This window comes from Plebeiibacterium marinum (assembly GCF_026013615.1).
Classification (GTDB): Bacteria; Bacteroidota; Bacteroidia; order Bacteroidales; family Marinilabiliaceae; genus Saccharicrinis; species Saccharicrinis marinus_A.
Map to the genome: position 1 here is coordinate 1 of NZ_JAPDPI010000046.1, position 42277 is coordinate 42277.

Below are 42277 nucleotides of genomic sequence, written 5' to 3' on the forward strand. Positions count from 1 at the left end.
TTTGAAGTTCCGGATTCATTGTACACGAAGCTGAAAAAGATAGTGGATGACTATGGTGTTACTCCGGCAGTTGCATTGATTAAAAGGTTTATCAATTTATATGGCAATATCACAAAAGCAAAAGCCCAACGCTTACTTACCACAGTTACCAACTCATTGAAAAATGGTAAGGTTGACAAGTCCGACAAGGAATTTGAACAGGTGAAAAACGTCCAAAAGCATTTACACGATTATCTGGAGAGTGATAAGCTGCTTGTTACCAATGTTCAGTTAAAGGGGCTACAAGGCGTTGCCGGATTGGGAAAGTAAATGCCACTACTTCTAAGCCCAAAAGTAGTGGCACAAAGCCAAGGGCAACAATACGAAGCACGACCAGAACCACAACAATAGCATCGGACCAGGTTGTGTTGGCAAACGACCTTGCTAAGATGAATTTCAAGACCATCTCCATCAGGGGAAAGTTCGGCAAACTATTAGGCAAGCTGTATATCCCATTCTATATAATGATTTACGGCTCACGCTTTCATGGGAAAAGTACCGTTGCCTTGATGTTTGCTGATGAATTGGTAAAACAGCACGGCTATAAAGTCCTGTATGTAGCCAATGAAGAAGGTGCAAAAGGAACAATGCAGGAGAAAGTGGTAAGGCTTGGAATCAACAGCCCAATTGGAATCATCGAGGATTACAATCCGAAGCTATTTAGAGATTACGATGTGGTATTTATCGACAGTACTCAAACGACCGATATTTCTCACGAGGAATTTAAAGAGCTGAAGAAACAGTTTCCGAATACCTCATTTGTAATCATCAATCAGGCAAACAGAGATGGAAGCTCTAAAGGTGGAACAAAGTGGGAGCATATAGTGGATGCCATCATGCACATCGAAAACCAAAGTGCCACAATGGAAAAGAATCGTTTCCCAGAGGGCAGTAAAGAAACCATTAAAATCTTTTAGACATGGAGGAAATGACAATTAAATTCTATTGGGTAGTGATTGCCGGATTAAGCTCATTAACGATTGGGGTACTTTCTTTCATTATCCGCAATGCTATTTCAAAGAATGCGACAAAGGAAACGGTGGAAGCTAAAACCGATTTACTGGAGAAAGACATTAAGCACCTGACAAAAGAATTGGAAGGAGCTGAAAACAAGTTTGCCATACTGCATAAGCGTGTTTCTGATTTAAGGGATAGCTCCAAGGAGATTTATGTGAGCAAGGAATTGTTTCACCAAACAATTAAGCAGCTTAATGAGAAGCTTGATACCATTTTAAAATTTGTAGAGCGATGAGAAAAATATTTGGAAAACTGACTAATGCCGGGGTCGCTGAAACGCTCAAGGTAGGCACTAAACTCATTGATGAAATATTCACCACTCAGGAAGAAAAGCTCCAGGGAAAGATGGAGCTTTTTAAAATGGCAGTTGCCGACCGTGATTCTGCAAGAACCATGTACGCTCATGATAGTTGGCTGCAAAAGATATTTGCAATCTTCTTCCTGATTGCATGGTGTGGTCTGACCTTCGTTATGCTCAACTATTTTATGTTTCATACCATTGAATTGCAGGATTGGCAGATAGCTTTTATAAGCAGTATCAATGGTGGCATCTCCACAAAACTAAGCACTATTATTGACTTTCTTTTCGGAGGTGCAATTTCCGGTGTAAACAATGTAAAACTTAAAACTAAGCGCAAGGATGAGAACTTTTGATGAACTTTTTAATGGAGTAATAAAGCACGAAGGCTACTATGCCAATATAACTGGGGATAATGGAGGTGAAACTTATATGGGTGTAGCCCGAAACTTACATCCTAATTGGGATGGTTGGCAGCTTATTGATGATTATAAAGAAGCGTTTGGAGAAATAAAGCGGAATACAAAGATTGAAATTCCTGGATTAACTGAGTTGGTTAAAGAGTTCTACAAAAGTACATTCTACGACAAGTATAAAATAGGCTACATCGTTTCTGGCTCTTTACAGGAAATCATTTTTGACTGGTGCGTGAATAGTGGCTACTGGGGTAGCTGTGGTGTTCAAAAAGTATTGAACCGCTTCTTTGATAATGACCTTAAATTGGATGGGATTATAGGGAAGAATACAGTCAAGGCAATCAATTCTTGCCCTCCTGAATCTTTATTTAATGCTATTAAATCTGCTCGTATCCATTATTATAATACAATTGCGCAAAAAGGGCAGAATCACATGTTTTTGAAGGGGTGGTTAAGAAGAATTGATGCAATTACATTTGTAATGTAAAGTTAATTTGTCATATTAAAAGCTCTTGTTATAACAAACAGGAGCTTTTTTTTGCCAATAAGTTAAGTAAACTAGAAAGATTACAAATAAGTTGAATTTGTAAGGTTAGAGAATATATAAATATGATAATACCAAGTTGATGAAGTATCTCTAGTTAATATCAGCATATATTTTTTTAAATTTCGAGACAAATAAGTTCAGTGATTACAATTTAGGACTTCCTGTACCTTGTGATTATGGGAGCTTTAAAAGTATATTTTATTCAAGGAAATGATTAAATAAATGGAAGAAAGAAGAAATGTAATCTTCACTATTGGAATTGATAAATATGAAACAGCTGTGTGGAGGGATTTAAAGAACGCTGTTTTAGATTCTAAGTCACTTGTTAAAATGTTGACAACAAAATATAACTTTGAAGAATTCCCTCATTCATTATATGATTTTGAAGCGACAAAGGAGAATATCTATCAAAGTTTCAATACCTTAAAAAATTCAGTATGTTCAGACGATAATATTATAATCTTTTTTGCAGGACATGGAAATATGAACCCAATTACCAAGAGAGGGTATTGGATACCCCATGAGGGCACGGCAGATATTCATACTTGGATTGAGAATTCTGTCATTAAAGATTTTATAGCGGATATAGAAGCGAAACATATTTGGTTAGTTGCTGATTCTTGTTTTTCAGGAACCTTTCTTATTAATACAAGGGAAATTTTTCAGGAAAAATCTTATACCGTGCTTGACCGAAATATTTCAAGGTGGATGCTTGCATCTGGCAGTGAGGAAAAGGTATCTGATGGTTCAGCAGGAAAGCATAGCCCTTTTTGTAATTATTTATTGCGTGTTCTTGAGCAGAATACAAATGTTTATTTGTCTGTTCTTGAAGTGATTAATTACGTTCAGGTTTTAACTCAAAATAATTCTAACCAAACACCTATTGGAGCATTTATTGATAATATAGGGCATTTAGGTGGAGAGATGATTCTTCAGTTAGATAAAGAATATGTAACACAAAATATTGATATTTCACAAGGAAAACCTAATACACCTTCTTTAAGGTTAGAATTAAGCAAATATGAAAACAAAAAAAGGAAAGTTTCAGCAGGTAAAGAGATATTGTTTATTGAATCTTTTGTTGATAATGCTGATTTTCTAATTGTTGAAAACTTTAGATTTGATGATGAAGGGAATAAAAAACTGAAGTTTAAAGATGATAAAGTAATTCTGGGAGCTGAAGGAAAGGATAGCTTTACTTTAGTACAACGTTTTGCCTCATGGGCTGGAATAGAAAGATATTTAGAAGAGAATAACGAACAGTATTGCGCAAAGAAAATTGTTATTATTAATGCGCATAAGGATATTGAAACTGTTGAAAATAGTCAATATGCTTTAGCTCAAGCTGATTTTATTCACGAACTAATTAATTTCAATAAAGACTTAATGTCATGCCTTCATTGTGGAGGACGTATATCTACAAACGATAGTTGTCTTGTAGAAATTGATGAAATAGGCCTAAAGAATAATGTAGGAAATGTTCATCGTGAATGCTTAAGACCTGCAGATAGAATTTTAGGTAAATCAGGATATGAAGATTTAATAGATTCATATTTAGTAAATTTTGACTATAAATTGTGGCATAGTCTTCTTGAAAAAGGGCATGGTCAATTAGGAAGTTCAGTCACACAAATTAATGGAAACAAAAGAGCTATAATAAGTTGGAATCCTGAAAATAATAAAAATGACGGTAGTTATTGTATTAGAGTGATATATGAAAATGGAAGTATTGATTTTGTTACATTAGGAAAGGAGATACATAGATTTCCAAAGAATAAAATTGATGAAGAACTCTCATTTTTTAATCGAGAATTAGAAAAAGCTAAAATTAGTGGAGATCCTCAATGTAAGATTGTTGAGACCAAGATATCAGGGAACTTTAAGCTTCTTTCTAAATTAAAAGAAACCGACCAAACTTTAACAGAGGTTAAGGCATATGAAAAAGCTTTTTATAGTAATCAGTTTGAGCAAAATACATTAAGTATTGAAAATGATTATACGCCAATAGGGTTAATAAAAGACTTTGATTCAGAGGAACTGGTAATGATTGGAGATGTCGTGCCATTTATCTCTAAGCCAGAAAATTTTGATTCGTTTATTGCTAATTGGAAGGAAGTAATCCCAGAAATAAATAAATGCACAATTAAAATAATAAAATCGGATTTTGAACTTGATACTTATTTGCAAAGCTTTTTCAAAAAAGGTCTACAACCAATTATTGATCCGCTGTTTGACTCAGAAACCAAAAAAATTGATTCAGGATTAATTTTTAAGAGGTTTCAAGATATAATAGAACAAGCAAAATTAAAGAAACAAAAATCTTGGAAACAAGGAGATAAAGTAGAAGTTGTTTTCCCTGGTGTACAATCGAATAAACAAGCAAAGGGTATTCTTTTAACTGATGAATTTATTGATGAAGTAGGTGAATTATGCGTTATTTTTAATCCTATTGAAGATGGAAAGATACTAGATGGCATGCAATTCAAGCTACCTGTAAAATTACTTATTAATTGGGACATGGCAATAACTGAAAATCAAAGGAGAAGCATATTTTCCATTCTTATTAAGAAAGGAGATTTAGGAGTTACTCATCTAGGAACAGGTTTTTTTATTGGACCTGAAGGATTATTTTTTACGTGTGGACATACTTTCAGAAAAATTGATGATGAGATAAAGTCAAATGGCTTTAAAAATATATTCATTGGCTTTCCTGAAGGAAATTCGCCATTGTATAGAATTAACCAATTGTATTATAGGTCTTTAGAAATGTACAAACAAAAAGGGCCTGAATATTTAGACGTAGCAGTAGGAGTAAGTGATTTTAAAAACACAGACTATCTTGTGTTTAATAGATTAAAGCCTACATGTGGAACAGAATTAAAGTCAGTTGGGATTTTCAATAAAAAGCCATCTAAAATTCACGATGTTAAAGGAGGTATAGCAAACCTTGAAATGCTTGAGTTATCAGAAACGCCGTTATTTGTTTCTTCTCAAGAACCATTAATTTCAGATGTGAAAAGAGATTTTGAAATACCGCTTTCTGAGGTAAGTAGAAGTAAGTTTTATAACAACTGTGTTGATATGGATGGTATTTTGAATAAAGGAGAAAGTGGCTGCCCAATAATAGATAGTAAAGGTATGGTGAGAGGTACGTTTATAGCAAGTTCAAAGCATAATCAAAAATCAGTAATGGTGCTTGCAAAATACTGTACGAAAACTGTCAATTATAAAACAAGCTTTGATTTCAATATGTATCAAGACCTTGAGATTAGGTGAGTTTTAGATTTTAATATCAAAATAAATTAGGTTAGCCGATTCTAATTATATGTCGGTATCCCATAATACTATCAATAGGAATTCCGATGACAGAAAAACAGATTGATAATAAAGCATTTGCTTTTGTAGAGCGTCTTGTCGTTAAAGAAAATGACGACAATAAGAACAATCGAAGAAGAAATAAAGGTTCTATTGAGGAAGTGCAAGTTGTAGATTGGTCAGACAAGTTAGTGGATGATAAACCATTTATTCAAAAAAAATATTTACCTAATATTTCTGACTATGATATAACAATAGCAATTGATGGTGTATGCTACGGTTTTAGTGATGGTGAATATATTGACTATTATAAATTTATTCATGAAGTAGTTAACTATGATTCTTTAAACGCAAAAGTATCAGTGGAATACCTTAAGGAAAAGGTATTGCTTTGGATAATCGAAGTGTTTAAGAGTAAAAGGGCAGTACAGAGTCTTACGTTATATTTAAGTGGATTACTAAGTAAAGATTTAAAAGCTAAAAAGTATTATTACCCAGTTCTTAACTTAACTATTGAAGAACCTTTTTCAATTGGAGATATTCAATTTACCTATATGACTAAGGATTATTTTGATGAATATTGGAATAAGGTAAAGGGTAACGATAATATGACTAAAGACGAGTTTGACTCCTTGTTAAGAAAATACCAAGGAAGAGTTTTTGTTGTTGTAGAAACATTGGCAGAAAATAAGAAAGGCCAAGAAATTTCCTATAAGAAAGCCTGTTTAGCAATTGACATGATAAAGCTACTGTCTCCAACTGTATATTATCCTGACCTGACTTGTTATATTGATTTAGAAAAAAGAATTCCTTATACATCAGAATATTTGACTCAGAATAAAAATGAAAAATTTGGATTCGGAATAAACATGTCCGCAAATAACAATCCTTTTCATATGCCAAAGTCACTGTGCCATCAACTGAAGAGCAGTTTTGGTCTACTTGGGAGCCTTTTTGATAATGAAAAAAATGACTTGGATGAATTGTTAATTAACTCAATAAAGTTAGTTGCTAAAGCGATAAAGGAGACTGATTTGCACTTAAGGATTTCTTTTCTAATAATGGTATTAGAAAGCATATTTCTTTTGGATGAAGAGGATTATAAGATGGAAAAAAAATGCAAGAGGAGAATTAGTGAGCTAATGTTTCCAACGGAAGGAAAAAAATATCGGGAGCTATTGGACTTACTAACCAATATGTATCTGATTAGGCATAAAATGACGCATAAATCAATTAGGCTATATATTGAACTACAAAAATTAAGAGAGTTTCAGACGAATTTGATTGATTCAATTATAAGAATACTGCACAACAAGCATAAACTTACAAATAAGGTAGTGTTAATTGAATATTTGGATAGAAAAGTAAAGCCCCAAAGTGCATAAAATACTATGGAATGCATATTGAAGCTATGGCATTATACACAAAACTTCCGATAGATTTTTCATTCGGAAGTTTTTGTGTTTTTAACATATAAGTGTATTTAAATGATGTCTTTAAGCCAAGCTCATCTCAGAGCATTTTAACTTTTGGGATAATAACAGCATATCTGAACTTATCTTTTCATTTGTAATACGAGCATAAATCTGTGTTGTTTTAATATTGGTATGACCAAGCATCTTGCTAACGGATTCGATAGGAACTCCCTTTGATAATGTAACTGTAGTTGCAAAAGTATGACGTGCCAGATGAAACGTAAGGTTTTTAGTTATTCCGCAGACATCAGCAATTTCTTTCAGATACGCATTCGTTTTTTGATTCGTCGGAATTGGTAAAAGAACGCCGTTTGGGAGACCTTTGTACTTATCAAGTATCAATTGGGCTATATCCAGTAAAGGCACAACCGTTTTAATTGAGGTTTTCTGTCGTTTAGTGTTTATCCATAAATTACCATCAAAACCTTTGGTAATATGCTCTTGTCTGAGATTTTTGATGTCGATATACGCAAGTCCGGTGTAGCATGAGAATATAAAGATATCACGTATGCGCTCCAATCGTTCACTACTAAAGCATTTTTGCATGATGCGTTTTAGTTCATCATCGTTCAGATAGCCTCTGTCAACCTTTTTAATAGTGATTCTATAATTGGCAAAAGGATCGATCTGTATCCACCCGTTTTTTTGTGCGGTAAGCACTATACTCTTAAATTTCTGTATAAATTTAGCTGTTGTGTTTGCATTGCAACCACATTGTACATTCAGGAAGGTTTCAAATCCAACAATAAAGGAGTGGTTGATTTCTCTTAAATCTATATCGCTTCGTTTATATTCAGTTTTCAGGTAATTTGAAAGGTGTCGCTTACAAACTTCCGCTTTTTGGTAAGTGGCTTTAGATTTAGTTATGCCAATTTGTTTTTGTAAGAGAATATTACATTCCTCGAATAGTTCCATTAAAAGATATTGTTCCACTCCAATTCCCAAGAAAGTGTTTTTTACTTTTTCAGCAGTTACCTGAATATCTTTTTTTGTGAGGTCGTTGTATGCGTTATAAAGCGAGTTCTTAATTTCGTCTAATACGGTATTAATGGCTCTTGCTTCAGCAGTTCTTCCTTTTGCTCTATTTAATTCAACATTCCAGTCATCTGGTTTAATATATTGTTTGGTGTTGAACTGGCTGACCTTCTTATTAATTGTAATTCTTGCAACAATTGGTGCGGTTCCGTCTTTCTTTTCTGCATTCTTTTTTACGAAGAAAAGAACATTAAAAGTACTTCTCATAAGCTTCATTTTTTGAATTGTAAAACTATGTTATTAATCTCAAAATGAAATGATTGCAGGTTGGACAATATTGGACAGGCTTCTGCCAATTTCAGACAAATCGTGACCTTTTTTTGCCGTTTTAGAATCGGTCACGATTTGGTCACGATTTTATGTCGTTTTAAGGCATATTAAAGAAGACGTACAAAACAAAAAGGCATAAAAAAAGTCCTACAATCTATTGATATTGTAGGACTTGTCTTTTTTCTGTCAATTATTGACATTTTAATCAGCGGAGAGAGAGGGAACTGAAAATTTGTGTTAAGTACCCTATCCTCAATATTTTACGAATTCATTTTTTAAAGTCCTCTGTAAGTCCACCAAAATTGGCTAAAAAATGCCCGTTTTAAATGCGTTTTAATGAACTCATTTCCCTCCAAAAGTAGCAAAAAGGAACCGAACCTAAAAATGGGTTTTATTACGTTAAAATTTTTTATTTAGAAGGTAAGCATAGCGTACATCTTTTAAGACTCAAGAGCATGATTTTATCAGATGCTTAACCTATTTTATGATAATATTGAGTGAAGTTCAAAAAAAGTAAGAAATTAGATTGGTAATATTATGTTTAAATATGAATTTCTATCTTATTACACCCTATATTTTAATTGTTTTGAAATGTGAAAAAACTTAACTTATAGTTTTTATCAATAGAAGTATAGAAATTTTAGAAAGATGAAATGAAAACTACATCCGATGAAGATTACATAAAAATTCTAGAACAGGAGATTTCTGAGCTGAAGAGAATAATAAAAACACAACAAAAAGATATTGAAAAAATCGTAGAGCAGAGAACCCTGGAATTAATTGATCTTATCAGCACAAAAGATAAATTTTACAGGATTATAGCACATGAATTACGTAATCCTTTTAATAGTATTTTAGGGATATTGGAATTGTTACTTAATAATTTTCATAGTTATGCACCAAAAGAAATTGAGAATTTTCTAACTATTCTATATGGGACTACGAATATTTCGTTTGAATTACTTGTAAATCTTTCAGAATGGCTAAGTATAAATAGTAAGAAGTTGTCTTTTAACCCAGAAGAAGTAAATGTATCAAAAATATTATCTGAGGCCATATTAGCAACAGACTTGACTGCTAAGAATAAAAAAATCAATATTAATAATTGCATACGTGAGAATATTTATGGCTATGTCGATGTCAATATGATAAGTACTATTTTTAGGAATCTACTCAATAATGCCATTAAATTTTCTAATATAAAAAGTAGTATTGATGTTTCTGCACAATTAAGCAAAGACTTTGTTGAGATATCTGTTAAAGATAATGGAATAGGAATAGATGAAGAAACACTTAAGAATATTTTTAAGATTGAGGGGGTTGAATCTACACAAGGTACAGCAAGTGAGTATGGTACAGGGTTTGGATTATTGCTATGTAAAGAATTAGTTGAGATAGAAGGGGGGCAAATATGGGTTGAAAGCGTTATTGGTAATGGGAGTGAATTCAAGTTTACTGTACCTAATTCAAAAAAAGAAGCAAATAATGAAACTTCTTATTAAAGCTATAGATTGTTAAAGGCAATAATTTTGTTGATATAGGTCACTAATTATAAAAGATATGATACCAAATAAATTTAAAAACTATTTTTTAGGATCAAATAAATTATTTTTCCCGGAATACGAATTCGTAATTAAGTTAAGCTTTCCCAGAGTATTTGTTCGCTTTTTGCGTGTAGAAGGGTATTATACTGATTTTGAAAAATTCTTTCAAAATGTTGCTGAGGTACAATATATTGAAGGCAGCAAACTATCGAAAATAGAAGAACGACAAATATTAAATGAAGTTTGGGATTTTCTTACAATGGAAAAAGGACCTAATAAAGCTGATTTTTTTGGAAAAAATGATAAATTATAATTTGAGTTGAAAAATGGGATAAAAAAGAATTTTGAACTCATTGCTGTATTATTTACATCAATTTTAAAATTTCTGTTGATAGACTGGCTCAATGCTAGAATTATATATATCATAGGTGTTTCGATTTTCTGGATTGGATACATGTTATTTCGTAAAAGAACTCATAATGAGAATGAAATTTTTAAACTACATAATTTTAAACATTCTTTTATAATTTTATTACCCATTATTCTACTTAATGGTTTGGCTTGTGCATTTTATGCATACAATAATAATGCCTTCTATATATCTTGGCACGTTCTATTGGTTTTTCTTCTCTATCCACTTTGGGGAGTTATTCAACAATTTATTATGCTTGAGGCTATTTTGATAAATCTAATTGTATTTTTTAATGGGAAAGCCAGTAATACTATTTTAGTTTTTATCGTGTCAACATTGTTTGGTATCATTCATTATCCAAATGCTTTTTTGATGATATACACCTTTTGTCTGGAATTGGTTTTGGCTTCAGTATATCTTAAATGGCGTAACCTATGGGCAATTGGTATCACGCATGGCTGGATAGCAACCTGTTTACTTTATTATGCATTGGAGCGTAATCCTTGGTTAGAGCTAATGTTAGGATTTTAAATATGAAAAAATCGCTTTAGCTCTATTCCTTTTTTAAGTTTATAGTGTACATAAAACAATATACCGGAAACGGGTATTAATGATGCTCCTGCTATTAAACTCCATTTAAGTATAATTATTTGATGAGAATATAGAGATACAAAAATCTCAATGCAAAGTAGTAGTGAAGCTATGGCTATGAAAACGACCGCTAAAATGTTGAATCCTATTTGATTGGATATTCGAATTAATACTAAAATTACAAGTGATAAAACATAAATGGATGTAACAATAGGAATTCCCAGTTTTATCCCCCAATTACTATCTCCATTAAAATAATCTATCGTTAAAAACATCAATATTAAGGATGTCAAGCTGCATATAATCAGGATCAAAGGTTTTTTTCGAAAAAGGATAACAATACTAATGTTGGCAAAAGCTACTAATGAGGCAATTAAGTTATACTTAGCCCAATTGATATTTTGGCTTATAATAAAGTTTATACCAAGTGTGACAATAATACCGGATGTCAGAATAATACCGGATATTTTCCAAATTAGTTTTAGCTTTTGAGTACGGCTTAAGTTTTCAATTTCATTTATAGTTTTATCTCTAAAATCGGGATGTTTCTCAATGGGAATATTAACAGGGATAGGCTCTTCGCCTACTCTTAGTCCGCATAAAGGGCAAAATGCCATATCATTATCCAATTCTACTTCACAATTTTTACAATATTCCATAAACTAATTTTAATGTTTAGTTATTTTAATATTTATGCCTTGCTTAGAGAGAAAGTGAAGATACCTTCGTTCAAATTCTTTGGATTTTGTAATGTTACCAAAACTTAAAGTAAGCGTATCCTCATAACCGATTACACCGCAGTTAATCTTGAGCTTCTTATTTGGAGGAGGAGGGGATATTGTGAAATAATCAACTTTATGGCGAATTGGATCGGGTAATTCTATTTTTCCCAGATTAGTTAAAACACCGCTATACAAGTTGGTTCCTTGAGAATGGTATTTATAAAACAGGATTAAACTTTTTAGCCAAATAGGAATTCCCCTAACCAATAAATTTCGTTCACCACTTACGTTACGAGAAATGATTTTGCTGATTAGTTTTTCATCAGTATCTAACTTCATTTTATGATATACAACTTTAAGTATCTCATCAAATGTATATTTGCCTAAGCGAAAGTCTATTTCGGGCATAACAAAAAGTGAAAAATTACGCAATGATTTAGTGGCATAAATATTTCTAATATTTACCGGTACCTGAATTCTTGCGATCATACTTGATGAGTAAATTCCATTTTTCTTGTATTCAAGATAGATGTCTTGAAGTGTTAACAAATAAACGGCAACCAGATAATCTGTAATGCTAACACCTTTTTTCTTTGCTTTTTGTTTTATTTGCTGAATAGATAAAATGGCAAATAAAAGATCAAATCGGGGTTTTTTCTTTAAAATAAAGGGTAAATGAAAGGCTTTGGGTTGTTTTATTACATGAGGTATATTCTCTTTAAAATATCGGTTGTAAGCATCTTCAACTTCCTCATCATCAGCTTTCATTGTATAAAAGCTATCTATTTGATTCTTGTGAATAACACCTTTATCCTGAAAATAATAAATTAGGATGGCTTTTATAAAGGTTAATAAACCGTATCCGTCAGTAAGTATGTGTGAAAATTCTGCACTTATCCTATTTTTATGAACAAGAATTCTCACTAGTAAATTATTTTTGGCCTTCCGTTTAAAAGCTTTACATGCAACAGCATTGTCATGTTGGATACTTATTGGATCATTTATTTGTTCGAGGTAATACCAGAAAAAACCACCATGCAAACTCACTTTAAAATATGGAAATCTTTTTTCAGCACGCTTCACTGCTCTAAATAGACTACTGATAGTAACTCTCTCTGTTAAATTGGCAGTAAGTCGTATTACAGTAGTGTTTTCCTTGCTTCTAATAGCCGGGAATATTTTAGCCGCATTGTCTAAAGGAGCCCAAAAAGTGCCTTTGTTGTCCATTATTGGAGATAGAATTTTCAGAACTTTAAATTTTAATTAAGATTAGCACAATATCAATTAATTATAGTAATTTAAGCAAAATGTGCGACAATGAATTATAAAGTGGTAGATTTTGCCAAGTATCATTATAGTTTGCGTAAAAGTTGAGTGAATCTTATTAAATAGTATCATGGATCTGATTGAAGAAAAAGTAAAGGAGTTTAAAAAATGGTACCATCAACAACTTACTTACCATCAAAAAGGAATAGAATGCTTTTCTAATATTATTGAAAATATAGAAAAGGTAGACCAAGTATTATTTAGAATCAAATCCTGTGATGAGTGTATTAAAAAGTTCAAAATAAAATATTTACCTTATTTGGATTCAGATTCTTCATTTAAGATTCAGGATTATATTACAGATCTAATAGGAGTGAGGGCTGTTTGTTATTATTCTGACGATCTTGTTTCTGTAAAAAGAAAATTAAAAAAACATTTTAGAGTTGTGGAAACGACCGATAAAACAAGTTTACTTGAAAAAACCGAAAATCAATTCGGATATAAAGGTCTGCACCTACAGTTAAAGTTGAAAAAAAAGAGAGGTGCAGATAAAAACATTGAAGACTATAGTTCGTTAGTGTTTGAATTGCAGATAAGGACGGTAATTCAGGACGCCTGGAGTATATTAGATCATAAGATTAAATACAAAAAAAGTATACCGCATAATTTAAAACGAAGAATTAACCGTTTATCTGCTTTGTTTGAAATAGCAGATGAAGAATTTCTAAGTATTAAAAAGGAAATATTGCAAGAGGAGAAAATTATATATGACCGTTTAAGAAAAAAAAGATCTTTAGATACCAATTTGGCACTTGATGTTTTTAGATTTTTATATATAGCCAAAAAGCATTTTCCCGATTATAAGTTTATTGAATATAAGGTGGATAATTTTGTGCAGGAGATACTAATTCATAAATCTGATTTTACAGAGAGTGGTTTAGAGCTTGCAATTGCAAAATATCTTCATTTTTCAAACAAAATTGAAAAAGCCGGAAATCAAACTTTAAATCCGTATACAAAAATAAGGTACTGCTTGTATCGATATGATCGTAAACTGTTCGAAAATATTTTGTCCAGCTACCAAAAAGAAGTCATTAATGATTATTTATAGTTAATAGTAATAAGTGTTGAATAATAAAAATGGTACTATTGCTACTATAAGATGTGTTTTGTATTGTTTTGAAATATAACAGCATGTAGCTTTATACTAAATTTGATACATAGGTATATACTATAAATGCTACAGAATTGGTTTGTTCTGGTATTTAATTATGCTTTCTGGATAATAAAGTATTTGATTTTGCTTATAGGTTAATTGCTTTTGACAACGAAAAGAATATAAATAACTTTATAAATATGAATTTTTGCGTAGTTTAACTACTCATTAAGTAATATTTTTAAAGTTATTTAGTTCTTTTATTAAATCAATTCTTTATTTTTGTTGAAAATTGAGTAGTATGACTACGCATAATGACACAAAATTAAAGAAGCTTTTTAATCTATTGCAGCCCAATAATGTGATAACAGCAGCAGTATTGGACAACAATGGTGTATCCAGACATCTTCGAAGGTACTATCAGGAAAGTGGATGGATAGAACCGTTAGGAAGAGGTGCCTATAAAAAGCCGGGAGATTTGTTAGAATGGCAGGCAGGTGTGAATGCTCTGCAAAACCAACTAAATATCAAAGTTCATGTAGGAGGTTTAACCGCATTAATCTTACATGGATTCAGCCACTATTTCAGATTAAGTAAGGAAACGTTATATCTCTTTTCTCCCCTGCAAACCAGAATGCCTAACTGGTTTACAAATTACAACTGGAATGTAGAACTATTTCAGAAACCTACTTCATTTCTTCCAGAAAATACGGGCGTCAAGGAATTGGAGATAAAAGATACAAAAGTTAATGTATCAACACCCGAACGTGCCATATTGGAATGCTTGTTTTTAGCACCGCAACATGCAGATCTTGTCGAATGTTATCAGGTTTTGGAAGGACTGGTTAACCTAAAGCCGAGACTCGTGAGCGAGCTTTTGTCAACTTGCAACTCGGTAAAAGTAAAACGCCTCTTCCTTTATATGTCAGAAAAGGCAAATCACCAATGGCTTCAATTCCTTAAAACAGATAAAATAGATTTAGGTAGTGGAGACCGTATGATAACAGAAAGTGGAGCATACAGTTCTAAATACAAAATTACAATACCCAAAGAATTAGCGGAGTTCTGATTGCACCAGCATATAGAGCACAAGTGGATTTATTGTTACAGGTTCTGCCTTATGTAGCGAAAGAAGAAATATTTGCACTAAAAGGAGGTGCGGCTATTGCCTTTTTATAAGGGAAATGCCTCCATTGTCAGTTGACATCGACTTGACCTATCCGGCACTTGATTCCTGAACCGAAGCCCTCAGTGTTTAAATACATAAATATACCCTATTGGGTATGAAATAGACTTCCTCTTTAAAAATATATCATATCGGGTATAATATTAGAATAATCACTATATTTATACCCTAAAAGGTATAAAATATGCTTGGACTAATACAATTTGTGAAACAGCGAAGAAAGCAGCTTGGTTTAACACAACAGGATCTAGCTGAAAGAGCTGGAGTAGGACTTCGCTTCATAAGAGACCTGGAGCAAGGAAAACCTAGTTTGCGTATGGATAAGGTTAATGAGGTGTTGGCATTGTTCGGACATGAATTGACTCCTTTTGAAACGAAATTAATAGATAATGAATAGAAAAGGGAAAGTGTTTTATAAGCAATATTTTGCAGGAATTATCGAAGAGACTGAGAAGGGCTATCGTTTTGTATATGATGAAGAATACTTGAATAAAGAAGAAAAATGGCCAATTAGCAAGACTTTGCCTATTTCTAAACATCCTTACTCTTCTAATACAATGTTTCCTTTTTTTGACGGTCTGATACCAGAAGGGTGGTTGTTAGATGTAGCTGTAGACAATTGGAAGTTAAAGGCTAATGACCGAATGGGGTTACTTTTAGCTTGTTGCAAAGATTGTATTGGAGCAGTTTCTATTTTACCATTAAACGCAAATAATCATGAATAACAAATGTTTATATTGCTATCAACCATTAGGTGAAGGAGATATAGATTTTCATTCAAAATGTTCAAAAAAGATATTCGGAACTACGGAAGCTCCTGTATTGGATTATTCTTTGGATCAGATGCATGAATTGGCAAAAAAAGTAGTTCAGAGCCATGTTACTGTTCCAGGAGTTCAAGCTAAGTTATCTTTTCATTTTGAGCCTCAAAGAGGGCAAGAGAACAGATTGACTTTGGTTGGCGTTTGGGGTAATTATATATTAAAACCACCTACTCAACAATTTAATCATTTGCCTGAGAACGAGGATTTGACAATGCATTTGGCCAAGTTGTTTAAGATAAATGTTGTACCACATTCATTAATCAGACTGAAATCAGGGGAACTTGCTTATATTACCAAACGAATAGATCGGATTGGGGAGCAGAAATTAGCGATGGAAGATTTGTGCCAATTAAGTGAACGCCTGACAGAGGATAAGTATAAGGGTTCCATGGAGCAAGTTGGTAAAGTAATTATGCAATATTCATCCAACCCATTATTCGATGCTCAAGTATTTTTTGAAGTAGCTTTATTTTCATTCCTAACAGGAAATGCAGATATGCACTTGAAGAACTTTTCGATGATTGATCTGGATAATGGATTAACACAACTGGCTCCGGCTTACGACCTATTATCAACAAGGTTAGTCATTCCAGAAAAAGACGATCCAGAGGAGTTAGCCCTAACTATGAATGGTAGAAAACGGAAGTTTAGAATTAATGATTTCCAACAACTAGCAAAGAGTCTAAAACTAAATCAAAAACAGGTTGATAATATATTTAAGCGATTTCAGAAAGCGATTCCAACGGTTCTGGATTTTATAAATAATTCCTTCTTGCCTGAAGATAAGAAAATAGAATATAAAGAGTTAATTCAAGAGAGAGCTAGTAGGCTTTTTGCTTAGGTTTATTTCTAGAGGATGAAAAACGGTTACTTTCCATGAAAAACAATTATTAATAAGAGGTTTTTATGAAAAGTGGTTACAAAGTCGATGAAATAACTTTAAAGGAAGCTGTTTTTACACAATGAACTGTTTCGTATTGTTTTGAAATATAGCAATATGCAACAATATACTAAAAATGATACATCGCTATATACTAAATTTGATACATAGGTATATACTAAAAATGCTACAGGAATTTTATTTTGTGGTAATTAATTATGGTTTCTTCTTAAATGTGAAGTATATATGAATAGTATTAAATATACCCTGTCGGGTATAGATAGGCCAATATAATTGAAAAATATACCCGTTCGGGTATCATAAAGGAATTATAGCCCATCAAACTCTTCCTGACTAATGCAAAAGTGCTCCAGGATAAGCTCCAGTTCTTTATGAGTAAAATAGTGGGCACGTTTATTTCGTGTCAATTTATCAAGCTTAGTGCTTAATTCCTGTGATAGTTTAATTTCCTTACGCAGTAATTGCATGGCGGAAGTTGTATTTGAACTTTGAGGATATAGTTTTTTAGCTAATTCTTGTTTTAGTATTGTTCGTGGTAATATCATCATATTGCGCTTAATATTATTCTACTTCATTTTGATGGTTGTAAAATTATATTATAAATCACAAAACTAGCGACTTACAGCTATGCCAATTTGCGACACAACTTAGCCAAGTAACGACAATTTAAACTTTATTTAGTTTCATGCACGACAGACCATACAATTCCCAATAAAGTGCTCAAAAAGCACTCTTAAAAAACGAAGCATTTTCCTAATTCAACAATGGTGTTGTTTTCATATTGGTGGAGATTTACACCAAGCATTATTGATAATGAGCAAAGCAAACAAAAAGTACTCTCATAAATTTTGAAAGCATTCAAAAAGCACGCTTAATATACTCTACAAAATGGGCAAAGCATATAAAAGCAAGTGAAATATACTCTGAGCATAGTCTCTATATACACTGAAAGTACTCTGAAGCATGAAAAAGCACTCAAAAGCTATCTGTTTATTGGTATCGATAGTACTTTTAAGCTTGTTTTCGCAAGTTTTTCAGTACATTTTTACCGTTGTTTCCCCAAAGAAGTTCTTATAACAACTCAAATTCTTCCTGACTGATACAAAAATGTTCCAGGATAACCTCCAACTCTTTGTGTGTATAATAATGCGCTCGTTTATTTCTTGTCAACAATTCAAGTCTATTATTTAATTCCGGTGATAGTTTTATTTCTTTCCGGAGCAACTGCATCGCTGCATTAATATTTGAGCTTTGTGGATATAATTTAATGGCCAAATCTTGTTTCAATATCGTTCTTCTAAATATCATTTTAGTGAGTCATTTTTGCATTTTTCTGATTCAATTATAGAGAAATAGAATGCAATTTCAAAAGGAATGTAGAACATGGTAATAAATAGTAATAAAAGTAAAAATAGTTGATATTCAAATAGTAATAAATAGCAGTAAAAAGAAAAATACCAGGAATTATAACTGTGATGTAATTTGGTCTGTATTCAATAATATTTACTTGCGCTAAATTAAAACTGCAAAAACGATAAAATACGTTACGATACGTTCTTTTACTACCATTTACTCGCATTTACTATCAGATCCTATCTTTAACTATAAAGTGAGTGTACCGTATTGCTTAGGTTTGACGAAATAAAATTTAGTAACAAGTTTAAATCGTATAAAAATGAGCAAGACAGTTGTAATTGTAGATGAGCATCTCTTTAATAAGTTAATGGGCAAAATTGATCATATTAACGATAAGATAGATAGTATCAATGTGGCCAAGAATGATGGTTTTAAAGACCGTTGGTATGTTACCGAAGAAGTATGTAAACTATTAAATGTTAGTAGGCGAACTTTGCAAACCATGCGCGATAATAAAATCATTGCCTTTAAGAAAACCGGACGCAAGATTTATTACAAGGCTTCTGATATTGAAGCCTACCTGGAAAGTATTAATGGATAATCCTTTGCAAATGGAATCAATTGAAAAAGATAAAACAGAACTGGGGAGGTCGCATCTTACGTTTGGTAAGATGTCTCTTCAAGAAGCCAACTTAAGATTGAAAACAGCTGAGGAATCTGAATTTCCATTAAGTATATTTCCGAAGTTTATCCAGGATACCATAATTGAGCTATACGACAATGGAAATTATAACATCGATTATACTGCTGTAAGCATTTTTACCGCCTTAGCTGGGATAATTGGTAATTCGTATCATTTGCGTAAACATATTGAATGGATAGAAAACCCATCTATGTGGGTGGTTTTGGTAGGTAAGTCAGGGCAGAATAAAAGTGCGCCCTTAAAAACAGCCTTTAAAGCCATAAAAAATCTGCAAAAGCAATACGACCAGGAATACGAAGCAGCCATAGCTAATTATGATCCTGATTTAGGTGAAAAGAAACCGACTAAGAAAAAGTTGTATTCTACCGACCCGACTTTTGAGGCTCTCATCAATATCCATAAGCAAAATCCCAATGGTATGATATTGATGCCCGATGAGTTTAAGAGTTTTATATTGAATTTGATTGGTTATAGCGGAACCTCAAAGCAAAGTCAGTTTTTATCCATATGGGATGGTGCACCTATTTCACTGGATCGTAAAGAAGTTGAAAGCTCTTCATTGAGTATGCCTTGTGTTTCAATTATTGGCAGTATTCAGGACGATGTGATTGCATCCTTTAAGGCCAAGGATATTAAAGACGGTTTCTTTGAGCGGATTCTTTTTGCAATTCCATTAAAAATGGAAAAGAAATATATCCAAAGAAAAAATCCGGATGATTATATGGTGGAGAAATTTCATTCGAGGATGAAAGCATTGATGGATAAAATTAATGAGAGTATTAATACCATAGAGTTACCGTTATCAGAGAAGGCAGAGGACTTGTTTATTGATGAAGTAAACAAACACGTAAAGCCATCCAATAAGGATGCTGCCATATCTGGAATTCTGTCAAAACTCGATAGATATATACTACGGTTTGCCCTGGTCCTTGAAGTCTCCAATAGTTTTTTTGAAGGGCAGGTGATCGAGCAGGTAAGCGAAAGTTCAATGAAGAAAGCCATTATGCTTAAGGATTATTTCTTTTCTAATGCATTAAAGCTAAATCACATGGTTTTAAATGTATATGAGGACAATTCAAAGGAAGGTAAGGTATTTCAGGTTTTAAAGAAGATTGGCAAACGGGAATTTACCAACAAAGAGTTTATTGAGATGGCCAATAAACTCAATATAGCCAAGGAATCATATGCCTACCAATTGCTGAGCAATACAAAACTGGCGCATAAGAAACAGAAAGGTGTTTACGAAACAGATGTGCTCAATTAATCTTACTGCTGCCATAAAGGCTCAGAGAAAAATATGGAATATTGTAGAGTTTGCGTAGTTGTGGAGTTTGGTTGATTCACAATTATTTACGTGTGTAGTTTGAGTGTAGTAACTGTGGAGTATGGGGCACCACAGATAGTTCAATCATTATCGCAAATTTGATGGAATTGTGGAGTGAGTGGAGTTGTATGGAGTCGTAAATACTTGAAAAACAACAATCCTCCACAACTCCATAAACTTCACTAAAACAAAAAACTTTCCTTTATGCCAGATATTCGCTATTCATTGGAAAAATACAAAGGTCGATCAACCAGGTATCATTGTCCGAAATGTCATCAAAGGACTTTTACCAGGTATGTAGACCACCAAACCAACAAGTATTTGTCAAATTATACCGGGAGATGTAACCGGGTAGAAAAATGTGCATACCATTTTACACCTAAAATGTACTTTGAGAAAAACGGATACGAACCGGATGATTATTATACATTGACGCCTAAATCAAAAACAATTGTAAAACCACCTTCATGTATTGACCCAAAGTTAATGCTAACCTCTCTTACCAATTATCACCAAAATAACTTTGCTATAGGATTGAGTAAACTCTTTCCGGAGCATATGGTTTGGGAGGTATTACAGAGGTATTACGTTGGTACTGCCAAAGGAAATAAAACAATTTTCTGGCAAGTCAATCGAGTAGGGCAAGTACGAACAGGTAAAGTAATGCAATATGATGTTCATACATTAAAACGTAATGGCTACATCAATTGGGTGCATCATATTATCAAACAAAAGGACTTTAACTTGAAGCAAGTTTTCTTTGGCGCACATCTACTTATCAATAAATCAAGGCCAGTTGCTATTGCAGAAGGTGAAAAGAATGCCATTTTCGGTGCGTTGTATTATCCGCAATATAATTGGATAGCTGTAGGCTCCGTTGAAATGCTCAATCTACAAAAGCTAAATGCCCTCAAGGATTACCACGTTACTTTATTTCCTGATAAAGGGAAAGCATTTGAGAAGTGGAGCAAGATAGCCGAAAGAGTTTGCTTTGATGTTCGTGTAAATACCGTTCTGGAGTATACAGATTTAAATGAAGGTGATGATATTGCTGATTTGGTTATCTCCATAAAAAAGGAACAATATAATGCAAGTCCGGAAGCGCTTCTAGATAGGTTTAAAAAAAGGAATGATTATTTAAATCTATTATTGGAGATATTTGATTTGGGTGTTACAATTTAGTTGTCATATTCAAAATTGATTACATGAATCTGTTTTAAATTATTAGAGAGGAATTATAATACAGAAGATGATATTATAAATAAGAGCAATTTTAATTCTCAAAAATGGTCGCCATATTGCTACTCCAAATTACCAAAACATTCGATTTCCACTCCTAACATTTAAATAGTAATTACCAGTGATAAATGTAATTAAACAATGTTTATATCCAATAATTGCAGTTACCTTTACTAAAATTTAGATAATGTTAGTATCCGTAATTAGAAAAAATATCACATTCAACCCAGATCCAAGTCGAGTAATAGCTCGATTTCTGTTTACAGAAGAACAAAGGGCTATCAATACTATACGTTTTGTAGTAGACATGAATGAAGATGAGGCCTCCTTTGCATTAAAGCAAACCCTTAGAGACTATTCGATGCGTCATCGGAACATTTCTAAAATATTTGAGAAGCATTTTAATCGAATTAGGCACCTGTTGCCTCTTATGAATGTATTACCAGATACGATCGGGTATTCCAAAAAAATTCTCATTGGATCCTATTTTACCATGGAATATTCAATAGAATCAGCTGCTTTCTTTAATCCATCAATGGTAGAGCATCCTGACCAGAGCGAAATTAGTCCCGGAGCAAAAAGAGTTATATTTAGTTTCAGGGCTACAGGGGAGGGACATATTTCATCAATAGTTTTCAGAACAGGAATTATTGATAAAAACAACAAGTTGACGCTTGAGCCAATTGGCAATTTGCTGGAAGAAGCGGAACATATCCGTCGTCACACATATAATAAAAGCTTGTTTGCCCATAAGTTGGATGAAATGGAAGTACATGGAATCATTCCGCCTGCGTTAATTTTGGATAAACTAAAAGAAGAATTTACTTATGGCGAACTTCGAAAATGTATAGAAGATGCCCGTAAAGCTGTTCATTTAGCGTCTGATAAAGAATTTCTTTTCAATCAAATCATTTGGCTGGCATCATCGCATTACGAACTTCAGTTCTCGTTGGATACGAATATATCGGAACGAGTGATTTTTCCGGTTTCAGCAAATGAAAGGAACGGTATTGAAGATGCTCGTTTTGTTAAGTTTGTTGATGACGACAACACAATTAAATACTACGCCACCTACACTGCGTATGATGGAGCCACTATTTTGCCAAAATTGCTGGAGACCGAAGATTTTTATCACTTCAAGGTAATGCCCTTACATGGCGAGATTGCTAAAAATAAAGGGATGGCACTATTCCCACGAAAAGTAAATGGTAAATATGCCATGCTTTGCCGAATCGACGGATTTAATAATTACATTGCTTTCTCAGATAATATAACTGTATGGCGTGAGGCCCAGCTATTACAACAGCCAAAATATCCATGGGAGCTAATCCAAATAGGTAACTGTGGGTCACCTATTGAAACTAAAGATGGGTGGCTGGTTATCACACACGGAGTAGGTCCTATGCGCGAATATGCTTTAGGAGCAGCCTTGTTTGATCTTGAGAATCCTGAAAGGGAAATAGGACGATCAAAAACCCCTCTTCTAATTCCAAATTCTGAAGAAAGGGAAGGCTACGTCCCTAATGTTGTCTATTCTTGCGGATCAATTGTACATAACGATGATTTGATTATTCCATACGCTATGTCAGATTACGCATCTACTTATGCCTATGTTAATCTAAATGAACTTCTCAATGAATTAAAGGGTTCAAAATAATCAATTTCAAAGATCCATTTTTTTGTTTCACTGAACCTTTCTAAGATTCAATCTTTTTCCTTATTCCCATATACGCCCTCTAAAAAGTGTGAATGATGTAAATTATTTGCAGAGTTATGTAATGCTTTCTTTTTTAAGTCAACATAACTTTATCAAAGAGTTTTATATACAAAAGATAAGGAATCATGAAAAATTCACTTTATGTTATTGCAGCATTATTGCTGGTAATTTGGGGAATCATTTTTTGGGGATTTAATTCCTCAGGAGCTGTTCATTTAATACTTGCAGTAGCGGGTTTAATCATACTTATCAGGCTTATTTTTGGTAAGCAATTATCGAGTAAATAATTTATTTAATCTTAAAAACAGCGAAAATGTATCCAAAACTAAAAAATCCAACATTATTTCCTGCTTGGACGGATAACTTTTTCTCCAGTCCAATGTGGCCAAATGAAGAATCTTACGTGGGGGTATCAATACCTGCAGTGAATGTTAAAGAGACTATTGATGAATTTGATATTGAAATGGCAGTACCAGGCATGGAGAAAACAGACTTCAAACTTGATATTGACCACAATGTACTTACCATCTCATCTGAAAAAATATTAAAAAAAGAAGATGACAATGAAAAGTTCACACGTAGGGAATTTAGTTACACATCCTTTAACCGTTCATTTACATTGCCAACCAGTGTAGATGAAGAGGCTATTAAAGCTACGTACAAAGAAGGCATTTTAATTATTAATATTCCCAAAAAGGAGGAAGCAAAGGAAAAAGGTCCAAAACATATCGAAATTGGATAAATGGCAAAGGGTGTCTTTAAACAGGCACCTTTGTTAGAGTTCGACACTCTTATTTTGGATGAAATGGTTGGGATTGCTGAAAATTTATAAACAGAAATAAAAAGGAAAAATATTATGAATTATTATTTATTAATGATTCCGGTTGTAATTATTTTCTTTGCAGGAATCAGAATTGTAAGGCCTACTCACCGTGGGCTTATTGAGAGGCTTGGAAAATATCATAGTTTTGCCAATCAAGGATTTCACTGGATTATACCACTTATCGACAGACTCTATCTGGTAAATGTAACCGAACAAATGATAGATGCAGAGCCACAGGAAATCATCACAAATGATAATTTGAATGCCAGTGTTGATGCACAGGTTTACTTCAGGGTGAAAGCTGAAGAGGAAAATGTTAAGGAATCAATCTACAATGTAAACGACTACACCTGGCAGATTGTGAACCTTGCTCGTACAACACTGCGTAATATCATCGGCACACTGACACTTAAATCGGCCAACAGTGAACGTGGAAAAATTAACGATGCTCTATATAAAACTCTGCATGACGAAACCAAGAGTTGGGGTATTAACATTGTACGCACCGAGTTGAAAGAAATTGACCCGCCAAAAGATGTGCAGGAAACGATGAATAAAGTAGTAAAAGCTGAAAACGAAAAAATAGCAGCCATCGATTCGGCTACAGCAGCTGAAACAGTAGCTGATGGCGTGAAACGAGCTAAAATTAAAGAAGCTGAAGGTTATAAGCGCGCTAAAATCCTGCATGCAGAAGGAGAAGCAGAAGCTATAAAGCTGGTAAACGAAGCTGCCGACAAATACTTTATTGGGAACGCTCAAATGTTAAGAAAATTGGAGGCATTGGAAGCATCCTTAGGAAACAATGCTAAAATAGTTATTCCAACAGGTTCTGAATTAGTGAATATTATCGGAGATATGGCAGGATTACTTCCGCTTGAAAGAAAACACAAAAACGATTAGGATGTAACATAGGTGAAATCTTGAATAACTTAAAAAATTCGTTTGCAATATAGAAATGGTAATTATTCAAAATCAGGAAAAATGAAACAACCGTGATAAAAGTTTTCTCACATGCGAGGATGATTATTTTTTTGGGAGTTCCATCTGATATTTAAACGACTAAATATAAACGAATGAAAAAGGTATTAATTGCTTTGGATTATGGACCTACTGCGCAAAAGGTAGCGGAAGTGGGATTCTCAATGGCAAAAGCCATGAATGCTAAGGTTATATTATTGCATGTAATAATAGATCCGGTTTACTATTCTACTCCAGATTATTCTCCGATTATGGGCTTTACCGGTTTTATGGACGTGAGTCCTTTGGAATTAAATAGCATTGAAACACTTCAATTGGCATCGGAACATTATCTTGAAAAAATGAAACAACACCTTGGTGACAAGAACATCCAAACAGTCGTAAAGGAAGGTGAGCAAGCCGAAACGATCATAAAGGCTGCAACAGACTATCATGCTGATATTATTGCTATTGGTTCCCACAGTCATAAGTGGTTAGCAGAAATGCTCGTTGGAAGCGTAACTGAGAAAGTTTTAAAGCAATCTTCTATACCGCTTTTCATTATTCCAACGAGAAAACAAGAAGGATGAACTTGATACTTCATCTGTAAGGATGATTCTATATGGAATGAATGATTTACCAAAGCAATGTCATTTTGCTACTGTTTTTATTCCAGATAGATAAGTGCTTAGTACCCCAATTATCCTCATCGTAAAGTTGACGCAATACTAAATGTGAAAGATGCAGAAGTAATGCAATAGATCAAAGTGGTTTAGAGACTGTAGTAATGGTAACAGAAATGTTTAGAAGAGTTTTGGGATTGCAAATGATGTTATTGTGTGAATATAATACTTGAACAACTTATCAATACGTTCCATTACCACCTACTTTGACATGCCCGTTCTCAGCAAGCTTGACAGATTTCATCTGGTTCAGGATGTAATCAATAGGATACCGGATTTGGGCAATAAGAGAGCACACCTCAAGGCTTATGCAGGATGAACCTGTCAAACACAAGCAATACAATGAAAAATATGGTCTGGATATGCCTGAGATATTTAACTGAAAATGGAATGATCCAATATGAAAATGCAAAGCGCTCCAACTTAAAAACACCTGACATGAAAATATTTAAACGTCTTACAAACAAGCAAACAGATGCATTGTTAAAATACCCTGCATATATTTCAATTCTGGCGGCAAGTCTTGATGATACCCTTGATAAAGCCGAAAAAAAAGCTGCCATTGAATTTGCACATATAAAAACATTTACCTCCGATCCGCTTCTCACGAAATTTTATTTGGAGGCGGACAAAGTCTTTCGAAAAAATCTGGAACAACTCGAAAACGAACTGCCGAAAGATAAAATTAGCAGGGAGGCAGCTATCAAAAAGGAATTGGCAAATCTTGATAAAATACTAAAAAGGCTGGGGAAAAAGTACGTTATTGATGTGCATCAAAGTATGAAATCATTTAAAGATCATATTTCAAGAGCACATCACAATGTCCTGATTGATTTTATCTTTCCCATACCCATACCTGGATTGACGGATGGGTAGAGGTAATTCCATAATATAAAACAGCACATTAATCGATTGTGAAGTATGAAACCAAATACAAAGAGTAATAGAGATGCCGATGCAAATTCCAATGTAGCAGACGATATTACGTCTCTTTCTGTATCCGAATTGATGAAAAAACTGGGTTCTTCACAGGAAGGCCTTACACAGGCCGAAGCAACAAAAAGGCTGTCTCAATACGGACCCAACGAGATAGAAGAAAAGAAAACCAATTTATTACTAAAGTTCCTCACCTATTTTTGGGGCCCTATACCTTGGATGATTGAGGCAGCAGTAATCTTATCAGCAGTTGCCAGGCATTGGCCTGATTTTTTCATTATCCTTATTTTGCTAATCGCTAATTCAGTAATAGGATATTGGGAAGAACATGAAGCAGGCAATGCTATTGAAGCCCTTAAAGCCAAACTGGCTGTAAAAGCAAGGGTGAAAAGGGATGGAAAATGGGTCAATCCATCAGCATGTGAACTGGTGCCTGGTGATATTATCCGGTTACGGTTGGGAGATATTGTTCCTGCAGATGCTCGTTTGTTGGAAGGAGATTCCATTGAGGTCGATCAATCTGCATTAACGGGCGAATCACTTCCCACAACACGTAATCCTGGTGAAGCTTTATATTCCGGATCAGTTATTCGCCGTGGTGAGATTGGGGCTCTGGTTTATGCTACCGGTACAAACACCTATTTTGGCAAAACAGCACAATTGGTGCAGGAAGCGCATACTGTCAGCCATTTTCAGAAAGCGGTATTAAAAATAGGCAACTACCTTATTTATCTCGCAGTTACTTTGGTGGCAATAATTATTGCAGTAGCCATTTATCGTGGCGACCCGATTTTATCCACCTTGCAGTTTGCTTTGGTACTCACCATTGCAGCAATACCGGTTGCTATGCCGACCGTTTTATCGGTAACGATGGCAGTTGGAGCTCGCTTACTGGCGAAAAAAGAGGCCATTGTAAGTCGATTGGTGGCCATTGAAGAACTGGCCGGAGTTGACTTGCTTTGTGCAGACAAAACCGGTACCCTTACCCAAAATAAATTAACGCTGGGTGATCCTTTCTTTATGGATAATATTACCGGTGGCCAGGTGATCTTGAATGGGGCATTGGCATCGCGAGCCGATAATAATGATTCCATTGATCTGGCAGTACTTGGAGGTCTTAAAAATAATGATGAATTGAATAACTATGAAGTGGTTCATTTCCAACCTTTCGATCCGGTACACAAGCTCACAGAAGCTACTGTTAAAGATAAAGATGGCAAGAAATTTAAAGTAACCAAAGGAGCACCGCAAGTAATTCTTGAATTGGTTCATAATACCGATCAAATCAAGTCTGTTGTGGATGAGGCCGTCAATGAATTTGCAGCTCGTGGATTTCGCTCATTGGGTGTTGCCCATACCAATGGAGAAGGCAAATGGCAGTTCGATGGAGTGTTGCCTCTGTTCGATCCTCCAAGAGAAGATGCAGCGGAAACAATCGCTATTGCACTCAAAATGGGAGTTAAAATTAAAATGGTTACAGGCGATGCATTGGCCATTGCTCAAGAAACTGCCCAAAAATTGGGTATGGGCTCGTTAATTTATGATGCCAGAGGATTGGGTGATTCAAAACGAGTCGAGACTGAAGAAGTGGCCACGTCTATCGAAAAGGCCGACGGTTTCGCGCAGGTATTTCCCGAACACAAGTTTCACATTGTAGATGTGTTGCAAAAAATGGGTCACATTGTTGGTATGACAGGCGATGGCGTAAATGATGCGCCTGCATTAAAAAAAGCCGATTGCGGTATTGCAGTCTCCGAAGCAACCGATGCCGCCCGGGCTGCTGCATCTATTGTACTGATGGCTCCGGGCCTGTCGGTAATTATTGATGCCATTAAAGAAAGCCGCAATATATTCCAGCGAATGAACAGTTACGCCATCTACCGTATAACCGAAACACTTCGCATTTTGCTATTTATGACTTTATCAATACTGGTATTCAATTTTTATCCGGTAACAGCCGTCATGATTGTGATGCTGGCCCTTCTAAACGATGGCGCCATCCTGTCAATCGCCTATGACAAGGTTAAATACAAAGATCAACCCGAAGCATGGAATATGAGAATGGTGTTGGGTATTTCAACAGTGCTGGGTGTAATTGGTGTGATCTCCGCATTTGGTTTATTTTATCTGGGTGAACGTGTTTTTCATCTCGGCCGCGAACACATCCAAACCTTAATGTATTTGAAACTCTCAGTTGCAGGTCACCTTACCATCTTTTTAACCCGAACACGTGGCCCATTCTGGTCTATACGACCTGCCCGAATTTTGTGGATTGCCGTAGTCGGCACCCAAATCATATCAACTCTGATAGCCGTTTATGGATTGTTTATGACTCCACTTGGCTGGGGCTGGGCACTGTTTGTTTGGGGGTATGCACTGGTTTGGTTTCTGTTCAATGATCGTTTGAAATTATTGGCATATCGGGTTATTGATCCCGGAAAAACAAATACACAATAGCTGTGTAGTTAATCCTAATTTGTGCCTTAAAGGTGTGAATGTTGTAATATATATTTGAAGTTGTGTAACGCCTTTTGTTGAGCATGGAGGTAACTTGGGTAAATATTGAATACTAATTTAAAAAATAATACAATGAAAAACAAAGTATTAAAACACCTGACAGTTATTGGTTTTGTTAAAGGCGAAGATTTAACCAAATGCGAATCTTTAGAGAAAAAAATGGATGAAGCAAAGGAGAAGCTAAACTATGCCAGAAAAGAAGTTGATGAAGCCAAACAAAAACTAATTCTTGCAAAAAAAGAACTTAGTGAATCAAAGAAAAAACTTGATATTGCTCTTGATGAATCCCTTGAGAAAATTGAGAAAGAGAAAGATATAGTACCCGGTGGAATTTTGTTTTCAAGGGGTTTCAGTACCAATGCTATTAAAAATAAATACGAAGATGCAATAGCAGAATTGGAATTAAAAAAGAACGAAATAAGCAAAAGAATCGAAACGTATAAAAATGATGGTTCTGAGAAATGGGATTCTTTTAAACAGAAACTCAACCATGATATGGAAGAACTGGGAAAGGCTTTAAAAAGTTTTACTGTATATAATCAGTAAATTATGTCTTAAATAGTATTTAAAAATCAAAACGTGATATGATTTTTGCAATTCTCATTGATCCTGTACTTTCCAAATTTGTCATACTGTCAATGATTATTTTGGTTGTAGGTTTTTTGCTCAGGGTAATTAAACAGCCCTCTATCGTAACCTACTTAATTGTAGGTGTTTTGGTTGGGCCATACGGTTTTAGGCTTATTACTGATGAGCTTTTAATCACCAATCTTGGGTCACTGGGGTTGGTTTTGTTATTATTTTTTGTTGGAATGGAAATCCATCTGCCAAATCTAATTACAAACTGGAGAGTGTCCGTTTTGGGGACCTTAATTCAGATAGGTGTAAGTATAATAATTGTGTGGTTTCTGAGTGCAACTTTTAATTGGAAAATCAATCAGGTTGTTATGCTGGGTTTTGTTATTAGCTTAAGTAGTACAGCTGTAATAGTAAAACTCTTACAAGAACGAAACGAATTAATGACAAAAGTGGGTCAAAATGTGCTTGGTGTACTTATCGCCCAAGATATTTTAATTGTACCTATGCTTATCATTATGAGTTATATGGGAGGAGATAAGCCGCATATAACTGAAATGCTAAAACAGTTAATTGGCGGTGTATTGATTATAGGCATAATCATCTATATTCTTAAAAAGAAGGAAATTAAACTCCCCTTCATGAAATATATTGAAAAAGACCATGAAGTGCAGGTGTTTGTTGCTTTTACGTTATGTTTTGGGTTCTCGATATTAACAGCGTTTTTTGGCTTGTCATCAGCATTAGGGGCATTTATTGCAGGCATTATATTATCATCAACCAAATCGATACAATGGGTACATGACAGCTTGCATGCTTTTAAAATAATGTTTGTTGCTTTATTCTTTGTTTCTATAGGGATGTTAATTGATTTGCAGTTTTTAAAAGAGAATGCATTTACCATTGGTTTACTTGTGCTCATTGTTTTTATTGTTAATAATTCCATTAATGTTTTGACCATGCGTATTTTTTGTAAAGATTGGAAAACAAGTTTTTATACCGCCGCATTGCTATCACAGATTGGAGAATTCAGTTTTATTTTAGGATCATCAGGTTATTATTCAGGTATTATTAAAATTGGCTATGTCACAGTAAAAGGTTGAACTTTATAAAGAGAAGCTTTCTTTCCTCTTAATAAAAGGATTTCAGGTCTAATGTCAGAGGCAAACTCGTCAAGTTCTCTAAACCAGGATAAATAATTCTCTAAGTATTTTGTGGCTACCCCATGAAAGCGATATAACCATTCTTTAAGGCGACTGTGGTAGGCATTCACATTTTGTATGTGGACTATATCTTTTATTATCCTTATGCCCTTTGACAAGTTTAGGCAACCATGTCTATAGCCTTTTTCCTTAATAAACTTCTTATAGGTAGATTTCCCATCGCTACAGAAAAGAATGTCAGAACTCACTTTATCTTTTAAATAATCCTTTAAGTTATTCCCTGTGAAGTTCTCGAAAATATGATCTATAGTGTTTGCTTGTCGATCTCGACAAACTAAAACACAGACTTGCTCCTTGCTTAAGCCTCTTTGTGATGCTTTCCCTCCCCGTTTACGCGGTTTTCTATTTAGTTTTTTGTTTCCCTTCTCTGATTTTAGGAAATAGGTCTCATCCGCTTCAATAATACCGCTTAGCTTTTCTGGAGCAACAGATTTTGCATTGGCTAAAAAGCGATGCCTCCACCTAAAAGATGTATTACGATGTACATTGCATTTCATTGCCGCTTTTCTAACGCTGATTCCAGAAACTAAACAGGAGGAATATTCTAACCATTGCTCTTTTTTACGCAATCTGGAAAGGGGGGTGTTAGTAAGACTATTATAAGTTCTTTTGCACTCCTTGCATCGATACCTTTGTAACCCACTTCGCTTTCCCCATCGTTGTTTTTTCTGGCTTTTACAATGAGGACAACTAAGTTCTTGAAACGGAGTTTCTATATTTGCTGCCACTTTATTGGAAAGTTCAATTGATTGCAAACTTTCTTTTAAACGTCTAAACTGGTCTGAATTCAATCTATCGACCTGTAATAGTAGTTTGTGGAATGTTCTTGCTTTCATAGCTATTGGTTTTTTACCAAGTTATGACCAAATCAGATAGTTGTCAACCTTTAAGAATGACATAGCCTTAAAATTTACGACTACCAATTAGTAATTAGTGCTATTGCGCTTACCTTGTTTCTAAGCCCATTTTGGATCAATCTGTCGAGGAAAATTATCGGGGGTGGAGGGTAATCAAGTTGTAGTTTATAGCAATAACAAACCAGGGGCATCGATAATGCCGGGTAAAGTCAATCCCAAACAAGTAGAGGCTGTCACAATGGTTTGCTTTCAAATATTGGGCAACGACACAACTATTTATACGGCCGGTTCAGGCGGCCATTTCGAATTCAATGTTTTTAAACCGGACATGATAAGTGAAATTTTAGGGTCTACTACTCTTATGGTAATTGTTGGCCATGTATTTAAATAGAAGCGTTAAATCATTGACTAATATTAAAATTAAAGCTAATTTGTGGATAATTAGTTTTTTTTATTTAGCGAAATTTATTTTAAAAATGAACAAAGGAACAGTGAAATTTTTCAATGAAACGAAGGGATTCGGATTCATCAAAGATGCAGATTCAAACAAAGAATATTTTGTGCATTCATCAGGTATAAAGGATAGTATATCGGAGAACGATGAAGTAACTTTTGATTTGCAAGAAGGAAAAAAGGGATTAAATGCAGTTAATGTTAAACTAGCATAGTTTATATAACCATTTAAAAATCTTGAGTCCCGCAATTTGCGGGACTTTTTTATATAATTCTGAGAATTTTTTCATATACCGTCAAATAACCTTCTATCATTTTATGACGACTAAACAAAGAAGATGCCCTAGCGTAGCAATAATGCCGATTAATCGACTCTACATTTGTTACAGCATCAACAGCTTCAGCTATGTTAGAAACAAGGAAACCTGTTTTATTTTGAAGAATTAATTCAGACATGGAGCCAAGGTTAAAAGCAATAACAGGAGTGCCGCAAGCCATGGCTTCAACCACACTCAATCCGAATGGCTCCGCAAAATGAATAGGATGTAATAAGGCAAAAGCTTTACTTAGAATTCGTTGACGGTCTTTTGGGCCAGAATTTCCCACATATATTATATCATCATTGTTTATATATGGTTTCACATTTTGATCAAAATATTCCCGATCCTGTATTAAACCGGATATGATTAGTTTTCTTTTTGCTTTTTTAGCTATTTCTATCGCCTCATAAGTTCCTTTATCGGGGTGAATTCTGCCAAAAAAAAGTAAATAGTCATCAGGTTCACTATTGAAAGTAAACTCTTCAATATTAATTCCGTTATACACAGTCGCAATATAATCAAGTTCTGGATGTCGGTCAGAATCACTTATGGAAACATAATGAGTAGTATGGTTGTATTTTTTATATACCGGAATGATTTTGGGAGACGAAAAGCCATGGATGGTTGTGACCATTGGTGTTTTAATTAAATTTGAATAGGTAAGGGGTAAAAAATCAAAATTGTTATGAATGATGTCGAAACTATCAGCTTGTTCCATCAAATTACTGATGTGAAGGCATTCTGCAACTTTGGGATCAACAGATGAATCTTCGGCATAGGGTGTCTCGATTACCGATGACAATTTTCCTTTCGTAATGGAATTACCGGTTGCAAATAATGTTACCTCAATTCCTTTTTCAATCAGTCCCTCTGCAATATTTGAAGCGACTTGCTCCCAGGGTCCATATTTAAGAGGTGGTGTACGCCATGCTATGGAGGATAGAATTGCTATTTTCATTGTTTCAGTTTTAAAGTTGTTAGCTACAGTAATCAGTTACTGCGGCTACTGCCACAATCATTGATTCAACCCATGGCTGGTCTACTATTGTTCAAGCAATGGTCGACTAATACATCAATATTTGCAGTTCCCACACACATGACTGTATCAGCTCCACCCCAATAAATTTTCAGGTTGCCGTCATCTTCTAAAACTGCACCACAACAAAAAACTACATTGTGTACATAGCCTGATATTTCATAATCTTCTTCAGGTTGGAGAATCCATTCGTCTCCAACAGCAATAATTACAGATGGATCCAACAGGTTGTGCAAAGCTGCACCCAGGCGGTATACACAGCCGTCCATTGTAGGAAAAACGCCATGATATATATGTAACCAACCATGAGGTGTTTTTATGGGTGGTGCTCCCGGACCAATTTTCATCTCATCCCAATGGTATTGCATGGGTTTCATGATAAGTTTCGACTCGCCCCAATATTTTAAATCAGGCGAATACGATATCCAGATTGACCATGGCGATATCTCCGAATGAGGACGATCCAGTCGGGCGTATAATCCGTTAATTTTTTCAGGGAAGATGACTACGTTTCGATAGTCGGCTTCAGTAATTAATGAAAATCGCTCAACGGTTTTAAAATCTTTAGTTTTTGCCAGCCCAATTCGAACCCCATGTTTTGAATAGGCACTATATGTAATCAAATATTCACCATCGATTGATACAATGCGGGGATCTTCTATTCCATAGGTTTCATATTCTTTAAAAATTCCCTTGGTAGCCGGCACCATAAATGGCTTATCATCTACTTTAAAGTTGTAACCATCTTCACTGTCGGCTATTCCCAATATACTACGCCCATTTAGCTTATGTGACCTGAATATCATGATATATTTACCGTGGTGCTTAACTACTGCAGCATTGTGTACTGTTGCTACCGGATAAGGCACATCCATCTTTGTAAGAATAGGATTATATTGATATCTGGTTATTAGCATTGGTTATTATGAATTAGATTGCCAGGCTCTTTTGGGGCTTTGTGGCAATTGACCATCATCTCTTACATCAGGATTTTCCTCATTGCTTTTAATATCGATGGTGTGAAACTCTTCGTAAGCCTGTAAAACAGTTAGATGGGAAATTAAATACGCCAACGAACTTTCAGCACCCTGATTACGGTTTACACCATAACTTTCAAAGCCATCGCAACAACCGTTGGTCTCAAAATCGTACAAACTCATTCTTAAATCGTTCTCACCTAAGAACCATAAAAATGAGATGTACAGTTTGCTCAGGTATTCCTTGTCTTTTGTAACAATAAATGCCTGATGGTACATTAAAACCATGGCCATAGCATCGATGGGTTGTTGCGCAAACACTGAGCGTTCGCCATCTTTTTTATACCATTTTTCATTGCCAATTACTGACAGGTAATTTTCATTAAGTGTGTGTGCGGTTAGAAATTGCATTGAGTTTATTGCAACCTCCAATACTTTATCTTCGTTCAGAATTTCGGCAGAGTGTAACAGTGCCAGTGGCAATATACCATTATCATAAGCCAATAATGATTCAAACCAATGCCAATCTGTAGTTTCGTTTTCGTCATAGTGCTTAATTAGCTTGTGGGCCATATTTCGTAACCTTTCCGTCATGGAATCATCTGATGGATTCGATCTAAGATAATAGCAAACACCAATCATGGTATTTGCAATGCTACGTATGGATTTTAAGTTTTTAAAGTTAGGTGCAGCATTAAAAAACACTTCTCTTCCGGTTTGATAATAGGCATCATTGGGTGCGTTTCCGAGTAAGTACCCCAATGCCCATATTGTTCGGCCAAATGAATCTTCAGAACCTATTTCGTCGAGATAATGTCTGCTAAAGCTTAAAAAGTTTCTGAACGTGCCATCCTTATTTTGCATATAGTGGATATAGCTTAAATAAACAGGAGACAATTCAATTGCCCTGGAGTCTTTTATTTGTTTGTGCGCCATTAATACCATCAGTAAAGCACGGGCATTGTCGTCGAGGCAGTAACCTTCTTTAAGATTTGGGATGCCAAATTTTGCATGCTGAATAATACCCGTGTCATCAGTTAATCTATTGATGTGTGCCATTGAAAAAGGTGGCAGAATAAGCAGATCCATTATGGTATCCTTATTTACTATTTTCTCGACTTTCTGGGTTAATGCCTGATGAGCTACTCTCAAATACTTCTGGCCGATTTTTGGCCATGTTATTTTTTGTCCGTATGCCCTGGCGTTACTTTTAAGCAAATTTAATTTTTCAGGATGGTCAAACAGTTCTGTTATAATGGAGGAAAGTTCCTCTGGATCATTAAAGTTAAAAAGTCGGCCTCTGTCATCGGCTAATAGTTCCTCGGCATGCCAATATGGTGTGGATACTACTGCTGATCCAACTCCAACTGCATAGGATAATGTACCACTGGTAATTTGTGCTTCGTTTAAATAAGGTGTAATATAAATGTCGGTAGCCGACAGATATTTGAACAGGTCTTTAATATCCAAAAATTCATTTAGAAAAACGACATTATTCTCAAGTTTTAGGTTTTTAACAAGACGCATTAAAAAAATACGGTATTCTTCGCCCGAGTGCCTGACAACATTGGGATGAGTTTTACCTAAAATCAAATAAATAACATTCGGATGCCTTTCGATCACTTTTGGCAACGCTTTTATTACTGTTTCAATGCCTTTGTTACGTCCAATAAAGCCGAAAGTCATTAGTACTTTTTTGGTGTCAATTTTTAATTCTTTTCGTGATATCTGACTGTCAAATTGTAAGTTAGGGACACCGTGGTCAATGAATTCAATCTTATCAGCAGGTACCTGATAAATTTCGACCAAAAATTCAATGGCCTTATGACTCATCACAACGATTTTACTGGCCATTTTACAGATTTCCTGTAAAACTGCTTTCTCATTATAGGAAGGTGTTTTGAGAATAGTATGTAATGTAACTATAAGAGGGACTTCAAGCCGATAAAGTAAAGGTAATATATAAACACCACTCTGGCCGCCAAAAATGCCAAATTCGTGTTCGAGTATGCAAAGGTCAGCCCCGCTTAAGTTGATTAATTTTACAGCTTGCAAATAATCTTCCTGTCTGTTTTGTCTAATAATACCTTTTACTTCATCGGGGTATTCATATTCATTTGGAAAATCACTTAATGCGATAACAAACCCTTCGTTTGAATCGTTTCCATTGTCAGGATTATTAACCATTGAGTTGAACAAATCATTTGTAAATGTTCCAATACCACATTCTCTGGGAGGGTATGTTCCTATAAATGTTAATTTCATTTTTATCCTCTTTTCTTTTTAAATTGATACATGCAATACTTAACTATAGAGAATTAACCCATAGAGTGAGAGAAATACCTGAGTTAGACTTCGCTTTTTTTGTTTTTTTTTCTGCGCTTGGCTTCTCTGGCTAACCGCTTCTCTTTTAGTGTTTTTTCGGGTGCTTTCTTGTTGTTTTTTTTACTATCTTTTTCTTTTGACATGATGTTTGTTTTTAGTTTAAATTTATTTTTATGGTTTTCCCAGAGGTAAAGTAAATTTAAACTCACTTCCTTTTCCTGGTTTACTTATTATCCATATTTTACCATTGTGAATGTCTATAAACTCCTTACAAAGTGATAGACCAAACGCAGTTCCTGTTTCACTATTTGTGCCTGGCAATGAGTTGTTTTTGCCAGATTCAAAAAGGATATTACTTACTTCATGTTCCATTCCAACGCCATAATCTTTAATCGTAACTTCAAGAAACCTATTGTTCTTACTCAATGTACTTATGTCGATCTTTCCGTTGGCATGTGAGTACTTAATGGCATTGCTAATTAAGTTTCTCAATATGCTTTTAACCATGTTCTTATCAGCAAACAATTTTATTTCAGAAAAAACAGGTAGAGTAATTTTGATATCTTTCAGCGATGCAAATAATTCAAGATTATTAGTCTCTTCAATCAGGATTTCTTTTAAGTCAATAATTTCAGGTTGAAATGAGTTATTATAGTTTTCAGCCAAAGCCCATATAAGAATACCATCAAGTAGTTTCATTGTTTGTTCAGCAGATTTTAGAGCGATTTCAATATATTCTTCAACCTTATTTCTATTCCATTCAAATGCACCTTCTTTTAACAATCCTAAAAAACTTATCATGGAACTCATTGGTGATTTAATATCATGCCCAATTATTGCTATAAGCTTCTTATTGTCGGCAATGATTTTTTTTTCTTTAATCTCAATTTGCTTTGAAAACTGATGGTTTGATATAACTTCTGAATGATTAATAAGCTTTAGCTCTTTCATGATTCTTCATTTCATTAATATAAAATCCTTTCAAATTTGAACTGCTTCATAACCGCTCTTAATGGTAGTTGAAATCATTTTAAACCTCTGGTTTGCTATAATATTATTTGATGTATGAGCAGGGATTATGATGCCTTCACCGGTTTTCAGTATGTTTTTATTTTCGTCAATTACTACTTCTGCTGTACCTTCAATAATTTGAATGAACGTATCGAAGGGCGATATTTTTTCTGCAAGAGCTTCTCCGGTATCAATAGCTACAACACTTACATTTCCGGTGGTTTTTCTTATGATGGTTTTTGTTACCACCGAATTCGGAACATATTCTATTATTTCAATTAAAATATGCGATTTTGATTTTTCCATTTCAGTGGTTTCCATACGCTTTGTTTTGAATTAAAGGTACTTTAAGCAATAGAACCATGTGTTATACTATTGATGGTTTAATTTACATCATTCACACCTTTTACCGGGATTGTCTGAGTCCATATATTGTTCTGAAATGATATCCATAAATAGTAAACGTTATTGCATCCGAGAATAATCCCGGCTTGTTAAATAGTGTCCAGATTAGTAATTTCCAATACTCAATTCTTCCTTTATTTACAATCCCAATAACATACATCGATTTTAAGAAAGCATTTATAAGAGAGAAATTGATTTTATTTCGCCTTTTGTCAAGCCTATTGTAATTCATCAACAATCGTCGGAGTCTTTTATAATAAGGTTTAGCTGCGTATATATTATGAATTATTTTTTTATATCCGTCCAATAATTCATCCAGATCCATTTTGGGTATAAAATTCATTGATGAATCGGTATTGTTACCCGTTGCTTCAGTGGTCAATCTGTTTTCGGTTTCCAACCTCTTGTATAAAACTGTGTTTTTTGGGGCATTTAATAGTCCAACCATGGCCGAAACAATTCCACTCTTTTGAATAAAATCGATTTGCCGCTGAAAAACACTGGGGGTATCACTGTCAAAGCCTACAATAAAGCCTCCTGATACCTGTAGTCCTGAATTTTGTATTGCTCTTATGGACTCCAGTAAATCGCGATTTTTGTTTTGCACTTTATTACACGTACGAAGCGCTATTTCATCGGGTGTTTCAATCCCAATAAAAGTTGAGGTAAAACCTGTTTCAATCATTAAGGACATTAATTCTTTATCATCAGCCAGATCAATTGAGCTCTGAATATTAAAGACAAAAGGATACTGATGCTTGTGCAGCCATGTTTTTAATGTTGGTAAAAAATGTGTCTTAATTTCCTTTTTATTACCTATAAAATTATCGTCAACAATCGAAACAGGGCCTCGCCAGTTTAGTTGATATAATGCCTCCAGTTCCTTTATTGTTTGACTGGTGTTTTTCATTCTTACCTTGTGACCCAGAAGAGACGTAATTTCACAAAAGTCACATGAAAAAGGACACCCTCGCGATACCTGTATGTTCATAAAGACATATTTCTTCAACTCCAACAAATGATAATCAGGTACAGGCGAAAGGGATAGATCGGCATATTGATCGGTTGTATATATTCTTTGGGGCTGCCCTATAGACAAATCTGCAAGAAACAAGGGTAATGTTATTTCAGCCTCATTTAAAACAAAATGATCAATGAGAGGGTAGTTTTTGTATTCCTGGGTAAAAAGTGGACCGCCGGCAACAATTTTTTTCTTATGTTTTACACATTCTGAAATAGTTTTTTTGACAGATTCTTTTTGAATATACATAGCACTGATGAATACATAATCGGCCCAGACAACATCCTTTAAATCTAGTTCAGAAACATTAAGGTCGATCAGTTTTTTCTGCCAATTGGTGGGTAGCATTGCCGATACGGTAATCAATCCAAGAGGAGGAACAGCAGCTTTTTTTGAAATAAACTTTAACGCATGCTTGAAACTCCAAAAGGAATCGGGATATAGTGGATATACAAATAATATTTTCATGCCTATTTTTCTAGCGTTGATTTGTTTAATTGCATTGGAAAAATAAGTTTTGAGTAAACTATTGAGGAAGAACTGGCTATAAATGAAGTTTAAGATTTTAGCCAAGTTGTAAAATTCTCTAATGCATTAAAATTGCTTCAACTATTTAAAGTTAAAGTTCGTGAAACAATAGAATTAAGGCGTTATAGAATTCTAATAAAAAATTACATCATTCACACATTTTCGAGTGTGTCACGCCTTTTATTTTTAAGATCCTTAAAATGGGAAGGGGTAAGTCCTGTAATTTTTTTAAATTGATTTGACAAGTGTGCCGCACTGCTGTAGTGCATTTTATAAGCTATTTCGGAAAGAGTTAGTTCATCATAAACAATGAGTTCCTTAACTTTTTCAATTTTATGTGTCAAAAAGAACTTTTCAATAGTTATCCCTTTAACTTCTGAGAATAGATTAGCCAGATATGTATAGTTATGATTAAGTTTTTCACTAAGGTAGTCAGATAAGTTTACTTTTATTTGATCATCAGTATAATGTACCAGTTCAATAATAGCAACTTTTATTTTTTCAACCAGAATACTTTTTTTATCATCCATCAATTCCAGTCCTGATTTTCTCAAAATGTGATCTAGTTTCTTTAGCTGATCATCAGATAGATTCTCAGTAACATTTGCTTCGCCTATATTGACATAAATATAGTTTAAACCAAGCTTTTCCAGTTCACTTTTAACCACCATTTGGCAGCGTATGCATACCATATTTTTAATATATATTTTCAATATTCACATATTAAAACTGAATTATCTAAATTTAGTGATTATTAGCAAGTATATAAAGTAGCAAGTATCAAAGTTTTATAATTTCGATTTCAAAGTTATTAAATGAGGCTCTTAGGTATAATGTTATAAATGCTTTTCTTATCTTAATTTAGGTAGTGGTTTTTAAAAAATGATCCAAACATGAGCATCTTTACCAGATTATGAACTTTCAATATATGCAGAAGTGCTATATTCATTACATTTTTTTTTTGAAAGAGTACGAATTCTTCCTTCCAGTTTTCTTTATCAAAGTCTGTAACTAAAAACCAGGAGGTGTTATTTTCTAAGAGAGGATAGATACCGATAAAATGATTGCCTTCAACTGATATAATCGAATTAACAAATATCATGCTGTAAAGTAGTGGTTAATATATTAGCTATATGATAAAAATATGGCTATATTTGTCTAATATATTAGCTATATGTATTCAATTAATCCAACACCTCATGAAATTGGTAAGGAACTGGCCAAACGCCACAAAGCCTTGCGTAAACAATTAAAGTTATCTCAATCAGTTATGGCAGAGAGATCTGGTGTCTCTTTAGGGAGCTTAAAACGTTTTGAAACTACTGGACAAATATCTTTGGAATCATTACTTAAGTTAGCTCACCTTCTTGATAGGCTGGAAGATTTTAAATTAGTTTTCCAACCCAAAGAAGACTTAGGCAATATTGAGGATCTTTTTTCGACTAAATAGTAGGTAAAGAAATTGTTATGGAAAATATCAAAAATATTTTAGTGTCTTTGGAGCTTGAGGGCCAAAGTTATGAGGTAGGGGAAACGGTAAGGGATAATCGAACAATCTACTTTCGCTATAATGCTGATTTTTTGAAATGTGGTCTCAATATTTCACCAATTAAGCTGCCTTATAATAATGAAATCAATTCCACCGGTTCAGAACCCTTTGATGGGCTGTATGGTGTTTTTAACGATTCGTTACCTGATGGTTGGGGAAGGTTGTTGTTAGATCGTTCCCTTGCATCGAAAGATGTAAATATGCAAAATATAACTCCATTGGATCGCTTGGCTTACGTTGGTGATAAGGGGATGGGTGCTTTATGTTACAGACCAAAGTTTGATGAAGATGTTGCAATATCATCTGAAATTGAACTGGATATGATAGCCCGGGAAATGGATCATATTTTAAAAGGAAGTGATTCTGATATAATTGAAGAGCTATATACTTTAGGTGGTTCTTCCGGTGGGGCACGTCCTAAAATATTTGTTGGGTATAATAATGTCACCAAAGAATTAATGCATGGTCATCAAAAACTGGCAGAAGGTTTTGAAGATTGGCTGATTAAATTTCCATCATCGTCAGACCCTAAAGAGATTGCCAATATTGAATACGCTTACCATAAGATGGCTTTAAAAGCCGGATTGGTAATGAGCGATTGTAAACTATTCACAGGACGCTCGGGACAAACATACTTTGGTACAAAACGCTTTGACAGAATAAAAGAGAAAAGAATTCACATGCATACTGCAAGTGGATTGATGCATGATAATTTTAGAATGAGCAC

46 protein-coding genes are annotated in these 42277 nt (G+C 34.3%); 32 read left to right on the forward strand and 14 right to left on the reverse strand.

Annotation, left to right across the window (positions count from 1 at the left end; genetic code table 11):
• The 7 genes from OM074_RS17355 to OM074_RS17385 form a co-directional block, all read left to right on the forward strand.
• Positions 1–309: hypothetical protein (locus tag OM074_RS17355; RefSeq protein WP_301201792.1), on the forward strand; the 309-nt coding region annotated here is incomplete at its 5' end.
• Between the two features lie 119 nt (positions 310–428).
• A complete protein-coding gene (locus OM074_RS17360) occupies positions 429–956 on the forward strand; it encodes a P-loop NTPase family protein (RefSeq protein ID WP_301201794.1) in 528 nt (175 codons plus the stop codon).
• 2 nt (positions 957–958) lie between these two features.
• Entirely contained in the window at positions 959–1291 is a 333-nt protein-coding gene (locus OM074_RS17365) for a hypothetical protein (RefSeq protein WP_301201796.1), read from the forward strand.
• Positions 1288–1710 (forward strand): hypothetical protein, encoded by a 423-nt coding sequence (locus tag OM074_RS17370; protein WP_301201799.1) that lies wholly within the window; start codon positions 1288–1290, stop codon positions 1708–1710. Before OM074_RS17365 ends, OM074_RS17370 begins: the two co-directional genes overlap by 4 nt.
• The gene (locus OM074_RS17375; protein WP_301201801.1) at positions 1697–2257 is read left to right on the forward strand and encodes a glycoside hydrolase family 108 protein; all 561 of its coding nucleotides are present in this window, start codon (positions 1697–1699) and stop codon (positions 2255–2257) included. Before OM074_RS17370 ends, OM074_RS17375 begins: the two co-directional genes overlap by 14 nt.
• Before the next feature lie 282 nt (positions 2258–2539).
• Complete coding sequence (locus OM074_RS17380; protein ID WP_301201803.1) at positions 2540–5593, forward strand: caspase family protein; 3054 nt, start codon at positions 2540–2542, stop codon at positions 5591–5593.
• An 86-nt stretch (positions 5594–5679) separates the two neighbouring features.
• Positions 5680–7017, forward strand: coding sequence for a hypothetical protein (locus OM074_RS17385; RefSeq protein WP_301201806.1), 1338 nt, complete (start codon positions 5680–5682; stop codon positions 7015–7017).
• Between the two features lie 111 nt (positions 7018–7128).
• Here the strand turns inward: OM074_RS17385 and OM074_RS17390 are convergent, their stop codons facing one another.
• Entirely contained in the window at positions 7129–8349 is a 1221-nt protein-coding gene (locus OM074_RS17390) for a site-specific integrase (protein ID WP_301201808.1), read from the reverse strand.
• A gap of 716 nt (positions 8350–9065) precedes the next feature.
• Between OM074_RS17390 and OM074_RS17395 the strand changes: the two genes are divergently transcribed.
• From OM074_RS17395 to OM074_RS17405, 3 genes are read left to right on the forward strand one after another with little or no spacing between them, the layout of a single operon-like run.
• Positions 9066–9914 (forward strand): sensor histidine kinase, encoded by an 849-nt coding sequence (locus OM074_RS17395; protein ID WP_301201810.1) that lies wholly within the window; start codon positions 9066–9068, stop codon positions 9912–9914.
• A 58-nt stretch (positions 9915–9972) separates the two neighbouring features.
• Positions 9973–10269 carry a hypothetical protein gene (locus OM074_RS17400; protein WP_301201812.1) on the forward strand — a complete coding sequence of 99 codons (297 nt, stop codon included), beginning with the start codon at positions 9973–9975 and terminating at the stop codon, positions 10267–10269.
• Between the two features lie 6 nt (positions 10270–10275).
• Entirely contained in the window at positions 10276–10899 is a 624-nt protein-coding gene (locus tag OM074_RS17405; protein ID WP_301201814.1) for a CPBP family glutamic-type intramembrane protease, read from the forward strand.
• Here the strand turns inward: OM074_RS17405 and OM074_RS17410 are convergent.
• A complete protein-coding gene (locus OM074_RS17410) occupies positions 10896–11618 on the reverse strand; it encodes a DUF6320 domain-containing protein (RefSeq protein WP_301201816.1) in 723 nt (240 codons plus the stop codon). The genes OM074_RS17405 and OM074_RS17410 overlap by 4 nt on opposite strands.
• A 9-nt stretch (positions 11619–11627) precedes the next feature.
• Positions 11628–12908 (reverse strand): hypothetical protein, encoded by a 1281-nt coding sequence (locus OM074_RS17415; protein WP_301201819.1) that lies wholly within the window; start codon positions 12906–12908, stop codon positions 11628–11630.
• A 169-nt stretch (positions 12909–13077) separates the two neighbouring features.
• Between OM074_RS17415 and OM074_RS17420 the strand changes: the two genes are divergently transcribed.
• The 5 genes from OM074_RS17420 to OM074_RS17440 all read left to right on the forward strand — a co-directional run bounded on the left by OM074_RS17420 (position 13078) and on the right by OM074_RS17440 (position 16954).
• On the forward strand, positions 13078–14058 hold the full coding sequence (locus tag OM074_RS17420) for a GTP pyrophosphokinase (RefSeq protein WP_301201821.1): 981 nt from the start codon (positions 13078–13080) through the stop codon (positions 14056–14058).
• Positions 14059–14404: 346 nt separating this feature from the next.
• Positions 14405–15172: a type IV toxin-antitoxin system AbiEi family antitoxin gene (locus OM074_RS17425; protein WP_301201823.1), complete on the forward strand. Its 768-nt coding sequence runs from the start codon at positions 14405–14407 to the stop codon at positions 15170–15172.
• Between the two features lie 301 nt (positions 15173–15473).
• Entirely contained in the window at positions 15474–15686 is a 213-nt protein-coding gene (locus OM074_RS17430; protein ID WP_301201825.1) for a helix-turn-helix transcriptional regulator, read from the forward strand.
• Positions 15679–16014, forward strand: coding sequence for a HipA N-terminal domain-containing protein (locus tag OM074_RS17435; protein ID WP_301201826.1), 336 nt, complete (start codon positions 15679–15681; stop codon positions 16012–16014). Before OM074_RS17430 ends, OM074_RS17435 begins: the two co-directional genes overlap by 8 nt.
• Entirely contained in the window at positions 16007–16954 is a 948-nt protein-coding gene (locus tag OM074_RS17440) for a HipA domain-containing protein (RefSeq protein ID WP_301201827.1), read from the forward strand. Before OM074_RS17435 ends, OM074_RS17440 begins: the two co-directional genes overlap by 8 nt.
• A 368-nt stretch (positions 16955–17322) precedes the next feature.
• On the opposite strand, the gene OM074_RS17445 is transcribed toward OM074_RS17440, so the two are convergent.
• The gene (locus tag OM074_RS17445; protein WP_301201829.1) at positions 17323–17562 is read right to left on the reverse strand and encodes a DUF4248 domain-containing protein; all 240 of its coding nucleotides are present in this window, start codon (positions 17560–17562) and stop codon (positions 17323–17325) included.
• 523 nt (positions 17563–18085) lie between these two features.
• Positions 18086–18322: a DUF4248 domain-containing protein gene (locus OM074_RS17450; protein WP_212219118.1), complete on the reverse strand. Its 237-nt coding sequence runs from the start codon at positions 18320–18322 to the stop codon at positions 18086–18088.
• A 367-nt stretch (positions 18323–18689) separates the two neighbouring features.
• Here OM074_RS17450 and OM074_RS17455 point away from each other — a divergent pair, with 367 nt between their 5' ends.
• The 13 genes from OM074_RS17455 (at position 18690) to OM074_RS17510 (ending at position 30948) form a co-directional block, all read left to right on the forward strand.
• Positions 18690–18971, forward strand: coding sequence for a helix-turn-helix domain-containing protein (locus tag OM074_RS17455; protein ID WP_212219558.1), 282 nt, complete (start codon positions 18690–18692; stop codon positions 18969–18971).
• A gap of 10 nt (positions 18972–18981) precedes the next feature.
• Positions 18982–20337 carry a DUF3987 domain-containing protein gene (locus OM074_RS17460; RefSeq protein ID WP_301201831.1) on the forward strand — a complete coding sequence of 452 codons (1356 nt, stop codon included), beginning with the start codon at positions 18982–18984 and terminating at the stop codon, positions 20335–20337.
• A 264-nt stretch (positions 20338–20601) separates the two neighbouring features.
• Positions 20602–21579: a DUF6371 domain-containing protein gene (locus OM074_RS17465; RefSeq protein ID WP_301201832.1), complete on the forward strand. Its 978-nt coding sequence runs from the start codon at positions 20602–20604 to the stop codon at positions 21577–21579.
• Positions 21580–21823: 244 nt separating this feature from the next.
• The gene (locus OM074_RS17470) at positions 21824–23293 is read left to right on the forward strand and encodes a glycoside hydrolase family 130 protein (protein ID WP_301201833.1); all 1470 of its coding nucleotides are present in this window, start codon (positions 21824–21826) and stop codon (positions 23291–23293) included.
• Between the two features lie 185 nt (positions 23294–23478).
• Positions 23479–23640 (forward strand): hypothetical protein, encoded by a 162-nt coding sequence (locus tag OM074_RS17475; RefSeq protein ID WP_301201834.1) that lies wholly within the window; start codon positions 23479–23481, stop codon positions 23638–23640.
• 26 nt (positions 23641–23666) lie between these two features.
• Positions 23667–24095 (forward strand): Hsp20/alpha crystallin family protein, encoded by a 429-nt coding sequence (locus OM074_RS17480; protein WP_301201835.1) that lies wholly within the window; start codon positions 23667–23669, stop codon positions 24093–24095.
• Positions 24096–24209: 114 nt separating this feature from the next.
• Positions 24210–25076, forward strand: coding sequence for an SPFH domain-containing protein (locus tag OM074_RS17485; protein WP_301201836.1), 867 nt, complete (start codon positions 24210–24212; stop codon positions 25074–25076).
• A gap of 173 nt (positions 25077–25249) precedes the next feature.
• Positions 25250–25723: a universal stress protein gene (locus OM074_RS17490; RefSeq protein WP_301201838.1), complete on the forward strand. Its 474-nt coding sequence runs from the start codon at positions 25250–25252 to the stop codon at positions 25721–25723.
• A 262-nt stretch (positions 25724–25985) separates the two neighbouring features.
• Complete coding sequence (locus OM074_RS21530; protein WP_363320294.1) at positions 25986–26135, forward strand: phosphoketolase family protein; 150 nt, start codon at positions 25986–25988, stop codon at positions 26133–26135.
• A 119-nt stretch (positions 26136–26254) separates the two neighbouring features.
• Positions 26255–26692 (forward strand): hypothetical protein, encoded by a 438-nt coding sequence (locus OM074_RS17495; protein ID WP_301201839.1) that lies wholly within the window; start codon positions 26255–26257, stop codon positions 26690–26692.
• 45 nt (positions 26693–26737) lie between these two features.
• Positions 26738–29209, forward strand: a complete 2472-nt coding sequence (locus tag OM074_RS17500; protein ID WP_301201841.1) for a plasma-membrane proton-efflux P-type ATPase — start codon at positions 26738–26740, stop codon at positions 29207–29209.
• 132 nt (positions 29210–29341) lie between these two features.
• Positions 29342–29815 (forward strand): hypothetical protein, encoded by a 474-nt coding sequence (locus tag OM074_RS17505; protein ID WP_301201842.1) that lies wholly within the window; start codon positions 29342–29344, stop codon positions 29813–29815.
• Between the two features lie 38 nt (positions 29816–29853).
• Positions 29854–30948 carry a cation:proton antiporter domain-containing protein gene (locus OM074_RS17510; protein WP_301201843.1) on the forward strand — a complete coding sequence of 365 codons (1095 nt, stop codon included), beginning with the start codon at positions 29854–29856 and terminating at the stop codon, positions 30946–30948.
• On the opposite strand, the gene OM074_RS17515 is transcribed toward OM074_RS17510, so the two are convergent.
• The gene (locus OM074_RS17515) at positions 30927–31904 is read right to left on the reverse strand and encodes an IS1595 family transposase (protein ID WP_301201844.1); all 978 of its coding nucleotides are present in this window, start codon (positions 31902–31904) and stop codon (positions 30927–30929) included. The genes OM074_RS17510 and OM074_RS17515 overlap by 22 nt on opposite strands.
• Positions 31905–32067: 163 nt before the next feature.
• On the opposite strand from OM074_RS17515, the gene OM074_RS21630 reads away from it, so the two are divergent.
• Positions 32068–32316 carry a lyase family protein gene (locus tag OM074_RS21630; RefSeq protein ID WP_244826086.1) on the forward strand — a complete coding sequence of 83 codons (249 nt, stop codon included), beginning with the start codon at positions 32068–32070 and terminating at the stop codon, positions 32314–32316.
• An 85-nt stretch (positions 32317–32401) separates the two neighbouring features.
• Positions 32402–32593 carry a cold-shock protein gene (locus OM074_RS17525; RefSeq protein ID WP_212219518.1) on the forward strand — a complete coding sequence of 64 codons (192 nt, stop codon included), beginning with the start codon at positions 32402–32404 and terminating at the stop codon, positions 32591–32593.
• Positions 32594–32642: 49 nt separating this feature from the next.
• Here the strand turns inward: OM074_RS17525 and OM074_RS17530 are convergent, their stop codons facing one another.
• The 8 genes from OM074_RS17530 to OM074_RS21635 all read right to left on the reverse strand — a co-directional run bounded on the left by OM074_RS17530 (position 32643) and on the right by OM074_RS21635 (position 41103).
• Positions 32643–33656, reverse strand: a complete 1014-nt coding sequence (locus OM074_RS17530; RefSeq protein WP_301201847.1) for a glycosyltransferase family 4 protein — start codon at positions 33654–33656, stop codon at positions 32643–32645.
• A gap of 65 nt (positions 33657–33721) precedes the next feature.
• Complete coding sequence (locus OM074_RS17535) at positions 33722–34651, reverse strand: glycoside hydrolase family 130 protein (protein ID WP_301201848.1); 930 nt, start codon at positions 34649–34651, stop codon at positions 33722–33724.
• 6 nt (positions 34652–34657) lie between these two features.
• On the reverse strand, positions 34658–36976 hold the full coding sequence (locus OM074_RS17540; RefSeq protein WP_301201849.1) for a glycosyltransferase family 4 protein: 2319 nt from the start codon (positions 36974–36976) through the stop codon (positions 34658–34660).
• A 231-nt stretch (positions 36977–37207) separates the two neighbouring features.
• The gene (locus OM074_RS17545) at positions 37208–37987 is read right to left on the reverse strand and encodes a sensor histidine kinase (protein WP_301201850.1); all 780 of its coding nucleotides are present in this window, start codon (positions 37985–37987) and stop codon (positions 37208–37210) included.
• A gap of 30 nt (positions 37988–38017) precedes the next feature.
• Positions 38018–38368 (reverse strand): cupin domain-containing protein, encoded by a 351-nt coding sequence (locus tag OM074_RS17550; RefSeq protein ID WP_301201851.1) that lies wholly within the window; start codon positions 38366–38368, stop codon positions 38018–38020.
• Positions 38369–38453: 85 nt separating this feature from the next.
• The gene (locus OM074_RS17555; protein WP_301201852.1) at positions 38454–39941 is read right to left on the reverse strand and encodes a B12-binding domain-containing radical SAM protein; all 1488 of its coding nucleotides are present in this window, start codon (positions 39939–39941) and stop codon (positions 38454–38456) included.
• Between the two features lie 212 nt (positions 39942–40153).
• Positions 40154–40693, reverse strand: a complete 540-nt coding sequence (locus OM074_RS17560; protein WP_301201853.1) for a helix-turn-helix domain-containing protein — start codon at positions 40691–40693, stop codon at positions 40154–40156.
• 164 nt (positions 40694–40857) lie between these two features.
• A complete protein-coding gene (locus tag OM074_RS21635; RefSeq protein ID WP_435873445.1) occupies positions 40858–41103 on the reverse strand; it encodes a TOTE conflict system archaeo-eukaryotic primase domain-containing protein in 246 nt (81 codons plus the stop codon).
• A 72-nt stretch (positions 41104–41175) separates the two neighbouring features.
• Between OM074_RS21635 and OM074_RS17565 the strand changes: the two genes are divergently transcribed.
• Both OM074_RS17565 and OM074_RS17570 read left to right on the forward strand, forming a co-directional pair.
• Complete coding sequence (locus tag OM074_RS17565; RefSeq protein WP_301201854.1) at positions 41176–41451, forward strand: helix-turn-helix domain-containing protein; 276 nt, start codon at positions 41176–41178, stop codon at positions 41449–41451.
• Between the two features lie 17 nt (positions 41452–41468).
• Positions 41469–42277 (forward strand): type II toxin-antitoxin system HipA family toxin (locus tag OM074_RS17570; protein WP_301201855.1); only part of this gene is annotated, 809 nt, incomplete at its 3' end.

Excerpts from the sequence above, each read along its gene's own strand:
- OM074_RS17360 (WP_301201794.1), top strand. The coding sequence starts at position 429 with ATGAATTTCAAGACCATCTCCATCAGGGGAAAGTTCGGCAAACTATTA.
- OM074_RS17365 (WP_301201796.1), top strand. The coding sequence starts at position 959 with ATGGAGGAAATGACAATTAAATTCTATTGGGTAGTGATTGCCGGATTA.
- OM074_RS17370 (WP_301201799.1), top strand. The coding sequence starts at position 1,288 with ATGAGAAAAATATTTGGAAAACTGACTAATGCCGGGGTCGCTGAAACG.
- OM074_RS17375 (WP_301201801.1), top strand. The coding sequence starts at position 1,697 with ATGAGAACTTTTGATGAACTTTTTAATGGAGTAATAAAGCACGAAGGC.
- OM074_RS17380 (WP_301201803.1), top strand. The coding sequence starts at position 2,540 with ATGGAAGAAAGAAGAAATGTAATCTTCACTATTGGAATTGATAAATAT.
- OM074_RS17385 (WP_301201806.1), top strand. The coding sequence starts at position 5,680 with ATGACAGAAAAACAGATTGATAATAAAGCATTTGCTTTTGTAGAGCGT.
- OM074_RS17390 (WP_301201808.1), bottom strand. The coding sequence starts at position 8,349 with ATGAGAAGTACTTTTAATGTTCTTTTCTTCGTAAAAAAGAATGCAGAA.
- OM074_RS17395 (WP_301201810.1), top strand. The coding sequence starts at position 9,066 with ATGAAAACTACATCCGATGAAGATTACATAAAAATTCTAGAACAGGAG.
- OM074_RS17400 (WP_301201812.1), top strand. The coding sequence starts at position 9,973 with ATGATACCAAATAAATTTAAAAACTATTTTTTAGGATCAAATAAATTA.
- OM074_RS17410 (WP_301201816.1), bottom strand. The coding sequence starts at position 11,618 with ATGGAATATTGTAAAAATTGTGAAGTAGAATTGGATAATGATATGGCA.
- OM074_RS17415 (WP_301201819.1), bottom strand. The coding sequence starts at position 12,908 with ATGGACAACAAAGGCACTTTTTGGGCTCCTTTAGACAATGCGGCTAAA.
- OM074_RS17420 (WP_301201821.1), top strand. The coding sequence starts at position 13,078 with ATGGATCTGATTGAAGAAAAAGTAAAGGAGTTTAAAAAATGGTACCAT.
- OM074_RS17425 (WP_301201823.1), top strand. The coding sequence starts at position 14,405 with ATGACTACGCATAATGACACAAAATTAAAGAAGCTTTTTAATCTATTG.
- OM074_RS17430 (WP_301201825.1), top strand. The coding sequence starts at position 15,474 with ATGCTTGGACTAATACAATTTGTGAAACAGCGAAGAAAGCAGCTTGGT.
- OM074_RS17435 (WP_301201826.1), top strand. The coding sequence starts at position 15,679 with ATGAATAGAAAAGGGAAAGTGTTTTATAAGCAATATTTTGCAGGAATT.
- OM074_RS17440 (WP_301201827.1), top strand. The coding sequence starts at position 16,007 with ATGAATAACAAATGTTTATATTGCTATCAACCATTAGGTGAAGGAGAT.
- OM074_RS17445 (WP_301201829.1), bottom strand. The coding sequence starts at position 17,562 with ATGATGATATTACCACGAACAATACTAAAACAAGAATTAGCTAAAAAA.
- OM074_RS17450 (WP_212219118.1), bottom strand. The coding sequence starts at position 18,322 with ATGATATTTAGAAGAACGATATTGAAACAAGATTTGGCCATTAAATTA.
- OM074_RS17455 (WP_212219558.1), top strand. The coding sequence starts at position 18,690 with ATGAGCAAGACAGTTGTAATTGTAGATGAGCATCTCTTTAATAAGTTA.
- OM074_RS17460 (WP_301201831.1), top strand. The coding sequence starts at position 18,982 with ATGGAATCAATTGAAAAAGATAAAACAGAACTGGGGAGGTCGCATCTT.
- OM074_RS17465 (WP_301201832.1), top strand. The coding sequence starts at position 20,602 with ATGCCAGATATTCGCTATTCATTGGAAAAATACAAAGGTCGATCAACC.
- OM074_RS17470 (WP_301201833.1), top strand. The coding sequence starts at position 21,824 with ATGTTAGTATCCGTAATTAGAAAAAATATCACATTCAACCCAGATCCA.
- OM074_RS17475 (WP_301201834.1), top strand. The coding sequence starts at position 23,479 with ATGAAAAATTCACTTTATGTTATTGCAGCATTATTGCTGGTAATTTGG.
- OM074_RS17480 (WP_301201835.1), top strand. The coding sequence starts at position 23,667 with ATGTATCCAAAACTAAAAAATCCAACATTATTTCCTGCTTGGACGGAT.
- OM074_RS17485 (WP_301201836.1), top strand. The coding sequence starts at position 24,210 with ATGAATTATTATTTATTAATGATTCCGGTTGTAATTATTTTCTTTGCA.
- OM074_RS17490 (WP_301201838.1), top strand. The coding sequence starts at position 25,250 with ATGAAAAAGGTATTAATTGCTTTGGATTATGGACCTACTGCGCAAAAG.
- OM074_RS17495 (WP_301201839.1), top strand. The coding sequence starts at position 26,255 with ATGAAAATATTTAAACGTCTTACAAACAAGCAAACAGATGCATTGTTA.
- OM074_RS17500 (WP_301201841.1), top strand. The coding sequence starts at position 26,738 with ATGAAACCAAATACAAAGAGTAATAGAGATGCCGATGCAAATTCCAAT.
- OM074_RS17505 (WP_301201842.1), top strand. The coding sequence starts at position 29,342 with ATGAAAAACAAAGTATTAAAACACCTGACAGTTATTGGTTTTGTTAAA.
- OM074_RS17510 (WP_301201843.1), top strand. The coding sequence starts at position 29,854 with ATGATTTTTGCAATTCTCATTGATCCTGTACTTTCCAAATTTGTCATA.
- OM074_RS17515 (WP_301201844.1), bottom strand. The coding sequence starts at position 31,904 with ATGAAAGCAAGAACATTCCACAAACTACTATTACAGGTCGATAGATTG.
- OM074_RS17525 (WP_212219518.1), top strand. The coding sequence starts at position 32,402 with ATGAACAAAGGAACAGTGAAATTTTTCAATGAAACGAAGGGATTCGGA.
- OM074_RS17530 (WP_301201847.1), bottom strand. The coding sequence starts at position 33,656 with ATGAAAATAGCAATTCTATCCTCCATAGCATGGCGTACACCACCTCTT.
- OM074_RS17535 (WP_301201848.1), bottom strand. The coding sequence starts at position 34,651 with ATGCTAATAACCAGATATCAATATAATCCTATTCTTACAAAGATGGAT.
- OM074_RS17540 (WP_301201849.1), bottom strand. The coding sequence starts at position 36,976 with ATGAAATTAACATTTATAGGAACATACCCTCCCAGAGAATGTGGTATT.
- OM074_RS17545 (WP_301201850.1), bottom strand. The coding sequence starts at position 37,987 with ATGAAAGAGCTAAAGCTTATTAATCATTCAGAAGTTATATCAAACCAT.
- OM074_RS17550 (WP_301201851.1), bottom strand. The coding sequence starts at position 38,368 with ATGGAAACCACTGAAATGGAAAAATCAAAATCGCATATTTTAATTGAA.
- OM074_RS17555 (WP_301201852.1), bottom strand. The coding sequence starts at position 39,941 with ATGAAAATATTATTTGTATATCCACTATATCCCGATTCCTTTTGGAGT.
- OM074_RS17560 (WP_301201853.1), bottom strand. The coding sequence starts at position 40,693 with ATGGTATGCATACGCTGCCAAATGGTGGTTAAAAGTGAACTGGAAAAG.
- OM074_RS21635 (WP_435873445.1), bottom strand. The coding sequence starts at position 41,103 with ATGATATTTGTTAATTCGATTATATCAGTTGAAGGCAATCATTTTATC.
- OM074_RS17565 (WP_301201854.1), top strand. The coding sequence starts at position 41,176 with ATGTATTCAATTAATCCAACACCTCATGAAATTGGTAAGGAACTGGCC.